At 58.1% G+C, this 57,671-nt stretch carries 49 protein-coding genes and 4 pseudogenes (1 of these 53 running past the window's edge); 27 read left to right on the top strand and 26 right to left on the bottom strand.

Annotated elements, in window-relative coordinates; all coding sequences use genetic code 11:
- The 3 genes and pseudogenes from NKJ84_RS20720 to NKJ84_RS20710 form a co-directional block, all read left to right on the top strand.
- Positions 1 to 176: pseudogene (locus NKJ84_RS20720) on the top strand (IS630 family transposase) (its annotated part extends 648 nt beyond the left edge of the window); the annotation flags it as partial.
- A gap of 121 nt (positions 177 to 297) precedes the next feature.
- Positions 298 to 1,095 (top strand): sterol desaturase family protein, encoded by a 798-nt coding sequence (locus NKJ84_RS20715; protein ID WP_352507991.1) that lies wholly within the window; start codon positions 298 to 300, stop codon positions 1,093 to 1,095.
- A gap of 19 nt (positions 1,096 to 1,114) precedes the next feature.
- Entirely contained in the window at positions 1,115 to 1,744 is a 630-nt protein-coding gene (locus NKJ84_RS20710) for a methyltransferase family protein (RefSeq protein ID WP_352507990.1), read from the top strand.
- A 109-nt stretch (positions 1,745 to 1,853) separates the two neighbouring features.
- Here the strand turns inward: NKJ84_RS20710 and NKJ84_RS20705 are convergent, their stop codons facing one another.
- Positions 1,854 to 2,138: a hypothetical protein gene (locus NKJ84_RS20705; RefSeq protein WP_352507989.1), complete on the bottom strand. Its 285-nt coding sequence runs from the start codon at positions 2,136 to 2,138 to the stop codon at positions 1,854 to 1,856.
- Here NKJ84_RS20705 and NKJ84_RS20700 point away from each other — a divergent pair.
- The 4 genes and pseudogenes from NKJ84_RS20700 (at position 2,137) to NKJ84_RS20685 (ending at position 6,918) form a co-directional block, all read left to right on the top strand.
- Complete coding sequence (locus tag NKJ84_RS20700; RefSeq protein ID WP_352507988.1) at positions 2,137 to 2,826, top strand: phosphatase PAP2 family protein; 690 nt, start codon at positions 2,137 to 2,139, stop codon at positions 2,824 to 2,826. The genes NKJ84_RS20705 and NKJ84_RS20700 overlap by 2 nt on opposite strands.
- Before the next feature lie 118 nt (positions 2,827 to 2,944).
- Positions 2,945 to 3,043 (top strand): annotated as a pseudogene (locus NKJ84_RS33280) (transposase); the annotation flags it as partial.
- A 1,835-nt stretch (positions 3,044 to 4,878) separates the two neighbouring features.
- Complete coding sequence (locus tag NKJ84_RS20690) at positions 4,879 to 5,682, top strand: ABC transporter permease (protein ID WP_352507987.1); 804 nt, start codon at positions 4,879 to 4,881, stop codon at positions 5,680 to 5,682.
- Between the two features lie 135 nt (positions 5,683 to 5,817).
- On the top strand, positions 5,818 to 6,918 hold the full coding sequence (locus NKJ84_RS20685; RefSeq protein ID WP_352507986.1) for an ABC transporter ATP-binding protein: 1,101 nt from the start codon (positions 5,818 to 5,820) through the stop codon (positions 6,916 to 6,918).
- Between the two features lie 9 nt (positions 6,919 to 6,927).
- On the opposite strand, the gene NKJ84_RS20680 is transcribed toward NKJ84_RS20685, so the two are convergent.
- The 11 genes from NKJ84_RS20680 to NKJ84_RS20630 all read right to left on the bottom strand — a co-directional run bounded on the left by NKJ84_RS20680 (position 6,928) and on the right by NKJ84_RS20630 (position 19,512).
- Positions 6,928 to 7,866: a glycosyltransferase gene (locus NKJ84_RS20680; RefSeq protein WP_352507985.1), complete on the bottom strand. Its 939-nt coding sequence runs from the start codon at positions 7,864 to 7,866 to the stop codon at positions 6,928 to 6,930.
- Positions 7,863 to 8,741: a glycosyltransferase family 2 protein gene (locus NKJ84_RS20675; RefSeq protein WP_352507984.1), complete on the bottom strand. Its 879-nt coding sequence runs from the start codon at positions 8,739 to 8,741 to the stop codon at positions 7,863 to 7,865. Before NKJ84_RS20675 ends, NKJ84_RS20680 begins: the two co-directional genes overlap by 4 nt.
- Positions 8,734 to 9,735, bottom strand: coding sequence for a polysaccharide deacetylase family protein (locus NKJ84_RS20670; RefSeq protein WP_352507983.1), 1,002 nt, complete (start codon positions 9,733 to 9,735; stop codon positions 8,734 to 8,736). The genes NKJ84_RS20675 and NKJ84_RS20670 overlap by 8 nt, the downstream gene beginning before the upstream one ends.
- Positions 9,732 to 11,294 (bottom strand): glycosyltransferase, encoded by a 1,563-nt coding sequence (locus tag NKJ84_RS20665; protein ID WP_352507982.1) that lies wholly within the window; start codon positions 11,292 to 11,294, stop codon positions 9,732 to 9,734. The genes NKJ84_RS20670 and NKJ84_RS20665 overlap by 4 nt, the downstream gene beginning before the upstream one ends.
- Positions 11,291 to 12,388, bottom strand: coding sequence for an NAD-dependent epimerase/dehydratase family protein (locus NKJ84_RS20660; RefSeq protein WP_352507981.1), 1,098 nt, complete (start codon positions 12,386 to 12,388; stop codon positions 11,291 to 11,293). Before NKJ84_RS20660 ends, NKJ84_RS20665 begins: the two co-directional genes overlap by 4 nt.
- On the bottom strand, positions 12,385 to 13,506 hold the full coding sequence (locus NKJ84_RS20655; protein ID WP_352507980.1) for a Gfo/Idh/MocA family protein: 1,122 nt from the start codon (positions 13,504 to 13,506) through the stop codon (positions 12,385 to 12,387). The genes NKJ84_RS20660 and NKJ84_RS20655 overlap by 4 nt, the downstream gene beginning before the upstream one ends.
- On the bottom strand, positions 13,469 to 14,461 hold the full coding sequence (locus NKJ84_RS20650) for a glycosyltransferase family 2 protein (RefSeq protein ID WP_352507979.1): 993 nt from the start codon (positions 14,459 to 14,461) through the stop codon (positions 13,469 to 13,471). Before NKJ84_RS20650 ends, NKJ84_RS20655 begins: the two co-directional genes overlap by 38 nt.
- Positions 14,458 to 15,369 carry a glycosyltransferase family 2 protein gene (locus NKJ84_RS20645; RefSeq protein ID WP_352507978.1) on the bottom strand — a complete coding sequence of 304 codons (912 nt, stop codon included), beginning with the start codon at positions 15,367 to 15,369 and terminating at the stop codon, positions 14,458 to 14,460. The genes NKJ84_RS20650 and NKJ84_RS20645 overlap by 4 nt, the downstream gene beginning before the upstream one ends.
- A gap of 80 nt (positions 15,370 to 15,449) precedes the next feature.
- Entirely contained in the window at positions 15,450 to 16,421 is a 972-nt protein-coding gene (locus NKJ84_RS20640; RefSeq protein WP_352507977.1) for an NAD-dependent epimerase/dehydratase family protein, read from the bottom strand.
- Positions 16,418 to 17,659: a glycosyltransferase family 2 protein gene (locus NKJ84_RS20635; RefSeq protein WP_502896171.1), complete on the bottom strand. Its 1,242-nt coding sequence runs from the start codon at positions 17,657 to 17,659 to the stop codon at positions 16,418 to 16,420. The genes NKJ84_RS20640 and NKJ84_RS20635 overlap by 4 nt, the downstream gene beginning before the upstream one ends.
- Positions 17,660 to 18,105: 446 nt before the next feature.
- On the bottom strand, positions 18,106 to 19,512 hold the full coding sequence (locus tag NKJ84_RS20630) for a polysaccharide biosynthesis/export family protein (protein ID WP_352507975.1): 1,407 nt from the start codon (positions 19,510 to 19,512) through the stop codon (positions 18,106 to 18,108).
- A gap of 70 nt (positions 19,513 to 19,582) precedes the next feature.
- Between NKJ84_RS20630 and NKJ84_RS20625 the strand changes: the two genes are divergently transcribed.
- The 8 genes and pseudogenes from NKJ84_RS20625 to NKJ84_RS20590 form a co-directional block, all read left to right on the top strand.
- A complete protein-coding gene (locus NKJ84_RS20625; protein ID WP_502896165.1) occupies positions 19,583 to 19,933 on the top strand; it encodes an inositol monophosphatase family protein in 351 nt (116 codons plus the stop codon).
- Between the two features lie 84 nt (positions 19,934 to 20,017).
- Positions 20,018 to 20,965, top strand: a complete 948-nt coding sequence (cysD, locus tag NKJ84_RS20620; protein ID WP_352507974.1) for a sulfate adenylyltransferase subunit CysD — start codon at positions 20,018 to 20,020, stop codon at positions 20,963 to 20,965.
- Complete coding sequence (cysN, locus tag NKJ84_RS20615; protein WP_352507973.1) at positions 20,965 to 22,866, top strand: sulfate adenylyltransferase subunit CysN; 1,902 nt, start codon at positions 20,965 to 20,967, stop codon at positions 22,864 to 22,866. The genes cysD and cysN overlap by 1 nt, the downstream gene beginning before the upstream one ends.
- Before the next feature lie 103 nt (positions 22,867 to 22,969).
- Positions 22,970 to 23,824, top strand: a complete 855-nt coding sequence (gene cysT / locus NKJ84_RS20610) for a sulfate ABC transporter permease subunit CysT (protein ID WP_352507972.1) — start codon at positions 22,970 to 22,972, stop codon at positions 23,822 to 23,824.
- Complete coding sequence (locus NKJ84_RS20605) at positions 23,817 to 24,062, top strand: hypothetical protein (protein ID WP_352507971.1); 246 nt, start codon at positions 23,817 to 23,819, stop codon at positions 24,060 to 24,062. The genes cysT and NKJ84_RS20605 overlap by 8 nt, the downstream gene beginning before the upstream one ends.
- 103 nt (positions 24,063 to 24,165) lie before the next feature.
- Positions 24,166 to 24,447 carry an exopolysaccharide production repressor protein gene (locus tag NKJ84_RS20600; RefSeq protein WP_352507970.1) on the top strand — a complete coding sequence of 94 codons (282 nt, stop codon included), beginning with the start codon at positions 24,166 to 24,168 and terminating at the stop codon, positions 24,445 to 24,447.
- A gap of 478 nt (positions 24,448 to 24,925) precedes the next feature.
- Entirely contained in the window at positions 24,926 to 26,803 is a 1,878-nt protein-coding gene (locus tag NKJ84_RS20595; protein ID WP_352507969.1) for a Wzz/FepE/Etk N-terminal domain-containing protein, read from the top strand.
- An 86-nt stretch (positions 26,804 to 26,889) separates the two neighbouring features.
- Positions 26,890 to 27,064, top strand: a pseudogene (locus tag NKJ84_RS20590) (IS21 family transposase); the annotation flags it as partial.
- A 56-nt stretch (positions 27,065 to 27,120) separates the two neighbouring features.
- Here NKJ84_RS20590 and NKJ84_RS20585 read toward each other — a convergent pair.
- From NKJ84_RS20585 to NKJ84_RS20565, 5 genes are all read right to left on the bottom strand, one after another.
- Positions 27,121 to 28,224 carry a glycosyltransferase gene (locus NKJ84_RS20585; protein ID WP_352507967.1) on the bottom strand — a complete coding sequence of 368 codons (1,104 nt, stop codon included), beginning with the start codon at positions 28,222 to 28,224 and terminating at the stop codon, positions 27,121 to 27,123.
- Positions 28,225 to 28,258: 34 nt separating this feature from the next.
- A complete protein-coding gene (locus NKJ84_RS20580; protein ID WP_352507966.1) occupies positions 28,259 to 29,242 on the bottom strand; it encodes a glycosyltransferase family 2 protein in 984 nt (327 codons plus the stop codon).
- Positions 29,239 to 30,519 carry an O-antigen ligase family protein gene (locus tag NKJ84_RS20575; protein WP_352507965.1) on the bottom strand — a complete coding sequence of 427 codons (1,281 nt, stop codon included), beginning with the start codon at positions 30,517 to 30,519 and terminating at the stop codon, positions 29,239 to 29,241. The genes NKJ84_RS20580 and NKJ84_RS20575 overlap by 4 nt, the downstream gene beginning before the upstream one ends.
- Before the next feature lie 651 nt (positions 30,520 to 31,170).
- Positions 31,171 to 31,851 (bottom strand): class I SAM-dependent methyltransferase, encoded by a 681-nt coding sequence (locus NKJ84_RS20570; RefSeq protein ID WP_352507964.1) that lies wholly within the window; start codon positions 31,849 to 31,851, stop codon positions 31,171 to 31,173.
- A gap of 105 nt (positions 31,852 to 31,956) precedes the next feature.
- Positions 31,957 to 34,017: a hypothetical protein gene (locus NKJ84_RS20565; RefSeq protein WP_352507963.1), complete on the bottom strand. Its 2,061-nt coding sequence runs from the start codon at positions 34,015 to 34,017 to the stop codon at positions 31,957 to 31,959.
- Positions 34,018 to 34,186: 169 nt separating this feature from the next.
- Here NKJ84_RS20565 and NKJ84_RS20560 point away from each other — a divergent pair, with 169 nt between their 5' ends.
- Positions 34,187 to 34,675 carry a hypothetical protein gene (locus NKJ84_RS20560; RefSeq protein WP_352507962.1) on the top strand — a complete coding sequence of 163 codons (489 nt, stop codon included), beginning with the start codon at positions 34,187 to 34,189 and terminating at the stop codon, positions 34,673 to 34,675.
- A 538-nt stretch (positions 34,676 to 35,213) separates the two neighbouring features.
- Here NKJ84_RS20560 and NKJ84_RS20555 read toward each other — a convergent pair.
- A complete protein-coding gene (locus NKJ84_RS20555) occupies positions 35,214 to 35,444 on the bottom strand; it encodes a hypothetical protein (RefSeq protein WP_352507960.1) in 231 nt (76 codons plus the stop codon).
- Positions 35,445 to 35,528: 84 nt separating this feature from the next.
- Between NKJ84_RS20555 and NKJ84_RS20550 the strand changes: the two genes are divergently transcribed.
- Both NKJ84_RS20550 and NKJ84_RS20545 read left to right on the top strand, forming a co-directional pair.
- Entirely contained in the window at positions 35,529 to 36,155 is a 627-nt protein-coding gene (locus tag NKJ84_RS20550) for a hypothetical protein (protein ID WP_352507959.1), read from the top strand.
- 5 nt (positions 36,156 to 36,160) lie between these two features.
- Complete coding sequence (locus tag NKJ84_RS20545) at positions 36,161 to 36,838, top strand: class I SAM-dependent methyltransferase (protein WP_352507958.1); 678 nt, start codon at positions 36,161 to 36,163, stop codon at positions 36,836 to 36,838.
- Between the two features lie 273 nt (positions 36,839 to 37,111).
- Here NKJ84_RS20545 and NKJ84_RS20540 read toward each other — a convergent pair whose 3' ends face one another.
- The 6 genes from NKJ84_RS20540 to NKJ84_RS20515 form a co-directional block, all read right to left on the bottom strand.
- The gene (locus NKJ84_RS20540; protein ID WP_352507957.1) at positions 37,112 to 38,500 is read right to left on the bottom strand and encodes a class I SAM-dependent methyltransferase; all 1,389 of its coding nucleotides are present in this window, start codon (positions 38,498 to 38,500) and stop codon (positions 37,112 to 37,114) included.
- 31 nt (positions 38,501 to 38,531) lie between these two features.
- On the bottom strand, positions 38,532 to 40,061 hold the full coding sequence (locus NKJ84_RS20535) for a lipopolysaccharide biosynthesis protein (protein ID WP_352507956.1): 1,530 nt from the start codon (positions 40,059 to 40,061) through the stop codon (positions 38,532 to 38,534).
- Entirely contained in the window at positions 39,997 to 41,196 is a 1,200-nt protein-coding gene (locus tag NKJ84_RS20530) for a glycosyltransferase (protein WP_352507955.1), read from the bottom strand. The genes NKJ84_RS20535 and NKJ84_RS20530 overlap by 65 nt, the downstream gene beginning before the upstream one ends.
- Positions 41,197 to 41,314: 118 nt before the next feature.
- A complete protein-coding gene (locus NKJ84_RS20525) occupies positions 41,315 to 42,496 on the bottom strand; it encodes a hypothetical protein (RefSeq protein WP_352507954.1) in 1,182 nt (393 codons plus the stop codon).
- A gap of 52 nt (positions 42,497 to 42,548) precedes the next feature.
- Positions 42,549 to 43,766 carry a glycosyltransferase gene (locus tag NKJ84_RS20520; protein WP_352507953.1) on the bottom strand — a complete coding sequence of 406 codons (1,218 nt, stop codon included), beginning with the start codon at positions 43,764 to 43,766 and terminating at the stop codon, positions 42,549 to 42,551.
- Between the two features lie 209 nt (positions 43,767 to 43,975).
- Positions 43,976 to 45,148, bottom strand: coding sequence for a glycosyltransferase (locus NKJ84_RS20515; protein ID WP_352508009.1), 1,173 nt, complete (start codon positions 45,146 to 45,148; stop codon positions 43,976 to 43,978).
- Here NKJ84_RS20515 and NKJ84_RS20510 point away from each other — a divergent pair.
- The 6 genes from NKJ84_RS20510 to NKJ84_RS20485 all read left to right on the top strand — a co-directional run bounded on the left by NKJ84_RS20510 (position 45,068) and on the right by NKJ84_RS20485 (position 52,740).
- On the top strand, positions 45,068 to 45,328 hold the full coding sequence (locus NKJ84_RS20510) for a hypothetical protein (protein WP_352508012.1): 261 nt from the start codon (positions 45,068 to 45,070) through the stop codon (positions 45,326 to 45,328). The genes NKJ84_RS20515 and NKJ84_RS20510 overlap by 81 nt on opposite strands.
- A gap of 456 nt (positions 45,329 to 45,784) precedes the next feature.
- Positions 45,785 to 48,358, top strand: coding sequence for an SGNH/GDSL hydrolase family protein (locus NKJ84_RS20505; RefSeq protein WP_352507952.1), 2,574 nt, complete (start codon positions 45,785 to 45,787; stop codon positions 48,356 to 48,358).
- The gene (locus NKJ84_RS20500; RefSeq protein WP_029356091.1) at positions 48,355 to 48,615 is read left to right on the top strand and encodes an acyl carrier protein; all 261 of its coding nucleotides are present in this window, start codon (positions 48,355 to 48,357) and stop codon (positions 48,613 to 48,615) included. The genes NKJ84_RS20505 and NKJ84_RS20500 overlap by 4 nt, the downstream gene beginning before the upstream one ends.
- An 8-nt stretch (positions 48,616 to 48,623) precedes the next feature.
- Entirely contained in the window at positions 48,624 to 50,186 is a 1,563-nt protein-coding gene (locus NKJ84_RS20495; RefSeq protein WP_352507951.1) for an amino acid adenylation domain-containing protein, read from the top strand.
- Positions 50,186 to 51,334, top strand: coding sequence for an acyl-CoA dehydrogenase family protein (locus tag NKJ84_RS20490; RefSeq protein WP_352507950.1), 1,149 nt, complete (start codon positions 50,186 to 50,188; stop codon positions 51,332 to 51,334). Before NKJ84_RS20495 ends, NKJ84_RS20490 begins: the two co-directional genes overlap by 1 nt.
- 692 nt (positions 51,335 to 52,026) lie before the next feature.
- Positions 52,027 to 52,740, top strand: a complete 714-nt coding sequence (locus NKJ84_RS20485) for a glycosyltransferase family 4 protein (RefSeq protein ID WP_352507949.1) — start codon at positions 52,027 to 52,029, stop codon at positions 52,738 to 52,740.
- Between the two features lie 279 nt (positions 52,741 to 53,019).
- On the opposite strand, the gene NKJ84_RS20480 is transcribed toward NKJ84_RS20485, so the two are convergent.
- Positions 53,020 to 53,307: a hypothetical protein gene (locus NKJ84_RS20480; RefSeq protein ID WP_352507948.1), complete on the bottom strand. Its 288-nt coding sequence runs from the start codon at positions 53,305 to 53,307 to the stop codon at positions 53,020 to 53,022.
- 108 nt (positions 53,308 to 53,415) lie between these two features.
- On the opposite strand from NKJ84_RS20480, the gene NKJ84_RS20475 reads away from it, so the two are divergent.
- The 3 genes and pseudogenes from NKJ84_RS20475 to NKJ84_RS20465 all read left to right on the top strand — a co-directional run bounded on the left by NKJ84_RS20475 (position 53,416) and on the right by NKJ84_RS20465 (position 56,070).
- Positions 53,416 to 54,075 (top strand): transposase, encoded by a 660-nt coding sequence (locus NKJ84_RS20475; RefSeq protein ID WP_352507947.1) that lies wholly within the window; start codon positions 53,416 to 53,418, stop codon positions 54,073 to 54,075.
- A 310-nt stretch (positions 54,076 to 54,385) separates the two neighbouring features.
- Positions 54,386 to 55,721 (top strand): annotated as a pseudogene (locus tag NKJ84_RS20470) (IS1380 family transposase).
- Positions 55,722 to 55,902: 181 nt separating this feature from the next.
- Positions 55,903 to 56,070 (top strand): hypothetical protein, encoded by a 168-nt coding sequence (locus tag NKJ84_RS20465; RefSeq protein WP_352507946.1) that lies wholly within the window; start codon positions 55,903 to 55,905, stop codon positions 56,068 to 56,070.
- Positions 56,071 to 56,095: 25 nt separating this feature from the next.
- Here the strand turns inward: NKJ84_RS20465 and NKJ84_RS20460 are convergent, their stop codons facing one another.
- Positions 56,096 to 57,190: an acyltransferase family protein gene (locus tag NKJ84_RS20460; protein WP_352507945.1), complete on the bottom strand. Its 1,095-nt coding sequence runs from the start codon at positions 57,188 to 57,190 to the stop codon at positions 56,096 to 56,098.
- Between the last annotated feature and the right edge of the window lie 481 nt (positions 57,191 to 57,671).

Here is a 57,671-nt window from a genome sequence, read left to right as displayed (position 1 = left end):
CGAAACGTCGCCTCAAGCGCGGCGTCTTCCAATCCGTTGTCGACCTCCAAGCGGCAATCAACCGCTTCCTCGTAGAGCACAACCAGCAACCCAAACCCTTCTCTTGGATCGCCGACCCCGACAAGATCATTGCCGCCGTCAAACGCGGGCACCAAGCGTTAGATTCCATCCACTAGGCGGGCTCTCAGCCTGACATGTTTGGCGCGCAAATTACCTTTTCAACTAATCTCCGAGAACCATTAGCTTGCGCTCAAATTGGCGAAGTGCTTGGATTGCGTCTTGCCGGCGGGACGCCGTATGGACATTCTGAATATCAAAGCGCTCTTAATTGCGGTTCTGATCTTCGTTCCGATCGAATACCTGTTCGCTCTGCGCCCCCATCAGAAGATATTTAGGAAAGCCTTCTTCAATGATCTCGTGTATGCGCTGTTTAATGGCATCCCGATAAGCCTTGGCCTGATTGCGGTTATCACGGTAGCAACGAGTACGGTGGGGCGGCTGGTGCCGGCCTATGTCGGCAGCGCAGTATCATCGCAACCTGTTTGGCTCCAGGTGTCAGAGATCATTGTCATTGCGGACGTTGGCTTTTACCTGGCCCACCGCACCTTCCATGCCGTTCCCTTTTTGTGGCGCTTCCATTCGATTCATCACAGCATTGAAGAACTGGACTGGTTGGCAGCGCACAGGGTTCACCCTGTTGATCAGGCTCTGACAAAGAGCGCGTCGCTCGTGCCTGTATATCTGTTGGGTTTCAGCAGCTCGGCGATCGCCCTGTTTGCACTAATTTTTCACGTCCACGGGCTTTTGCTGCACGCCAACGTCAGGCTGAATATCGGCCCGCTTCGGTGGTTGATCGCGTCACCCCAGTTCCATCATTGGCATCACGCTCACGAGCGCGCGGCATACGACAAGAACTTCGCAGGTCAACTTTCATTGATCGATGCGCTCTTCGGAACGATGTACCTGCCCGGTAACGCTGTCCCGGAGCGCTATGGCGTGGATGATCCGATTCCATCAACTTACGTCGAGCAACTCGCCTATCCAGTGATTCCGAAGGGCAGAATCAATGAAGCTCCCTCCGCCAGAGATACGTGATTTCGTCGGGCGTGCAACGATGACACTCTACTTCACGTTCTGCGCGACTTTGAAGGCCGCAACGTTCTTGGTAGCTCTTGCCGGCGCAGAATGGACTGTGGCGTGGATTATCGATCTCACCGCAGATGTCGCCGCTCTCGGCTTTCTCGTGCTCGTCGTTGTGATGACAGTGGCGCGTCTTCCGCCCCTGGGAACAGCGCACGGAATTGAACCCCGAATCTCTGCGCTCATCGGATGCTTTGCCACCGCAACTTTGATCGCGGTCCCTCGCATCCAGGCAGCTCCGCAGATCGAGTTTGTTGCGGACCTGACCACCATAGTTGGTTTCGCTCTTTGCATCTTGTGCCTGTTCTGGCTTGGCAGATCCTTCAGCATCACCGCGCAGGCCAGGCGGCTCGTCACGGCAGGGCCTTACCAGATCGTGCGTCACCCGCTCTACGTCTGCGAAGCGATCGTCCTGCTCGGCATTCTTCTCGGCAACGCGACATGGGCGACCGTCGCAATCTGCGCGATTGCCCTGGCTTTCCAATATCGGCGGCTCGTGAACGAGGAGAGGGTCTTGCGAGCGGTGTTCCCCGAATACGAAGCCTATGGGCAGACCACGCCAATGCTCATTCCGTCTTTATCCTCATTGTGCCGATGGCAGTGACTGTGCCCCATGCTGACCTGCAGTGTACAGATGTAAGGGCATGCCTGGTGATCTTACACGGCGGCGTTAGGAATGCTTCATTGGCTGACGGAGGTGTTGAAACTCGAAATCACTTAGTAACTATTGCCTTGGTCACAGCTCTTTTCGGGCTGATTGACATTTTTTGGTTGCCATTTTCTACAGTCGATTTTTCACCGAGGAACTGGGTTGACATAGGCAAGGTGGCCCTTGTCCTCAGCGCATCTTGGATGGCATCGGCAATTGCCCTCCATAGATTGAGATCTGATACAAGCCCAATCGCCAGCATAATCAAACATCTTTGTGGCTGCTTGAGAATCCTGGTCGTTTCCGCAGTAGCATTCATACCGCTCGCCATTTCAACCACCGTCTTCATGTACCTGGCGTCGGCCACCTCAAGGCCGCTGGCAGACCCGGTTCTAGCTTCTATCGATTCCTGCCTCGGTTTCGACTGGCGGTGGTTTCTGGCCACGACCAACCAGCCGACTACAGCATCCGTCCTGGTTTTTGCTTATCATGCGCTGGCGTTTCAAATGCCGCTCGTTTTGTTAGTCCACGCGGTGAGAAACCAACGAGAACGAGCACTGGAGTTTGTGGCTCTTCTAGCGGTTGCCTCGGTCTTCACGGGCGCACTGATGGCGTTGGCACCAGCTGAAGGCGCTTATGCCTATTTCAAGCCGGCGCGCGGGCTATTTTCGAACTTCACCACTGATGCCGGAATGTGGCACCATCATGTGCTTATGGCGCTGCGATCAGGCGAGCCGTTTGATCTAATTATGACTAAAGGCACAGGGCTCGTCACGTTCCCGTCGTTCCACACGGCACTTGGATTGGCAGTGGTCTATGCCGCGCGGACCATCCGGCCACTTTTTGTCGTGTTGGCCCTGGTGAATGCCGCCATGATTGTGGCCACGCTGCCGGAAGGCGGTCATCATTTGATAGATGTGATCGCCGGCACAATCATCGGTATTCTCTCCATCATTGCCGTCAAGATGCCTAGCTATGCTCGCGGAAAGGCCGACCGCATTGCGAGATCAGCCGTGGGATCGGACGCGGACCACTGAATTGGCCACGGGCCTTTGACTTCGGCTGCCTGGCAATGACGTGGCGGCGGCGAGACACAGTGAGGAGGAGCGCCGCCCTGCGGCGGCATCTGCGCGGCTGCATGCACAGGAAGAAGAGAAGAAGATCAACATCTCCACCGTGCTCGCCGGCCAGAGGCTCGGAATCACCGAAGTCGCCGACGGCATTTGGCTCGTCTCCTTCATGCACTACGATCTCCGGATATATCGAAATGCTTGCGTGCAACAACTCGGCGCGTTGTGGGAACAGGCTCTGCGCGATGCGCTCACTCGGAGCGTCCGCAGACCCAGCGACGTAGGATTCTATGGTGGAGCTCCCTTAGCCATGCCTGGGGTCCCAAGCATACTGCTGTTTGTAGAATTTGTCTGCGGCGCCGCGGTCGGAATGGCCTGGGTCGCTGGGTGCCAAGTTTTTGTCTTGGCAGGACAGCCGACTGCTTGTTGGCGGCATCGGCGGCTTGCTCTTTGTGTGGCCCTCCGCGCGCATTCCGGGGGTTGGGCGCCTCATCCGCCACCACGCCCACGGCCTGACGCCGACCATGTTAATCGGAGCCGGAATAGCAGGGCTGCTGGGAGGTCTTGTCCTGATTGTGCTGGCCGGTTTCGTCGAGTCACTCATAAGAGGCTGACAGCAGCTCCGAATGAAGAAGATGCTTGGCGCGCACAGATACTTTCCGGCTAGCCATCGGCCGCGCTGAAGATTGCTCGGTAACTAAAATATATAGACTTTGTCCTACCTAGCGCGGGCGCAGCGTCGTACGTGATGGAGCGATCCTGCCCTTTGACGCTTTGACGGTGGCTGGCTCGCGAAATAGATCCCGCGTCGCATCAAGACAATCCCGCCGGCGCGTGCCACCGCCGACTAACGAAAACTCTCCGACGCGCGTCGACGTCTACCCAGAGTGTGGCTGGTGGTAGCGGTTGCTCACGCAACTGCTTGATCTTGATTGATTGGTGCTAGCGGAGAGCGCTACATCGCGAGACCCACTATCGAAGAGGTCATCTGCTATCGGAGGCGCACGTAGCCTAGACTCCTAGGCTAGAGCGGTTCGCGTTTTGGCTGAATCCAGATTCCCAAGATTGAGCAAATCAAATTCGATGTCCCGGCCGTGGAGGTCTTGACTGATGGCGAAGCCTATTCGGTAGATCTGCGGCAGCGGGCGATGGCACGCCTTGAAGCGGCGAGACGAGCTATGAGGTGGCGGCGGCACAGCGCCGGTTGTGAGATGACAAAGCGATCTTGTGTGCGTTCGACCATGGCGGGCTGCACCAAACCTCGGCCTGACTTGACGAGATTACACCTCCTGGTGCTTATCGTTTGTGCCGACGCCTTCTGCTTCGATGTCGCGGAAATCGCATCGACAGCGCCCCTTCCGCAGTATTCTCCGAGCCACCCAATCCCGGTTGATCCGGCGCAACTCTCCTGGCTACTGTCCTCGATGTTCATTGGGGCCCCACGGGATGGGTCGCCGATCGTTACGGGCGAAAGTTGGTGCTCTCTGGCGTGTTGCTGTTCCTCACTGTGGTCTCGCTCCTTGCCGCGTTTAGCCGAGACATCCAATCCTTTACAGTGCTGCGTGGCATTCGGGCATCGCCCTTGGGGCCTTCCACCTCTGGTCATTTCCTACCTGACGGAAATCCTGCCCCCCAGACGCCGTGGCATGCTGATCCTTCTCGTCAGCACCACCGCCGCCCTTGGCCCCCACTGCTACATCTTCATCTCCCGCTGGCTTGCGCCGCTCCAGCCATTTGGGCTCGACGCGTGGCGCTGGGCGTTTTGCCTCGGCAGTTTCGGCGCAGGGGTCTTAGGGCTCCTGTTTCTGATCCGGAATCACCGCGGTGGCTATTCTCGCAGAGCCGGCTGGCGGAGGCTGAACAATAGTCCAGGCATTCGAGCGTTCCCCGAGAATAGACTTCGGAGAAAGTCCTGATTGCACTGCGCGGAAATGTAGGCCTCAATGGGGCCGTCAAGGGAGGGCGGACGCCATCATAGTGTCGGTACGGACAGACCCGCAACCTTTAGCTGTTGAGACAGTGATCGATCCGTCCCGCAAGCGGCGGCTGATCGACCTTTCCGAACTTTGGCGATATCGGGAAGTTGTGTTCTTCCTGGCCTGGCGCGACTTCAAGGTCAAATACCGCCAGACTTATCTGGGTGTGCTCTGGGCAATGCTGCAGCCGCTCGTTGCCATGTCGGTCTTCAGCGTCTTGTTTGGCCGACTCGTGGGCATCTCATCAAACGGAGCGCCATACCCGCTGTTTGTCCTGTGTGGGCTCGTGCCGTGGAATTTTTTTTCGCGAGCGGTTGGCAGCATGACGGGCAGCCTTGTCAGCAACCAGGAACTTGTGAAGCGCGTCTATTTTCCGCGTCTGATCATTCCCATATCCGCTATGGCCACGTGCCTGACCGATATAATCGTCGGCCTCACTCTTTTGTTCGCGGCGCTGCTGGCATTCGGAATCTGGCCGGCACCGCAGGTGATCTTCCTGCCACTGTTCGTGCTCGTCATGGCTGCGTCGGCGACGGGGCTGGGAGTGGCACTATCTGCGATCAATGTCCGCTTTCGCGATGTGGGATATCTCGTGCCGTTCAGCCTTCAGATAGTTCTGTTCATGACTCCGGTTGTCTATCCGGGCAATCTCGTGCCGCACTTTTGGCGGCCGCTCTACAGCCTGAACCCTATGGTGGGGATAGTCGAAGCCATGCGCTGGAGCGTACTGGGCACGCCCGCCGATTGGGTCATGATCTCGATATCGACTCTCTCCTCGCTGGCCCTTCTCGTTGCCGGACTGGCTATTTTCTCAAAGTCCGAACGCGCGTTTCCGGACCTGATCTGAGCAATGACCGACACAGTGATTGAAGCCACCAATCTCTCCAAGGCCTACAGACTGGGGGTGGCGAACAATAGCTTCCCTACCTTGCGGGACGCGCTGGCCAGCGGCGCAAGGCGAATCCTTCACAGGAAGTCCGCTTTGGGTCGACGCAACGGTGGAGACGATCAATTCTGGGCCCTGAGGAACGTCTCCTTCCAGGTGCGCGCGGGCGAAGTCCTTGCCGTGATCGGACCCAACGGCGCGGGAAAGAGCACCATTCTCAAGATATTGGCGCAGATTGTGGAGCCGACTTCCGGTCGCGCGACGATACGCGGACGGCTGGGAGCTTTGCTGGAGGTCGGCACGGGGTTCCACGCGGAGCTGACCGGCCGCGAGAACATCTATCTCAACGGAGCGATACTCGGCATGCGCCGCGCCGAGATCAGATCCAAGCTCGATGAAATCGTCGATTTCTCCGGCATCGAGCCGTTTCTCGACACGCCTGTTAAGCGTTACTCAAGCGGCATGTACTTACGCTTGGCCTTCGCGATTGCCGCGCATGTCGATCCCGATATTCTGGTGATCGATGAGATATTGGCCGTTGGCGATGCCGCATTCCAGAAGAAATGCATTGCCAAGGCCGAAAGCGTCGCCGAAACGGGCCGCACAGTGCTGATCGCTAGCCACCAGATGTCGGTTCTGCAGCGGCTTTGCAACCGCGCAATTTTTATCGACGGCGGGACGATCCTGGCCGACGGCCCGACGGGCGACCTGGTCCGGAATTATCTGCAGACACTGGAAGCGCGAGCGAGCACCGATCTGAGTACACGAACGACGCGCACCGGGCGAGGCCGCCTGCGTGTCGTCGGCATCGAGGTTTTCAACAAAACGGGTCCCGTCGCGTCGGGGCAGCCGGCGGTTTTTCGGCTTCAGGTCGATGGGCCGCGCGAACTTGCACAATGCCTTATTACCATTATTGACGACCTCGGCGATCCTGTGACGTCATTCGACACGATGGAGCACTCCGAGCATGATCGTCAGGGCGAAGTCTACACGGTGCATGTAGAGAGCCTTATGCTGAGACCAGGGCGCTACAGGATTGATGTGGCGCTAGTGGCGGACGACAGAGTGGTCGAAGACCAGGTCGAGACCGCCGCCGTGTTCGATGTCATGCCCGGCTTGCTCGACAACCGACCGGTTACCGCCCAACCCGGCTTCGGCAGTGTCAGCTTTCCGCACCGATGGGTGACTAGGCGTTGACGCTTGCTTTCAAACTGAAGCACGCACGAGTTTACGCCGAATCCGGCGCTGTTGCTTTGCTGTCCACATCATGATCTTCAGGATAAGCCGGTCGGCCCTGCTTCCAATCGTCGGCGGCGCGACGTAGGGCGCACGCGCCAGCCGCAGCGTCCATCGGACGTGGAAGCCTCGCAGTCCACTCTCCTGCAAATGTTGCGCGACCCAGTCGAGGAATGCAGCGCGGGCAGGGTGTTTCCCCATGCCGTCGTAGACCCCTCGCTCAGCCGCCGCCGCCGACGTCGAACCGGAATACTGCCGGTAGCGTGCCAGAGTTACAGGCGTGACAAAGACGGGAAGACGCAGGAATAGCTTCGCCCACAGAGCTTGGTCTTCATAGAGATCGAAGCGCTCCTCAAAGCCGCCGACCGTGCTGATCGCGCTCCTTCGCAAGAGCACCGAACAGGTACACGGAACGTGACCGTTCTGGATCAGCAGAAGTCGCCTTAGAAGCCGCGGGGGCTGATGCAAACGGCCAGCAAGCCCGTCCGTCGGCTCGATCCAGTCGGGGCGCTCACCGTCTGGATACCACCATCTCGTCGGCCCGAAGATCATTGCGGCTTCCGGGTTGGCATCGGCTGCCGCCAGAACCGTCCGGAGCATATGCGGTTCGTACAGATCGTCTGCATCCAGGAAGGCAAGCAAATCGCCGCTGCCGGCCTCTATTCCGGCGTTTCTCGCTGCCGCCGCGCCACGCTTGGATCCGGGAGGCCTGTTCAGCACCTTGATCCGAGGATCGGTTGCTGCAGCATCATTGGCGATCCTGACACTGTCATCCGTCGAGCCATCGTCGACCAGCAAAAGCTCCCAGTCCGCAACTGTCTGGGCTTGGACGCTGGCGATCGCTTCGCCCAGAGTTGCCTCCGCATTGAGGAAGGGGGTTATGATCGTCACTCGCGGCAGGGAAGTCATCGCCGAAGCCATCCTTTGATACTTCGCTTGATCACCTTGCGGCGCTCGCGCGCAAGCGCTTTCCAGATTGCTGAACGAATGCGGAAAGAGGCGCCCTTATCCGCCATTGTGCGATTTAGCCATGTGAGAAACGTGATACGCGCGGCCTCGTCAGTGCCTGCCTCAGAGCAGGCAACAGAGCAACTTTCAGAATGCTGGCGGTATTTTGCCCAGGTCCGGCCGGACACGTAGGCGGGCGCGAATGCGAGCGCCTTGGCAAAGAACGTCTGGTCCTCGAACATCAGGCGAAAGCTGTTCTCGAACCCCCCAAGCGTTGCGAATAAGCTTGAACGCATCAGGGCATTGCATGTTGTCGGCGTCTGGACCTCGTTCTGAAGTAGCAGCTCAAACAGCACGGGAGGCTCGTATCGGGTGTCTGGTTCGACGCCGAGCGGGTAGTAGAAGTCCGCGCGGTCAGCAGCCTCTTGCCAGCTATGCCAGATCAGAGTCCGGCCATAGATCATGCCGAGCGCCGGATCGCTTTCCATAATAGAGACCTGTTCGGAAAGCTTTTCGGGCAGCCATGCATCGTCTGCGTCGAGAAATGCGACGTAGGCGCCGCGCGCTTCCGTCAGTCCACGGTTGCGCGAGGCGCTGATACCGTGATTGCCATTGTCATGGTGAGACAATAGTCGCACCTTGCCCGGCAGCCGCTGCTCATAACCGCGTATGATGGCGGACGACTGGTCAGTCGAGCCATCGTCGACAACGAGGAGTTCCCAGTCGGTGAAGCTTTGACCTACAATGCTGTCAACAGCTTCCCGGAGATAACTCTCACCATTGAACACGACTATAATTGCCGTGACACGCGGCTGTCCGCCTGAATTGTCAGCCATGGCACAGCACCATGCGCCGAAAGTCAGCTTCACCCCAATCGGCGACCGTAACGCGCGGCAATCGGTAAGGGTCGACGCGAGGCCCAGCTTCACGCGGCAGGGTAGTTACTGCATAGTCTATGCCGGCAGACCTTACGGCGTTGGCGGTGCTGCCATCGAAATCTCCAAACGGGTATGCGAATCCCACCACCCGCCGTCCTGTAATCTCCTCGCATTGTTGGCGGCTGCCTGAAATCTCGCGTTCAAGCTCGTCCCGTTTCAGTAGCGGCAAGGATGGGTGCGTACAGGTGTGGGCGCCGATCGAAACGCCATCGGTGTCGGCGAGCTGCCGCAGCTCCGAATGCGTCATGGCGCGATCGCGCCCTCGGGGACTGGCGTCGGTTCCTGCCCATCTTGCCAGCCGCTCAAGGGCCTTCTCGCGTTCGTGTGCACTCAACGGCTTCAGCAGTGCGTGCAAGTTGAAATGGAGCGTCGTGCGGTTGATCGCGTTATTGGAGTCCGCCGGCATTGCGTCCTCCCAAACGCGCCAGTCATAGTTTCGGCCAGCGATCTCGATCTCCAGAGTGTTCGGGAGAGCAGGCATCTCCAAAATGATGCGGGACAGAATGTCCCACCAGAACACTGAGGGATCGGTGATCGCATGGGTGGTGACGAAGACAGTCGCAGGACAGTTCATACGCCGCATGATCGGCACGGCGTTTTGGAGGACATCCGCGTAGCCGTCGTCAAAGGTGATTGCCACCGCATTTCTCGGTGACCGTCTCTCCCCAAGCCGTTGCGCCAGCCATTGCAGGGGAACAATGTCCCGCGCTTTCGTAAGAAGTTCGATCTGGCGTGCGAAATTTTGCGGCGAAACCGCGAGTTCCCAAGGATCGACGAGCGGTTCTGCGATGCGGTGATACATCAGCACGATAGGTCGACCGAAACCGGCAAGCAGGCGCCCCCGTCGCAGGAATTTGCTGACAGTTTGACGCGCTGTCACGGCGCCGCTCATCGCCTGAAAGCCCGCGCCGCGACTATTACCGGACAATAGGGGTCGTGCACATCAAGTAATGCCGAATTCAGCTCATGTTCCGCCAGGCCGTAGAGGAAGGCCGTAGCAGAATACGCGTTTCCGTAGTGACTGACTTCGACGTTCTTCGCCCCGAACCTGTCCGACAGAAGTCGCCTTAGGGCAGCCGGAGTTATCGACCAGAACCAGCTCTCGCCCCATTCTCCCCTGTCAATCGGGCTGACCCAAGGCACTGTAATCAGGAGAACGCCTCCCGGCTTCAGGATCCGCCACAGGGTTGCGACTGCAGCAGGTAGATCGAAAAGAAGGTGCAGGGTCTGGGTGAGTACGATACAATCGAAGGTCTCGGACGGCAGATCGTCGTTATTCGCCAGATCACCCACGAAGGTTGTCAACGGGTGGCCGTTATAACGGTTCAGAACATCGCTTGCGGTAACCCGACTGCCTCCGAAACGCATCGTATAGGCGTTGTCACCGATCTCCAGGACCCTTCCGGATATGTTCAACGAACAGGACGCGAGGAAAGTCTCGACATAGCGGCGGTCCAATGGCTTGCCGCGATCAAAACCGAACTCCGTGCTGAAGGGTACGGTACGCTCGAGGTCACCGAACCGGGCGCTCGAGCGGTGCCGACTTGACCGGCGCCTGAGACGATGCCGGAGCATCACAGCGGTCTGTAACGGCGCTGCAAGCGAAACGGCGATAGTGCTGCTGAGTTGACCGGCGAGTGAAGAGCGGAACCGAAGCGCTGTACCAAGCTGTCCCAGTTGCTTGTCCGTATAATAGCACTTCCATTTTTCGACACCCTGACGGTAGGCGGCCGCCCAATCCGGATTGGTCTGCGCGACGTCCCGCTGCCGGCGAAGGACCTTCAGCGCCGCGCGCAACATCATCGGATTGCTGTTCGACATATTCGTTGCGTGCCGACGGTAATCTGCGAGGTATTCCGGAATGCAGGCCACCTTGTTCGCCCGAGATAGGCGAAGGTAGACGTCGTAGTCCTCGCAAGCCCGCAGTGACCGGTCAAATCCGCCGGCGGCTTCCAATGTCCTGCGGCGATAGAGCACCGTCGCATGCATTCCAATCAGGTTGTCGGTCAGGAAGCATGCATACGGGTCCTCGCCCACCGACCTCAGTGGTACAGTATTCCTGACTGCACCGGCCTCGTCGATGTAGCGGAAAGCACCGTAGACCAACGCGCAATCGGGATTGTCGTGAAACAAGGCAAGATTGGTGGCCAGCGCTACCGGGCGCAGCCTGTCGTCGGCATCCAGGAAGGCAATGAATTCGCCGCGCGCTGCCGTCATCCCGGTGTTACGGGCAGCGGCCAAACCCTGGTTTTTTTGGCGGATGTAGTGGACGTCGTCATATCGACGAACAACACTTTCGGGATTGTCCGACGACCCATCGTCCACAATGATGATCTCATCCGGCTTCACGGTCTGGTTGCGGACGCTGTCGATCGCTTCGGCAAGGAACCGCGCATGATTGTAGGTCGTGATGACAACTGAAACGCTGGATGCAGCGGGGCGGGTGGTCATCTGTCACCCGCTCCGTTTCGGCAGGTCGGGTAGCCGGCAAAGGTCAACCAGCCGACAGATCGCCGACATGCTTCCTCGAAGCTGACAGCCGGCTGGTATCCGAGCTCACGCTCGGCCTTGCGCCATGGAAGTTTCGTCTGGCACTGGTGCAAAAGTGCACGCTCCTCCGATACCATGACCGTTGGGGCCGTAGTCGCACCGGTCGCATTGCGTCCTGCCTTCCGCCACTCGGCATAGCCCGCCTTCAGTCCGCTGCGAACAGGCCTTGGCAGGCTTCGGACAAGCCGCCGATATCCTTGGCTTTCCTTCAGTCCTTGTTTCCATCTCGGAGCAAATGACAATGGCGCTGAAGCCGAAATCGCGGCCAGGTCGAACCCCAGTGCCTCGGCGATCGGTCGGCAAAGATCTGCCCAACTGATCTCTTCCCGGTCTCCGATCAGATAGGTTCGCCCAGAGGCCTCGGGCACTTCGATGGCGAGCTTGATCGCGTGAATGACATTGTCGACATAGGCGCTGTTGCAGATGCCACGACCGCCATCCACCAGGTAGGCGGAACCGTCAATGAGCTCGTCGGCAAAACCACCGGTCCAACTGGAGCGTGGGCCAAAGACAATTCCGGGCCGCAGCACCACTACCTGCACCGCGCCGTCGCGTGACAGTTGCCCGAGACGGCGTTCGGCATGAATCTTCGCATTGTTGTACTCGATCGTCTGATCGTCATGCAGCGCGCTCGTTTCGTCCGTCCCGGGCGGGGGCGATTGGCCATGAACGGAAGCGCTGCTGAGATAGATCAGACGAAGCACGCCGGCAGCGGTGGCTGCACGATAGACGGGCTCGATAGCATCGACGATCGTGCGGGCGTCACCGGCAACTGCATGTACGACGTACTGACAGCCCGTAAAGGCAGCGGTAAGAGCTTGAATATCACGCGCATCCGCCACCATTGCGTCAATCGCAAAGCGAGACAGACTGGCGAAAGCATCCGGCCTGCGAACGATCGGCCTCACATTCGCCCAGCCGGAAAGTTGCAGCAACTCCACGGTGCGGCAACCTATGAAACCGTTGGCGCCAAGCACTGCAACAGTGCCGGTCATTGTCTGGTCCCGGCGGAAGCAGCGACATGGAGCAATTCTTCCGGACCGAGCCACGGCATGTCCATCAGTTTCCGTCTAGCATAGCATCCTTCGACCAGATCGACCACATTGCGCCCAACACTGGCCGGCACGGAAAGGGGGGCCCCATTTCGGACCGCATCCACCAAGCCCGAAATCTGATCGCAAAATGCATCGACAAAATCGCGCGACCGGCCGTCGGCATTGGTGAAGGAAACGCAGCCTGTCGTGCGACTTCCATTCAAGGCGACCTCGACAGTCTCGGTCTCATTGACTGTCCAGGAAATCGAGCCACGTTCGCCCTCAAGGCGGTACAGATTCGGGCGAGCCCAATCCCGGCTCAACCTGACCGTCGCGTCGAAGCCGTCAAAACGCAGCCGGACAAGGCAGTTCGCCTCGACGCCGCCCATTGCGTCATCGGCGTAGTGGATTTCGTCGGGCTCTCCAAACCACCAGGTCAGGAGGTCAAGGCAATGCGTGCCGATATCCTGAAGCACACCACCACCGGACTCCGCGAAGCTGAAATAGCTCATCGAAGCCACCGGCCACTGGAAGGAGCCGCCCTCGAAACAACTGACGCTTCGTAACCGTCCGATCATTCCGCCCTCCAGCATGGCCTTTATCGACCGCGTCGCAGGGAACTGCCTTCTGACGAGCCCTGTTGCCACATGAAGATTGTTGGCTCCCGCTGCCGCAAGGATACGAGCCGCCTCGGAGCTGCTCGTGGCCATCGGCTTTTCGCACAGAACATGCATCCCGGCTTCCAACGCTTGTGTCGACTGATCAGCGTGATATCCAGGTGGCGAAGCAATGATCGCAATATCGGCGTCCATAGCCAAAAGGCCGTCGAAACTGGCCGCAACCTTGGCTGAGGGCAGTCGCGCCTGAACGAGTGCGGCCTGCTTCGCATCTGGATCGAATATCCCCGCGACTGCAACTTGGCCTCTGCTTTGAAGGCGTGAAAGCGCTTCCGCATAGTAGAGCTTTGTGACGGCTCCACATCCGGCCAAAACGAGCCGGACCGGTTCATCTTCCCGGAGTCCTGCAGGCCGCTGCTCGGTTTCAACTAGGATGGACAATCCTGCCTCCCTGTCTTGCAACGAGCCGCAGCATACGACCAATTGTCTTGAGTGAGGGATCGAAGCGGAACGCTTCGCTCATCTGCGCCAAGCATCCAGCCCAATCGCCGGCGCCGAACAGTCGCCGCGCAGTCTCGAGAGCGCTTAGCGCATAGGTCCGCCGGGCCGACGCGGCGACATCGCCCGCAAGCTCGGTTGGAAGATAGCTCTTGAAAATATCGATCGCCATTCGCGTGTAGGCCATGTCCTCGGCACTTCGGATATGGCGCCCTGTGTTCGATTGGGGGTGCATCCGATAAAGTGCAAGGGCCTGCGGTTCGTACCAGACAGGAAATTGAGAAGCGATGCGGACCCACATCTCCCAGTCTTCACTGCATTTGAGCCGCCGGTCGAAGGCGCCGAGTTCTTCGTAGACCGCGCGGCGCACCACGATTGATGGCGTCATGATGTGCTGTTCCAACGCCAGTCGAACCGCCGCATTCTCGAGCCGTCCGGGGCTTGACTGCATTACAGGCGGGATCGACAGCTCCTGTCCGTGGGCATCCATGAAGATCGCCCGGCAGAATGCCGCGCCTGTACTCGGGTCCGCATCGAAGCCTCGTCCGAGCAATTCGTAGAAGCCGGGGCGGACGGCGTCGTCGCCGTGCAGGAGATGTACGAGTTCGCCCTGGGCACGATCCAGGCAGGTATGGAAGTTGCCGATATGCCCTAGATTTTGCGGCTGGTGGAAAAAGCCAACGCGATTCCCACCGATTTCATTCAAGACTCTTTGCGGATCATCGGAGGAACAGTCGTCAACCACCTCGATTTGCATTTGAGCCGGGCCGGGGTCCTGCGCCAGCACACTTTCCAGCGTTGCGGCAAGAAAGCAGGCGCAGTTATAGGCGGGGATCATCACTGACCATTTCGGGCGAGCAGCCTCCCGTGGGAACGGCGAGATCGGATCGCGATACTCGAAGTCACGGATCGCCGTCATCTCTGGAGCACCGAGGACTTCAGCAGGTGCAGCCCCAACCTGACAATGTCGCGTTTGGCCACGTCACGTCCGATACCACCGCTGCGAAGGCTCCGCAGGAAGCACGATCTGGCCGATGGCAAATCGCCTTCTACCAGATACCGCATTGACCATTCATAGAAGTAGCGGGAGCAGCCGCCGCGGGCAGAATTTACCCCCTGCGTGTCCATGACCTGCGCCATGCGCCGGTAGAATCCTTCGATCGCATCCAGCTTGGGTCGGTTTGGCAGTGCCGATATGAGTCCGCCCGGATGCAGACGGTAGACACCTGCTACCTCGTCGACAAAAGCGAGATCTGCTGTCCTTGCGCAAAGCACATACAGCGGCCAGTCAGTAATCGGAAAGAAATCAGCATACCACCACGGCACATTTCGAACGCACGCGGTTCGCATCATGCCGGCGCAAGTCGCGAAAGGATTGCCTTCCCAGATATCCCTTTGCGTCACGATGGGTTTCTGGTCCGCCCGCGTCCACCGCGTCGATGTGAACTCATCGCCATCCGCCACGACTGCATTGTAGAATATTGCGGAGAGTTCCGGGTGCGCGTCGAGATGGGCCGCCTGATCTTTCAGCTTGGTCGTGGATGTCCACAGGTCGTCGCCATCGAGGATCGAGACGTAGCGCCCACGCGCCATCCGGAGTCCTCTCGCGACGACTTCGTTCGATCTCACATTACTGCCGGAATAGATCGCCGACAGCCTTTCAGGATGGTTGGAAACATATCGCTCGACAATCTTCCGGGTTCCGTCGGTCGAAAAGTCTTCACTGATCAATATCTCGACACCGAAATCGGCCTCTTGCATGAGAGCGCTGTCGATTGCAGCCGCCACGTAGCGTGCGTGATTGTAAGTGACAATAAGGACGGTCACGCGAACCGTTGACTCATTCACCTTCCGCTCCGCAGTGCATGCCGCCCGCCTATCTCAGATCACGCCGATCATTGCTGGCTCTAGATCGCGTGAGTTGCCCTCATTTCCGCAATTCCACCATTGGCCTCAAACCAGCGCAATGTGCGCACGAGACCCTCTTCATAGGGCACTTTGCACGACCACCCCGGCAGGATTCTTCGGCATAGGGTCAGGTCAGGACGCCGGTTGGTCGGATCCTGCGGCGCCGGCTCACCATGAACAATGGTCGTTCCGGGAACGAGGCCCGCAACATACTGCGCGATCTCAAGCACCGAAATTTCCCGGTCGTTTCCTACGTTGACTGCTCCCACATGATTGAAGTTCTCCAGCCAGAACAGCCGTTCGAGCCCATCGACAATATCGTCGACATAACCCCAGCTGCGGGTTTGGAGACCATCACCATGGACAACGATCGGCTTGCCGGCCAACGCATTGGCGATAAAGTTGGAAACAGCACGCCCATCATCGGCTCGGGTGCGCGGGCCGTAGACGTTAAAGAGCCTGGCAACCCGCACATCGACGCCGCGGACACGGTTGCTTTCGAAGAGGAGCGCCTCGGTGCAGCGCTTGCCTTCGTCGTAGGAAGAGCGCGGGCCCGTACAGTCCACTGACCCCCGATACGTCTCGGGCAGCGGGTTGACCAACGGATTTCCATAAACCTCCGAGGACGACGCAAAGCAGATTCGCCCATCCTTTTTGAGCAGCTTCAAGAGCCGCATAGCGCCAATTAGATTTGCTGAGACGGTACGCTCGGGCTCCCGCATATAGACCGGCGGCGACGCGGGCGAGGCAAGATGAAAGATCTCGTCGAATTGGAAATCGGATTTGAAATGCTCCACCTCGGAGCGGACCAGCATTAGGCGTTGATCTCGGATATGACCAACGTTTTCTGCTCTGCCGGTCCATAGGCTGTCGACCACAACCAGCATGTCCAAATCGTTTCTTTTGAGAAGCCGGTCGACCAGGTGCGACCCGATGAATCCTGCTCCTCCAGCCAGCAACAGCTTCTTCATCTCATGTCTCGAAGGGGACATAGGCTGTCCGAATTCGTGTCCTCGTTGGGCATTGCAAGCGTCCCTTCTTCGGGAAGCCGCGTCAAATAGGCTCCGCTTGGCCCAAGCTTCTCGTCCATTACTGCAAGATTGCTGAGCACCACGCGGTAGTCGGCTTTCTCGGCGGAATCCGCAAACTCATGAATAGAGTAGTTCCAAAAATTTCTTCCGATCTCCGAGCCGTTTTCCCCTGAGCTGCGGTCCTCGCTTTCCGGTTGGGGAAGTGCTCGCTTCACCTCGCGCAGGAAAATGGCCGCAAATGCGGCAACGAGTTTCGCGAACTGCACAGGTGATCGCCAGAGCATTTTGGTGCAGTTCCTGGCGACAGCAGCAAATCGGCGCGTCATCAGCCCAAGCTTGGCAATCTCGACATCGGTGCGGAAGATCGCATCCAGCAGGACCGGCTTCACCGCCTCTGTGCAGCGGGCAAGTACGCTCTCGAGCACTATCCGACGCGAGATGAGCATTCGCACGAAATCTGCCGACATATTCCCTGGCGTTCGGCGGTATCCGACAAGATGCTCCTCAACGACGCCGAAACGGTATTTGGAGGCAATGCTCTGTTGGATGAAGAAGTCCTCGCAACCCTCTGCACCGCTCTCGCGCAGTCGCGAGGAGTAGCCACCCATTTCGAAGAGAACATCGCGCCGAAACATCACCGAACTGCCGTTGCTGATGAAATTTTTTCCGAGATGCTGCATGAACACCCATCCATTTGGATGCGTCTGCTTCGGCGTGATGATCACCATATCATCGGCGTCAATCGTCCGGTAAAGTGTGTAGACAAGCCCTAGATCATTGCCAGCCGCAGCGAAAACACGCAGCTGCTTTTCGAGCTTGGTCGGGTGCCAGAGATCATCGGCGTCTACAGGCGCTATAAAGATGCCTTTGCTTGCCCGCACCCCCGCATTCCGCGCCGACGCGACGCCACCATTCTTCTGTTGGAGCAATTTGATGCGCCCGTCGCCATCAGCCAGTCGTCGAACGATCGATGCTGTTGCGTCGGTCGAACCATCGTCAACGACTATTATTTCCATGTTTTTATGCGTTTGGGCGAGCACGGACGCCAAGGTACGCTCGATGAATGGCTCTGCGTTGTAGGCAGGGATAATAACCGCCACGAGCGTGTGGGCAGAGTGCTGTGAATTGCCTGGCAAATCCGCCATCCCTAGTCGCGCCCGAAGGAAGAGAATTGCGATCGCCCCCAGATTGGCCAGAAATGATTTTTGGACGAGATATCAATCAGCCAATCAGGCAGCCTGAAGTTCGCAAAGACCTGACGAGAGATTGACGGACGGAGTGTCATCCAAACCCTTCTCCGTTGGTGTGTGCAGGCGTCCGCAAAAAAAACCACTGAATCTCTTTGCTTTTCAGCATTCTTCGTTTGCTGCTATCCGCCGCAACCTCGGCACAGAGTTGCTGGGATCGGTCGTTCACGCATATATTAGCCGAAACTACTATTCGCGCCAAGGAGCTGAAACCGATATAGCGACGGCGGTGGGCTCTATCTCCGCGTAAAAAGGCGGAACCAAGTCCCGGGCCGTCGTCCACTTCAAGTGCTCCGGCGCCGGCAGCAGCTTGCGGGCTTCGTCCTCCTTTTGGCAGGGGAGGTGTGACGATGAACGCCGTAGCAATATTTAATCAGTTAGTTCGCGACCGCCGCTCCTGGTGGGGCCTGTAGCGTAATTGTGATGGTGTCACCCGGAGCGAGCAGAGTATCTTCGGTCGCCTCGATCGTCGCTGCCTTTCCGTCATTGGAACGGGTTACACCCATCATAGCCCGGCGGCCCCCTTCGGCCAAAAGGTCGCTGCGCAGCTGCCTCACGTAGGCGATTTGTTTGGCCAATGAATCCATCTCAGCGCGCATTTCCATCATCGCCGCGCTTTCAGTCTGCAAGTCAGCCAACAGGGTAATTCGACCCTGGTCGGTAAGCTTCTCAAGGCTGCGCTGCAATTCCCCTTGGTCGCGTTCAAGTCGAGAGATCTCAGCGTTGGTTTGCAAAGCGCGGGTCGCTGACAAGAGCACTGCGCGTTGAGCATCGTTGACCATCGTGATCTGAATCAGACCTTTTTCGAAGAGTTTCTTGCGGCGATCAAGTTCCGCCACATCCGCTGCCGCTCCCGCTTGATCCGCCTGCTGCTGCTCCTTCAGGTAGCCCATCCGTTCCGCCGCCTTGGTCGTGGCCAACTTGATTGAAGCGCGCTCCTTCTCCTGATCCACATAGACAGCTTCAAGATGCTTCTGTTCCTGCTGCAAAGCTTCGTCGCGACGGGGTTCGAGGCTCGGGTCACGTTCTGCCTCCGGAACCTCAATCGCCCTGGCGCCGCTCAGCTGCGCCTCTATGCGAGCAGCCTTGATTTGGCTTTCCTGATACTTGATGCGCAGAACGTAGAGGCGGCCGCCAAGGTCCGCTGCTGTCAATTCAGGGTTTCCAACCTCGCCGCGACCGAGCTTATAGCCGCCGCCAGCAGCCACAGCTTGTCGCACAGTCATTCCTGGTCGGAAGGCCTGAGTCCCAGGAGAGGCAATATCCCCGTCGATATAGACCGGTCGGTATTCCTCAATATCAATTATAATCTGATCTGGATAGAAACCGGTCCAATTTTCAGTGCCGTCGGCGGATCGTTGCGGAAGGGACTTCGGTTTTAGGACCTCGATTACCTCCTTGCGAACATCCTCTATTGTCTTCTGGCGAACCTTTAGGGGGCCCAAGACCGGCAAGACAATTATACCGCTCTGGTCGATCACAGCTCGCTTTTGCATCTCGGGATAGCCTATGACCGCGAAGCCGATCACGTCGCCAGGCTGCAGACGGTACTCGTCGACGTTGTACTCCTGTGCTAGGGCAGGGCCATTCGACAGATTCGCGTAGACGAACAAGAGAAACAAGCATGCGAGCGCGGCGCAGCTGCCTGCTCGCCAGCGCACCGATCTATTCAACATTCGCGCTCTCGTGTGTTCGAACGGCTGACAGTCATACACATAACCAACCAATTCAGCCCCTGGTCGCAACGCATTTAGTGGATCGAGCAGTTGCGGATCGAGCAGCATATCAGCTGCTCCAACCTGTCATGAAAATATCGAGTTCACTGTGTCCGCGGTCACAGCGAGTGTCGCCGATATGACTCATTTATCCCAGGTAAAGCTCGGTACAAAAGTCGCACAGGCGGAAGAGTTGGACGGGATCGACATAATGGACCATATGGTTTGCGCCGTTCCCTCAGGGCCATCGCTGAAGCTCTGGCGTGTAGCGGCAGGTGAGACGGACACCTATCCCCGGCCAGGCAGAACCATGGAGTGGGACACGGCGGCTGGCGACGCAGTCCTTCGAGTTGCTGGTGGCATCGTCCTTAATCTCGAGGGACCTACAAAAAGGGGGCGCCAACGATCAGATGTCGATTTTGCAAATCTTGTCGCTTGCGGCGACGCAGAATTCTACGTCGGAAAAATTGGGGTCAGAGGCTCGGTGTAGTCCCCGATTGCTCCACGAGCACACCGCGGATGAAAAGCACGCCTCGCTCTGTCGATGGAGGATCGTGAAGAGGGAAAGCGTGAGATGCTGCACGATATGGTGGCCACGAATGGAACCCCCTTCGTCTCCAGCGGAAGATTGACCCACCTTAAGCGACTTGAGGCAGAGTCAATCCACATTTTCCGCGAGGTTGCGGCGGAATTTCAAAACCCGGTAATGCTCTATTCGATCGGCAAAGACTCGTCGGTAATGTTGCATTTGGCGCTCAAGGCGTACTTTCCGTCGCGCCCGCCCTTTCCGCTACTTCACGTCGATACGACTTGGAAATTCAAGCAGATGATTCAGTTCCGTGATGATGCTGCCGAGTGCGCGGGCATGGATCTGATCGTCCATACCAACATGCAGGGCTTGAAGGAAGGGATCAACCCGTTCACTTACGGCTCTTCCACTTACACAAACGTTATGAAAACCGACGCACTCAAGCAGGCGTTGACCAAGTATAAATTCGACGCAGCGTTTGGCGGGGCTCGACGCGATGAGGAGAAAAGCCGAGCCAAGGAGCGCATCTTTTCCTTTCGAACGGAAAATCACAACTGGGATCCGAAGACCCAGCGCCCGGAACTCTGGAATGTTTTCAACGGGCGGATTCGTCATGGGGAGTCCATCCGTGTGTTCCCTCTTTCCAATTGGACCGAGCTCGACATTTGGCAGTACATCCTGAAGGAAAACATTCCCGTCGTTCCGCTCTATTTCGCGGCCAAGCGTCCGGTCGTGTGGCGCCAGGACGTGCTGATAATGGTTGATGATGACCGGCTGCCGCTTGAGCCCAACGAAATACCGGAAATGAGAATGGTGCGCTTTCGCACTTTGGGTTGCTACCCGCTGACCGCCGCAATTGAATCGGATGCGTCGACGGTTGCGGAGATCGTCTACGAGATGCTGTTTTCTCGAACGTCCGAGCGCTCTGGGCGTCTAATCGATCACGACGAGTCAGGGGCGATGGAAAAAAAGAGGCGGGAGGGATACTTCTGATGAACGCGATACCGATAGACCCCGCAGCGATCAGCCAGTACCTGGAGCGCCATGAAAGCAAGGACCTGCTTCGCTTCCTGACGTGCGGAAGTGTCGATGACGGAAAATCAACACTGATCGGACGCCTGCTTTACGATGCCAAACTGCTTTTTGAGGATCAACTCGCGGGTCTGAGACGCGATTCTCGTAAGCACGGAACAACTGGAGATGACATCGATTTCGCGCTTCTGGTGGACGGTCTGGAAGCGGAGCGTGAACAAGGCATCACCATCGATGTCGCCTATCGATTCTTTTCGACCCATCGCCGCAAGTTCATTGTCGCTGACACGCCTGGCCATGAGCAATACACGCGCAACATGGCGACAGGCGCGTCGAATGCCGAGCTTGCCGTCATTCTCATCGACGCGCGGAAGGGGGTCCTCAAGCAGACGCACCGCCATACTTTCATCGCGTCGCTGCTTGGGATCAAGCACCTCGTTGCCGCAATCAACAAGATCGACCTGGTGGATTACTCCCAGAAGGCCTTTGATCGGATTGGCGCTGACTATCAGACCTTCGCCGCGGACCTTGGCTTCAAAACGTTACTCTCCATTCCGATGTCGGCACGCTTTGGCGACAACGTGGCGGAGCGGAGCGCCAGGTTGGCGTGGTATGAAGGGCCGACGCTCATCGAGCACCTCGAAACCGTCGATGTGGTCCGCGATGAAACAGCCGGCCCATTCCGGTTGCCGGTGCAATGGGTCAATAGACCGAATTTGAACTTCCGTGGCTATTCGGGAACAATCGCACGTGGCGTGGTCAACGTTGGGGATCCAGTCGTTGTCGCACAGTCCGGCTGCACGTCCAGGGTCAAGTCGATCATCACCTATGACGGCCAGCACGAATGGGCGGCGGCTGGCGAAGCGATTACCTTGGTTCTGGAACACGAAATTGATGTTTCGCGTGGTGACATCGTCTGTGCAGCTGCCAGTCGCCCCGAGGTTTCTGATCAGTTTTCGGCCCACGTGATCTGGATGAGCGACGACGAGCTCATCCCAGGGCGGACCTATTATCTCAAGATTGGCTCGCGCACTGTGGGTGCAAGCGTGATGGAGATAAAGCACAAGGTCGACGTGAATACGTTCCAAAAATTGGCGGCCAAGACGCTCCACCTAAACGAGATCGGCGCAGTTAACCTGTCGACGCGGGAGCCGATCGCGTTCGAGCCGTATTCGTCCAACCGCGTTATGGGCGGCTTCATCATGATTGATCGGCTGTCAAACCAGACGGTCGGTGCTGGAATGATTGTTTTCGCCCTGCGTCGCGCATCCAATATTCACTGGCAGGCAGTGGAGATAAACAAATCCATACGATCGCGCCTGAAAGGTCAGAAACCGGTCATCTTGTGGTTTACCGGTCTTTCGGGGGCGGGCAAGTCAACGATTGCTAACCTGGTAGAAAAGCGCCTCGTCTCAATGGGGCGGCACACATATCTTCTCGACGGTGACAACGTTCGCCACGACCTCAACCGTGACCTTGGTTTCACGGATGCGGACCGTGTCGAGAACCTGCGGCGCGCCAGTGAGGTGGGGAAATTGATGGTCGACGCCGGCTTGATTGTCTTGGCGTCGTTCATATCGCCGTTCCGGGCCGAGCGCAAAATGGCCCGAGAGCTGTTTGCTGCGGGAGAGTATGTCGAGATTTTCGTGGATACACCTCTCCACGTCGCCGAGAAACGGGATCCAAAGGGACTGTACAAGAGAGCGCGTCTAGGTCGGCTTAAAAATTTCACTGGCATCGACAGCCCCTATGAAGAGCCAGAGTTGCCGGAAATTGTGCTGGCGGCAGGGGTGAGCGCGTCGGAGGAGCTGGCCGAACAGGTTATCAACTATCTCGCGCATCACGGCTACATCGACCGATGAACCGCGCTTTTCAGCCAAGTGCCACACGTCCGGCGCTATCACTTCGCGGAGGAAGGCATCTTCGACCAGATCTGCAAGCTGACCCAATGGGCAACAGGGTATCATGACGATCGCTCGCGCCGTCGCCGCGCGGTGGCGGTTCAGACAGCCGAGCGTCATTCCGGGTTTCGGATTGACGCTCGGCTTCTCGCTTGCCTACCTCACCCTCATCATCCTCATTCCCCTGTCCGGGCTGATCTGGCGCTCGGCGGCGCTCGGCTGGACCGACTTCTGGGCGATCGTCACCGATCGCCGTACTATCAACGCGCTTGAAATCAGCTTCGGTACCGCCTTCATTGCCGCCGCCGTCAACGTCGTCTTCGGCACGATCGTCGCCTGGGTGCTGGTGCGCTACTGCTTTCCGGGCCGCCGCATCGTCGATGCCATGGTCGACCTGCCCTTCGCACTGCCGACGGCGGTGGCCGGCATCGCGCTGACCACGCTTTATGCACCGAACGGCTGGATCGGCAAATTGCTGGCGCCGCTCGGGATCAAGGTCGCTTATACACCGCTCGGCATCGTCATTGCGCTGGTCTTCATCGGCTTGCCCTTCGTAGTGCGCACTGTCCAACCGATCGTGGAGGAGATCGACAAGGAGGTGGAGGAAGCCGCCGCCACGCTTGGCGCCAGCCGTTTTCAGATCATCACCCGCATCCTGTTTCCGGGCCTCGCGCCGGCCATCATCACCGGCTTTGCACTGGCCTTCGCACGCGGTGTCGGCGAGTACGGCTCGGTCATTTTCATCGCCGGCAATCTGCCCTACAAATCCGAGATCGCGCCACTGCTGATCATCATCCGGCTGGAGGAATACAACTATCCGGCGGCAACCGCGATTGCAGCGATCATGATGGTGCTGTCATTCTTGATGCTCTTGATCGTCAACCTGGCGCAGTCATGGAGCCGCAAGCGTTATGGCTGACGTGGCCATCGCATGGCCGATCGGGAGCGACACCGCCGACCAGCGAGCGACCGGTCGCGCGCTACCTGCTCATGGTCGACCAGGCATCGAGCAAGGGCTTCGGCCATTTGGTCGAAACGCTGGCCATCTGCGCGAGCACAAGAAGGAAGGCCTGAGTGGCATTGGTCGCATGGGGCGCGGCCGCCATATCCGCCGAAAGCGTCTTGGCAAAGGTTGGGTTTTTATTCGCATCTCCTAATATTTGATCGCTCTAACCCGTTCCGATATGTTATGATGGTCAACGCGTTGAGGGCTGAACAGCCAAGGAGCGCGTCGCGCGAGCGGCTGCGAGTGGGACGGCGATGTCCTTTTTGCTTTTTTTGCGCGGCTTTATCATAGTACTGTCGGCATTCGCCATCAGTATATATTTGCTTACCGCCTCGCTCTGGAGTACGTTTGTCCAAACGTTAATTTGTGGGGTCTTGATACAGATTGGGTACTTTGTTGCTGTCATGCTGCTAGTGTGGCGCTCGGTCTCCAAAGAATCCGTGATTCCGAAGCCAAATACCCCACGCGATGAGTCCGAAAGGGAGCAACTGCCGAGCCACTTAGTGAATAAGGTGGACCACTCTCCGCCTTTATAGGGCTCTGGCTGTTTAGATTAGGACGATCAGCAGGATGACACCCCACATCACGATACAAAATGTGACTGCAACCTGTCTTATTCGGGCACCTGAGAGGTGTTCCGCGAGGCGCCAAATGCGCCCAGAACTCTTACGGTGATCGATATCGCGCGGCGGTGATCGACGAGTCATTCCAATCGACGTCCCTGTTTCCGCAGGACAGGCTCAACCTAGGCCCGGAATCTCTTGCTCAGATGTTTTGCCATTTGGCAATACGACCCGATTTCTTCCTTTAATTGGATCGCAGACGTGTAGCGGAATTGCAGACAGCATGGGCCGCGTGAGTTTCATTTATTGCAATCCGAGGTTAAGATTTTGCGTCTTTGGCGAGGAGCGGCCCCCCGGCGTCGATACTGAATTTCGAGACAGTCAGACAATGTGGTATAGTATTTGTCACTACCTATACGCTGCCAGTTTCATCCCACGGGTTTGAAGGCTTATGCTCCGCGAAGTTGAAAATCAGCACCCGGATTCTGCCTTCATTTTTGGCGATCCTCAGCCGGCAACGATTGATCTCGAAACACTCGTGGCGGCAGCGCGACGGCAGTTGAGGTTCGTCCTTACTTGCGCTCTCGTAGGCCTTGTGCTGGGGTTGGCGTATCTTCGGGTCGAGGTGCCCTTGTACGAGTCGACGTCCAGAATCCTGATCGACAAGGACCAGCCCTCCGTCGTGACGAAGTTAACAGAGAGCGGAAGCTCCACACAGCTTGACCCGATGATGCTGAGCCAGGTCGAATTGTTGCGTTCCGACCGCATCGGGCTAAAGGTCGTTGACAGCCTCGGTCTTGCTACCAATCGCCCTTTCTTGTCAGCGCCGTATTCGTTGCTCAACAGTCTCACAGGATCGGTCGCTCGGGTGGTGCGGTCATTCATCGGCAGTTCCGACGAAAGCGGAGCGCCGGCGAAATCGAGTGCGGCGCGAGGACCCGATCCTCGGTGGCAGGCATTTGACATTCTGGCTGAGAATATAACGGTAGAGCGTGTAGGCAATTCTTACATTCTGCAAGTCCAATTTTGGTCGCCTAGCGCTGAAATGGCGCAAAAAATAGCCAATAAGTATGCGGAAATCTATATCTCTGACCAAGTCGGAGCCAAAGATGAGTCGATTATCCGAGCTCGCAGTGCACTGGCGGAAGAGCTCGAGACAGTGCGGAAGCGATCGGTCGACGCCGAGCTCGCAGTCCACAGGTTCCGAACAGACAATACGCTGACCAAGGAAACGCTGGTTACCTTGAGCCAGCTCGAACTTGAGGCGTCCTCTCTCAAGTCGCAATATGAACAGGTCCTGCAGCAGTACCAAGCGAGCCTGCAGAACTTTTCGATGGCGTTGACGGAGGCGCGGGTTATCTCGGAGGCACCATACCCCAGCAGCCCGAGTTCTCCGAACAGCCGTCTTTCGTTGGCGGTCTGCGTCGTGCTCGGCGGCATGATTGGCGCCGGTGTGGGCGGAGTTCGAGAGTACCGGGAGCGCTTTTTCCGCACGAGGGGTCAAGTGCGCGATGAGCTCGGACTTGACACGCTCGGAATGATCCCGTTGCTGGACGGAAAGCCAATTCGCCGAAACAAGCGTGATCGTGCGACCGAAGAGCCGTCATTCATCGAGGTGGGGAACAGCGCTTTCAACTGGGTAGAGCAACATCCGCGCTCGGAATTCGCTGAAGCGATGCGAACGGTGAAAGTCGCTGTTGATGTCGAGTTACCAGGGAAGAGCACCAAGGCGATCGGCATCGTTTCCTGCCTCCCGGGAGAAGGGAAGTCTCTGGTCGCGGCTAATTTTGCGATGGTTCTCGCTATGCAGCATTGTAGGACGCTGTTGATCGATGCCGACATCCACAATCCGGGCTTGTCCCCTATGTTAGCCAACGGCTGGGAACGAGGCCTGGCCAACTTGTTGGCTGGACAGTTCAACGCGAGAGATTTGCTGGCCCATCAGTCATTGCCATTGCGGTTCCTGCCCGGCGTGAACCAGAGCCAACAAAAGCTCGCAAAGAGCGTGCAGCCTATCGAGAAAATGGGCGACTTTCTGCTCAAGGCGGGCTCTACGTTCAATTACGTCGTCGTTGATTTGCCCCCGTTGGCTCCAGTCGCGGACGTGAGGTCCTTTGTCCAGCACCTCGACGGCCTTATTCTGGTTGTTGAATGGGGCGTGACCGCTCGTACATTCGTGCGCGAAAGCCTCAACAACAATCCGATCCTTGCGGATAAATGTATTGGCGTTCTGCTTAACAAGGTCGATCTCAAAAGAATCAAGCTGTATCAAAAGTTCGGCAGTGCCGAATTTTACAGTGAACGTTATAATCAGTATTACCAGACTTAGTTGTGGAGCAAGCATTTTTTGTCTTATGCAGATAGCCCAAGGAGGGCTTTGACGGACAAACTCCTCGAATGCCGAGAATGACGACGGCTTATCCGCGCCAGATTCAGGAAATGGTGTTCGACGAGCATGACCGGGCGTTCGCCTGAATATGGCGGTGGAGATGGTGTTCGTCGGCAAGGACCGGCAATACAATCCCGAGCGCTGGCATCGGGCTGGGAGAGGCGCCAGGTCGAGAACCATGTCAGACAGGTGCGATGCCGAGCCGTCAAAATTCACGATCGGCCCGGCTATCCTGGTCGCCAGTCCTTTGCCGGTCCTTACATTCCGCCACCCAACACCGCCGTAGCGCGGACACGCAAAGCACCCTGCGAATAGGCCTCCAGCATATCCTGTCGTGCCTGCATTCCAATCCTCTTGCAGAGCGTTTCATCGCCCGCCAACACCAATGCTTGCATTACCGCCATCTCCGCTGAGGAAACAGTAAGCTTCAGCATATTCTCTCCATGCTTGCCGTAATCCCGGATACCGCCGACGTCGGTCGCGATAACCGGAAGGCCGGCAAGCATCGCCTCGGCGACGACGATGCAGAACCCTTCCGTATCGGACAGGTTGATGAACATGTCACGATCACAGGCTAGCTCGGACCAGCGCGCGACATAGCCATGGAAATGCACGCGATCTCCAATGCCGAGCTCATCCGCCTTGCGCGAAAGCGCCTGCCGTTCCGGCCCGTCGCCGTAAAGATCGAGGCTTGCCGAAACGCCCCGGTCTTGGAGCATTCGGATGGCCTCAATCAGGCGGTCAAAATTCTTTCGCGCCATAAGGCGTCCGGCTGCAGCAAGGCGCAAGGGTGTGTGAAGCGCGTAGTCGCGCTTGTGGGAGGAAGCCTCATCGGCACGAAACAGAGGCACCACATGCGACCGGCGCCTGCGGGGCAGGAAGTATGCTTGTGTCTCCCGGAGCGTATTTTCGCAATCAGCCCAGATTTCGTCGACACGCCAGGACAGCGCCTTGAGCACAGGGCCATAAACGCCTTCGGCACGCCGGGAGCGGTAACGGGCGATGTGCTCGAATGAAACGCAGCGAAGCCGAGGAGCGAACATCGCAGCGAATCGTCCCAGGAGATTGGCCTGCTTGAGCGACAACACAACCATATCCGGCCGCCACTCCCGGATGAGGCGTAACATTACAAAGAACGTGCTCACGAAGGTGCGCAAGGAAGGCTCTTCGCTCTGCGACGTCAGGATAAGATTGTGCTCTCCGACCTTTGCGGCGATTTCATCGGCAAGAGCCCCGCGACCACGGCAACAGGCTAGAATCTTCAGCTCATGCCCGCTGAAAAATCCTGCTTGCAGCAAAGTCAGCAGCCCGTGCTCGGCACCACCGGGATCGAAGCCGTTGATGAAGTAAAGAATTCGCATGTGATACGGAAGCGTTCCCGATTGCCTTGTGCCTCTAGCGCTGAGCGCCCCGATATTCGTCAATGCCGCTCCCTTTGCGCAGGGCGCGGTAGAACAACAGCTTGGCTGCGCGGCGCACCTGGGGCTCCACGCCCCTCGGCAGGACGCAAAGAAGGATGTAAACGTAGACGCGCCAGGACAATGGATCGTGCCACATCGCGCGAATGAGCAAGCGCGCTCCGCGTTTCTTTTCGCCTTGAGCCACGCAATCATTGCCCGCCTTTGCGTACAAACGCGCGTTGCGCCGACGCGCGAGGTGCGTAAGTTCCGGCCGTCGCATGACCCATTCTCGCGTGAGGCGTTCGGCTACCGGCAGAAGCGCGTCGAGTCTGCGGGTTATATTCGAGCCATGGCGCCGTTTATAGACGAGTGCTTCGGCCACATGTTGAAATGTCCAACGCTCGGCTGCGCGCATACAAAACTCTGTATCCTCTCCAGCCCTGAATGCCTCATTGAATAACCCGATATCTTCGACCATCTCCCGCCGCATAACCATACTGGAAGGAACAATCGGCCCGTCAAGCAGAAAATATGTCGGCAACGTATCGCATTGGTCCGCGCGATAGCGGCGCACGGCGACGTGTAGAGCATCGGACAGATCCGGCGCGGAAAAATCGACAAGATCACCATAGACAAGACCTGCCTTGCAGCCATTGCCCAAGACGGCTAATTGACGCTCAAGCTTGTCCTCGGCCCAGAAGTCATCGCCGTCGAGAATTGCAATAAGATCACCGGTAGCATGTCCGATGGCAAGGTTCCTCGCCGATGAAGGCCCGATACCCGCCGTCGTCAGGACATGTACGCGCGGCTCCCTGCGACCCAGCGATGCAATCACTTCCGACGAGCCGTCCATCGAGCCATCATTGACAATGATGATCTCTTTGATGTGGCTCGACGCGGTCTGATTGATCACGCTTTCCACTGCCTGCACGATGAAGCGTTCTTCATTGTGGCATGTCAGGACAACCGAAACACTCATCTCGTGTTTCCTGACAAGGGGCTCCCGAGAAATCGAGGATGTGTCATGCTCCTGGGGTGGCTCCTCCGCATCCTGTGCAATGATAGGCAAAGCCCGTGCCGCGTCAATTCAGGCAGGAGCGAGACAAGACTCAGCGTGACGAAAGCTCGTGTGCCGGAGGCTTCTGTTCCAACGTAAAAGGCGCAAGGAACAAGGAGCACGAGGGGCAGAAGCCGTGCCTGGGCCGCTCCGATCAATCCGTGAGAAAGGGCCCAGCTTAGAGTACGGCTTAAGCGAAACCATGCAGCAATCCATATGAGAACATAGAGGCTGAGCCCAATGATGCCGTTCTCGGTGAGGATGCGTTGAAACTCGCCATGTATCCCCAGCCGCAACTCGCCAGGAAGTCCGGTGAAATCCGTATCGATAATATTCTTGAATTGGTTCGTACCCACGCCCATCAGTGGATGTTCGGAGATGAGTTGTCTGGACAGAGTGAAAGCAAACGCGCGCTGGACATTGCTCGGGGTGTCTCCAGGGGCATATTTCCCCGTCGCGGCCAGATATTCGTATTGCCCCATGCTCAGCGGATCGAGAATGGTCTGCATTTGCCTCTCGACATAGGCGTTATCCATCGTGGTCGATAACATGAAAAGACCCACGAAGCCGGCGGCGATCGCTGGTACCATCGCAGCGAGCCGTCCGCGCATCAGAAGCGCAGCGGTCAGAAAGAGAAAGATCAAAAACGCCTTGCGTTCCCCGGATAGCAGGAGCAGGGGAAGTATCCCTGCCCATGCAAACCAAAGGGCGCGCCGCTTGGCCCGTTTGGCGAAGAGGAGGAGTCCCGCGAGCGCAATTGGAAGGAAGGTGAATACGAGCCTTGGGTCGGCCAAGTGCTTCCAGCCGACCGAGTAGCCATGAGCCACATGCCAGGAGATCGTATAGGCGAGAATCAGCACCATGCCGAAAAGCAAGATGTTGACGGCCTTCTGCGCCCCGAGCCATCTAGCCTCCTGTGCGATGGCGAACGCAAAGGCGCCCACGGTGGACATCTGCAACAGCTCGCGCAGGCCGTTCTTCGCGTCCACGCTGAAGGCCGAGACCATGTGCCAGCCGAAGAAGGGCAGGAGCAGCAGAAAACCGGCTGAAAAAGCCAAATTTCGCCAACGCCCCGTCGCCACGCCAAGGATGAGCGCCAGCAAGGCGATCAGCTCGAATGGACGCAGCAACACAAAACCCGTCTCGAGCCTGATTGGCAGGAAGAGGCTCAGTATCGCGAATGTGAGGAGATAACGCATCACAGCCCCCTCGCGGCGCGATATTCTTTTAGCATGTTCTCTTTCCCGGAAACAGCACTTGTTGGATGTATCAATGCCAGCCCGCGGAGAAACACTTCACCCTGCTCCAGCCGACGACCCCATCGTTCCGCCCGCTGTGGCAATCGCATATCGAAGAGGTTTCCGCCTGTTGGGAAAGCTCACCCTCCTCGGCTGCGGGGAGGCTTACTGGTGGCAGAACTCATCAGCAGTCCGACGAGAATGGTGACGCATCCCGACGGCGTGCGGTCGATGCGGCCTAGCCGACGGTCTCGCTCTCCGGTGTCCAGGCTTCTGGCTGGTTGAGCACAGAGATGGCAGCGAATCTTATGCCCGGTATCCCGCGAACTGAGCTCATAGCTTGTGCCGGTTTCGTCCACGATCGGAACGCCGTCGCGATACCAGAGACACTCTATTGCGACGCAATCACGTTCGATACGACAGTCAGCTCTTGGACTGGTGAAGCCTCGCCCGAGAAGACCGGCAATGCGCTGAATTCCGGCGGGACATCAAGGGGGATGGGTCCGCGCAGGACTCAGTGCACTCCATTCAGTGCGCAGAAACTCTTTGAGAAAAGCAAGGGACATATCCGTGGCGGTGGTTCAATCTCACGTCAGATACGATCGCTCGTACTTATCGCCGGAAGCACATAAAAGCCTGAGAGTTTAGGACCGGGCCCAAGCCCGGAAATGGAGAATATCCGATCGAGATCGGGGCGAAGCGGCGGGCGAGCCTCTGCCGAAGCACCCTGTAGTCAAACCCCTTGTGATCGAGATAGGCGCCGGACTTGCTCCGTGGGACCTGTTGCCACAGAATTGCCGCACGGAATAGCTCCCAGGCGCTGTATCGCCATCGCGACTTGTTTATGAAAACGGCGTTGGGGTACTTGAGCAAGAGAATAGGCCCAACCATAATGGGCACGGAGATGATCAGAACTCCACCAGCCCGAAGAGAGCGCTCACAGAACGAGATGAACTCCTCTAATACGTGGTCGTCGACATGCTCGAGGGTTTCAAAGGCAAGCACCGCGTCTAGTACCTCATCAGGTATCTCTCCCAGGCTCCCTACCGGCGTGAACGATGGGGCTTTTGGCGTCACATAGGGATCATAGCCGTAAAGCGGTCCTTTCCAGCCCCGGCTGGCCAGCGTGTTAAGAAAGTCGCCTTTGTTTGATCCGAACTCGAGGATAGCGCTGCTTGGAGTGAGATGTTGCTTCACAAGTCGGATACCCCTCTCATGCCGGCTTCGCTGCGCAAGCCGTGCAACCGGGTTGGGGCTATTCACCGTCAAGCGGTCATAGCTGAAGGGGTTCATATGTTTCTCCCGGGGCGAAAGCAACTAAGAGGTGACGTTGCCGCCTGTCCTTTTTTGCTCGGGCAGATGATACCATATCCAAGCCGCGAAAGCTCATTTGCACGATTACCCCTCTATGAGGTCCGCTTCGGCTGTCCAGGCTTCCGGCTGATCAAGCAAAGAGAGCGCACGCACCTGGCACCGGATCCTGTGCCCAGCATCACTTGCATTGATCTTGTATTTTGCACCAGTTTCGCCGATGATGGGAATTCCGTCACGATACCAAAGGTACTCGAGAAGCGACGCCGGCACATTCGGTTGTACGCTCAGCGTGCTTCCGATGGAGGCAGAGCCGGAAAGCTCAGGCAATTGCCCGAAGCCCGCAGGCACCTTGGCAAGGTCCGACTCCTTCTGGCGGACCCGAATATAGTCTATGACCATGTCGTAAGTTTCGGATGGATCCGGCAAAATTCCGCCCTTGCCGGATCGAAAGCCCAAATTGACCATGATGTATTTTTGCGCGGCAAGCTCCGGCGTGGTCGCACAACGTGCCACTTCATAGCCATCAATCACGAAGAATGTGTAATCATCTTCGATCTGCGCGTACCACGTATGAAACTCGCCGTCATATATGTCTATGGCGTTGGGGAAGCCGTTTGCTTGGTCGATCGGGTAGCCGGCGATCTTCCGGCGAACGTCGGCGGCGGCGATTTGGGGATCGAGATAGGCAAGCGCCGGCTTATGCACATGCTGGCTGATATTGATCCACGTCCCGTCCTTCCCCCCATATTCCCAAAAGTCAGTTTCCAGACGATTCCGCGTCCGCCAAAACAGGTGCTCCTTGCCATAGGCCCAGAAGGCAGGAAAGAAGCCCGGACGCGGCGCGGAAAGCTTCGGGAACTTGGCGCGGATCTCGAAGATGCCTTTTCCCCACCACCGACCTTGGCCGTTGTTGTTGACCGACGAAAACGCGCCGGTCCTCCAAACCTTGTTGTGGACGAGACGGAGCGACAGTGTGTGGCTGTCCGCATCGTGAATGTATGAAGACGGCGTCTTGGAAATCCGCTGTGCCTTGGCATCCCCGCCGATATTGGTGAGGTGCGTCGGCGCGAACCAGCCGCTGCTCTGTGCGCCTGTCAGATCGTCGACAATGGTGTTGGTTTCGAAATCGTCGAAGAACACCGTCGTATAGCCGCCGATGTCGGGCGCCGCCTGACCGCGATGGGCTTGGTTCGTCCTTTTACCAACCGCCGCCCAGCTTGCCCAGGCCTGCGTATCGAAGGCATAGCGCGCGGGATTGTCGTTCGCATCCACGGCTGAGGGAGGGCTCTGGCGATAAGGATGATCGTCGGGCAGGGCGGATTGCCGGCCGACGCGCCACATGCCCCATCCCATCAGCTTATCGATCTGCGAGTCATTCAGTTCGCTTTGTCCGATGATGACGCAGTCGATCGCGACATCGGCCCTCATCGGATTGTTCACATCGCCCATGAAGCTCTGCGATTTCATCCGGTTGGGTCCCAATGCATAAATCGTCTGGCCGGCCGTCTTGACCCCATTCAATACGGCCTGCATCACGAATCCGCGGCGGTACCCGACCATGACATTCCAGTCGCCAAAATCCGTCGAGCATTGCCCTTCCTCGCTCTTAATCTTACCGTCATCGATCTGCGAAACGAATGCGCCTGCCGAAGGCCTGAAACAGACCCGCGGTTGGCGATGCACCGAGCCACCCTCCGCTCCATTGACGCAAAGAACGGAAACGTTATTCGCATCGGCGTTGACTGCCGAATTGCACCGGGCGATCACGAGCCACCACCGGTGGAGATAGGGGGCATCCTTATCGACGGGCCAGGTCAACGCCTGTTTCGTGTCCTTCTTGAAGAGGACGCCGCCGCTATTCGGAAGCTTTGTCGGGCGCAGAGAGGGCTCGGCTTGCACCGCAGCCACCGGCTTCACGCCGCCGGATTGCCAAGAGGAGACTTCGCCTTCGGCCAGATCTTCCTGAAACCAAGATTTCACAATCATTTCCGGGAACAGACCAGGATGCCAGGAGTGAGCTTTCGGCTGCGAGCCTTGCGCCGAACCGGCGGCGCGAGCATCCCGTCCTGGGCGACCGGATGCCGCCAGCACAAGGGCGGCGCATGCGGCCCGCGCCAGATCCCGGCGAGAAATGCGGTTGGTCATTGTCGTGTGCCAATAATTGCTGGTTTCGGGATGAGACTCCGCATGGACACCCGTTACTTACTATCGCGCTTCTCCTCACAAGCTCCGCAGCATATCATAGGTTCCAGTTTAGCCTTTCAACGACAGCCAGGGAAGTGGGTCGCGCCTGATGCGATAACGGAGAAAGCAGATGCAGACCGCTGACAGGATCGGTGCTTCGCCTCCCACCAGGCCGGGCAAAGCTCTTCCGCCCAATGCGCTTCTATTGAATTGCTTTGGCCGAGGTGGGTCAAACATTGTCTGGAATATCATCGGCAGCTCGCCGGATGTGTTGATGCCATACCGCGAATGGCATGAGGGAGTGTTCGGACGCTTCTACAAGCTGCGCAAGGCTGCGTGCCATATTGGCGGGGCCGTCAACTGGGCATCTGTTCCCGTCTTTTGGCGTCATATGCGCGCAGCGACTGCCGAGACCGTCCGCCCCGGGGAGCGCAACGAAAAGTCCCAAGCACGGTACGTCGTTTTAAAGGTGATGGATTACTACATCGCATTCGACGACGCGATTGCGCGCGGCTTTGCGGAAGCGCGGAACCTTGTGCTTACGCGGCATCTGCTGCCGATGTGCGAAGGGCTGATCCGCAGCGGTCTCAGCGAGGCGCGCGCGATCAGATGGTACTAGCCTGATGTTTAAAGCTTCGGGGAAACCGTGATGCGCTATTGCTTCGATTCGAGGACTTGGTCCGATCACCGGAGGCCTTTGTCACAAGCCTTTACGAAGCGCTCGGCACAGCGGCAGCGGAGGACGGAAAGATCCGGTTCAAGGTTAAATCATTTGGGACGGGGCGCGTGGCGAACGCAGATGCCGCAACTGGCGAAAAGCTGCGTATAAAATTGGATGAAACAGCCGATCACATAGCACCAGACGTCAACACCCGAGCGGTTGCCCGCCTCGATCGTTCAGCGCGACAGCGGCTTTGGACAGGCACAGGCAGACCGCGGAATTGTTCGGCTATGGAGCCGACAACTTCTGACCCGTTCGTTCAAACGTAAGCGGTCTTCTGGAGACACCTTCGGGGGCGGGCCTGAGGGACAATGTTCGAAGTCTTTGAGGGCTTCGACACATGACGATTTCAGAGCCTCCCGCTGCACGGTGTGCTTGCGAAACGCCACACGCCCTGATCGCAGTAGTAGGCCTCGGGATAGCTCTGGCGCTCCGTCTAAATCTTGCGAGCGCCGCCGAACGCCTCGATCAAACCGGCGGAATTGATCTGGAGAGCGCGATACGGATGATCATTCGCCGCTTCCCAGACCGCCGTTACGGAGTCGAGATCGCGGCGCGGGCGGCGAGGATGGGATATATGCACCATCGGCTTGCCGCGCAGCGGAAGAATGCTATTGTCGATGATCGACTTGGAGCCGGCACGGGCAGTGACGATAGCGATGTTCATCGGGCGCTCTTACAGCTCTATTAGTTGCCGGCCGCAGACAGAGAGTTTGACCTGCCCGAGCAAAATGCGACGGATACTCGGCACATGGGCGGCACCCTAGCAACGCTGCGCGGCCTCCTCTTCAAGGTGGGAGCCCTGCGTCCGTTCCAGCGTGATGTGGCGATTGCGTGGCTTCGCCACGACAGCCGGCAGGTCCACCTGCAGGAGGGCTACGGCGGGCAACCGATCGAGCGCTTCCCTCCCTACGAGTTCTTTCGCCGCTACACCTTTGGGGATGTCGACGGTGCGAAGGCGGCGTTTCGCGCATGGTACGTCGAGCAGTTTCGCAAGTACCAAGGCGTTTCCAAGGCGAAGGGCGGCCTTCACAACGGCTCGCTGTATCGCCAGGTCGTGGTCGAGCACCAACGCGCCGGCATGGTGCTCGCGGCGAAGCAGCCGGTCTTTCAGCAAGACCTTGTCGAGCGCGCCATCGATCAGCGAGTCGACGAACGCTTCGCGTTTTTCGCGAGCGTAAAGGATCGCGGGTATCAGCCCGAGGCGTCGGATCCAGTTTTCGGTGTGTTGCACGACGACGACGACACGGTCCACCTCATGGGCGGACACCATCGCGCGGCCGCCGTGCTTGCGCTCGGCCACGAGACGCTCTCGCGCGTTACGGTCCTCACTCCGCGCACGCGCGCCCTGTTCTCGCGCCTGAGGATTGTGAGGTGACGCCAATGACCGACGAAGAATTTCGCGCTTGGGTTCAAGCCGAAGAGTGGTACCAGACCATCGAGCTCTCCAACGGGCTCACCACTCGCGGAAGCGTGGACTCGCGCGCACGCATCGCATTGCTCGAGAAGCACTTAGACGTGCGGGGCAAGCGCGTCATCGACATCGGTTGCAACTCAGGCGCGTACTGCTTCTGGGCGAAGAAGCGCGGTGCGCGCGAGGTGGTGGGAGTCGATATTCTCGAGAAGCGTATCGTGCAGGCGCGGACTCTCGCGCAACACGAGAAGGCCGACATCTCGTTCCAGACGCGCGGCATCGCCGAGCTCGGCGACCTCGGACCGTTCGACGTCGTCATGTGCTTCGCTGTCCTAACGGAGATTCCGGATCTCCTCGGTGCGCTGAGCGCGCTGAAGAAGGCAATCGGCGGGGTCGGCTTGCTCGAGCTGAGCCTCGCCAAGCCGCTCGCGTACCTCTCGCATTCGAAGAACTTTGTTCGTGGCTACAACGGCATCTCGAGGCGCAAGGCCGTGCTCGAATTGCGCGAGAACAAGCACGGCTGGATGCTCGATCCGAGCCTGGAGGTCGTCGAAATTGTGCTCGGCTCCGATTTTTCGGTGACCGATCTCGGGCCCAGCGTTCGGTACCAGATGCTGAAGATCGACCGAATCCGCTCGCCGCTATAGCCGTACCTCATTCGACTCCCCGGCCGTAACCATCGGTCGAGCAATCCGCATCTATAAGGGTCCCGAACGTTGTGAACCAACGTTAAAACGGGCCGTAAGGAAAGCCCATTGGCTGGTCGTCCTCACGCCATTCACCAGGGCCGGCATCCCGCCGAGCCACCAGCCCGCTCTGGATTAGATTACAATCTTCGTTCTTTCGGTGAGGAGAACCATCAAGCGGGATCCATCGCGAGCAAGCAAACACGATGGATCCGGCCCCAGAGTGTTCAATCCTTAATCAAGCAGTGCTCGGTTCCAGGGATCGTAGTTGATTATGTTGGCGCTCGGGGCGACAGCATTGACGTATCCACTCCACCTATCATACCACCTGTCGAGCCAACGAGGCGCACCGTAATCTCGAGACAATCGCCTCGCTTGCATCAAGCGAGAAGCCGCCTTCCCGGCTTCATGGCGTCCGCGGAAGCCGGGCAGAATGCTGAGCGCGGCCCCGACGAGAGCCGGACCTCGTTCCAAAACCCTGCGACCCATGGCATGAGTGAGGCTTCTCCGGGAGTTTTTGGCCGGCTTTTCACGCTCGAGGATCTCTGCCTGCACAAGCTGCTTTATCAACCGATCCTTACTTGGCCGCAGCGTGATCACGGTAAGCGACTCCGCACAGGTGATCAGATCGAGAGCTTGGTCCCCCCGGTAGGCGCCAAGTCCGGTAGTCTTCGGGCGTAGAATGTCGTAGTGCAGCACCAACCCATCGAGAACCGGTTCTTCCAGAGCCAGTTCGTCCCGGCGCACAAGACGATTTGCTGTAACCTGCGGCCACCGCTCAACGCCTTTCGGGAGGAGGGCGGTGACATTGTCAGGGAGCCCGCCCGCTGACAAATGATCCAGGAAGGTACTCTTTCCGGACGAGGTTGGTCCAGCCACAATGAGCAGGTGCCGGATACGACGGCGCGTCGCCTTTATTATTGTGCGATCCTTGAAGGCCGAGCGGTACGTTTGCACTTCGCAGAATACGCCAAAGTGGTTTGTCAGGATCTGTGTGACAGCCTCGGGCGAAAAAAAGTACTTTTGCTTCGCAGTTATCTCGTTTGTGACCGCATGTCCTTCTGACACATAAATCACTGGCCGGCCCTTAAGAGCCCATCCCACTGCAGGCGTGATGTTAAGCTTGCGCGCATCGTGCCCGCCAAAGCCAGCAACTTCGACGATTAACGAGTGGCGCGTAATCTGCACCAACTTACGGAGACTGCCGATCGGATCGGCCAGATGATGCAGTACATTGAGGCACAGAACGATATCGAAGGGATCCGCATCCGAAATTCGCTCAATGTCAGCCTGCAGATATTCGGGTGCATAGCCCTTGATATCCGCGATTATTTTTGCCTGTCGGATCCGCTCTGGATCGATATCCAGGCCGCGCACATGTCCAGCTCCCCGCTCGCAGGCGATCAAGCTGAAGTAGCCAAGATAGCACCCGACATCAAGAACGCTTTTACCGGCCAAGTCCTGTCCAAACGCAATATCACACAAGTCCAGCCGCGAAGCCCCTGGTGTACGCCGTCCAAAGGGCAGGTCAATCGCTTGGTAACCAAGTTCTTCGGTGCACAAGAACTGATCAATTGCCCCCTCGGTCCATTCCATTCGTTGGGAGCTTGGTGTCGCGTTCATAGTCGATCCTCCTTCGAGCGCAGCGCAGCGTCTATTTCAGCTTCCTGGGTGTTATGCTTTGCAGGACTTCCCGCCCATATTTCCCGAAGAGGAGTGAGGCTCTCAGATAGAGAGTGACAACGGACAATGTACCTACAACGAGAAGCCCGGTCGCGAGCACAAGATACTCGGGCGATCCGGCAAGCAGCATTTTGACCGCGGAGCCAGTGGCGAAGACCACAGCGGCGAATGCGACAGGCGGTACATGGACGAGTACGAAATCCAGAGCTGATAATCCTGTCATCCGACAACTGACCGCCGCATAAAGGATAAAACTCGTCACAATGGCGCCGGACACTGCAAACGCCACCGCGTTCACGCCGTAGGGCGCCGAGAAGAATGCGAATGAAGCGACAAGGGCCATGTAAGTGATTTGCATGGAGGCCATTCGGTAACTGCGGCCTGTCGCAAGCATCACGGCTGCGCATACTTTGTAACCGACACGGAAATAAATTACTGCAGAGAATGCGACAACAGGAGCGACGGCGTCGATCCATTTCTGACCGAGGACTGTCAGGACCAGCTCGTTCGCAAAACAGCATAAAAACGCGCTAGTCGGTAGGGCAAGCGCCGCCGTCAACGCATAACCCTTGAGCTGAGCGGTGCGGAGCCTCGCCTTATCATGATGAACCTTCGATAGGAGCGGGAAAACCACACTCTTGTTCAGATTGCCGAACAGATTTGCCGGCATCGCGATCAGATAAAACGCGCGCGAGTAAATGCCAAGCTCTCCGGTACCGATCAAGCGCGCGACAATAACATTGTCGATATATTTGGCGGTGAAGCTCGATATACCGGCCAGCGAATAGCCCAGGCTCTGGCTGCGGATATCGCGGTAGGACTGCATGTCGAAACGAGGACTCACGAGATAGTCCCTGGCAATGAAGAGGTAGATGCTGGCCAAGATGAGCGCCTCGGCCATGTACGCGACCACCAAGGCCCAATAGCTCAGTCCGAAATAGGCAAGCGGAATGGCTAGGCCGACGTGGGAAGCAATCCAAGCGACCAGCCTCGCTATGGAGGATATTTTGAATCTCAGGTGTCGCGACAAAATGGCCTCGGCGGTCAGATTGAACGCGTTCGCGACCATCATCACCGCAAGGATGCGCGAAACGAGGACCAATTCCGACACATGAAGGAAATCGGCGATCTGACCTGCAAGCAGCCACTGAAGCACAGCAAGGCAGGTGGCGATCAGCAGAGACAGGAATGAGATGGTTCCCATATGGCGCCTATCGAGATCCTTCCGCTGGACCACGACTTGCGACATGCCGAGATTGGCGATTGTGTTGCCGAAGGCCCCCACGATAAGCGCGGCGCCAACGACACCATATTCCTGAGGAGAAAGCAGGCGAGCAAGGACAGCCGTGACAAAGATGTTCAATATGGTCTGGGCCAGCAATGTGGCACCAGACCACGAGAGGCCCCTGGCCGCGCTCCGTGTCAGCTCCCTATGTTCAGTTGTTTGATCCAAATCGACTTGCTCCAGACTGTCCAGTTGGCCTGCGGCGTTTCCGTGCATGCAAACGCGATCCAATATCGTGGGCTATTTTTCTCGCCCACGCCTCGCGGGTGAATTCGCGCTGCATTCGCCGTCTCGCATTCTCGCCAAGCCGCGTCCGCAACTCGGTATTGTCGCGCAATTGGGTCAGCGCCCGAGTCCAGTCCGTAACATCATCCGGGGAGCAAAGAAGTGCGGTTTCGCCACCGGTGAATATTTCTCGCAAAACCGGAAGATCGCTGCTGAGGATGGCTTTTCCATGCGCCATGTATTCGAATGCCTTCAGTGGCGACATCCAGTCGGCCAGGTTCGTAGCATTATTGCCGACGCCTCGTACAACCCGCTGATAGGGCGCGAGCGCCACGTCGAAAGCCGCAAGGAAGGACGGGATCCGGGCATGCGGCACATATCCGTGAAAGATGATATTTCTCGCTGATTCTGCCCGAGCCCGCCACTGGTCGATGTCATCCTGTGCCCCACCGACGATATGAAAGGTAGCCCAAGGGCAGGCTTGCGCAAGAGGAAGTATGACTTCCATTCCTTTTCCTGGATAGAGTTGCCCCGCATATCCAACATTGAAATCCCCGCAGAGCGGAATCGCGCCTTGCTCCGGCTCAGTAACGAGATCGCCGCCGAGCGGCGTGGACAGGATACGACCTGACAGCTCGGGCCACCGGCTTTCAAGGTGTTTCCTCAACGCTTCGCTGATGACGACGAGCGAAAGAAGGTTTTTCGACTTCGCCAGCATGTTGAAGCGCTTGATGACAGCTTGGCGCTCGGCTTCAACCGGGCTGTGCAACTCCAGCACCGTTGGCATGCCCGCTGCAGCCGTAACCCTGGCAATGGAGATCGACCGTGTGATCACGGCATCGCGCGCCGTCAGCCATGCGAGCAACGACACGGCACCGCCAAAGACAAGCTGTTGGGCTGGAATATGGTCGAATGGTATGCACCACAAACCAACACGCCGCTCTGGATTGTAGGCCTTCCTGATTTCGCTCCACTTGTTCGTGCCGGGTCGATCAAGGGGAATTGCAAGAACGGTTCTGCAGCCGATTGCTTGAAACGCGCTGCATGCCTTCACGACCTGCACGGTATTTGCCGCCTGGCCCGGAATAGGCACGGGATGCGCATAGACAAGCTTCAAATTACTCATTGCTTAGGCCCCAAATCACCGTTGCCGTCCTGCTGTCATCGCTTCATTAACCTAAGTCTTTATGCCGACGGACAGGCACCCCCCCAGCTAAGCATCGCGACATAAAGGCAGCACTGGTTCACTGAAACCGGCTTGCCGCCTCCAGCAGCAATCGGCGTATTCCGCTGGCGCGCGCAAAATCGAGAGGCCATGAGAGAAATGGCAGCCGCCTGCGCGCCAACGACGCCGCCCGTATGAGAAGGCGTTCCAGACGGAAGCCGACCTGGCGTTGAACGGCGTCGTAGTGGAAGTCGATCTCTCGCTTCTTTTCGAGCGAAAGTCCCGGATAAGGATGCCAGAACGCCCTAGCCGCTTCGAGGTTGAAGCTCGGAAAGAGCGGCAGATTGAATTCCGTTCGTAGGCGCTCCATGGAGGGTTCCAGCTTCGAAAGGAGCGCGGCTCTGTCATCGGGCGAGAGATATTCGTGATTGTTGTTGGGGCTTGTTATTCTCTTGTCTACCAATGCAAATATCCCACGCTCCAATTTGCGCTCGGAATAACGAATATGTTGCTTTCTAAGCCGCATATATTCCAGGACATCTCGGCTTAGCCTCTCATTGGCACGAAGATTCGGCCGAGTGAAAGACGAGATATCCTCAATATTGAGAACATGTCTCACAAAATCGTCGATCAGATTGGGCAAGGCCGCTTCGTAAGCGCGTACCGAGCAGGCGCTGCTCCCAAAGACATCGCGCCAAATGGATAGGTAAAGATGATAGTCCAGCATGTCATCAATCATGTGGAGAAAGTCGCCAATATCGCTGGTAAGCAGAGCCACCTTCTTTACATTTTGATTGTACAGAGATTCAAGATAATGATCTGGCCTTCGTACGTAGCATAGTATGTGGCATTCTACTTCGGTCGGAATGGCGGCGCGCAGGCGCTCGATGAGACTGCGCTCTTTTGCAAGGGCCTCCGCGCTCGTTTTCTCAGCTTTAAAGCGCGTCAGGTACCGCACCATAGCATAAAAATTCTCGGAGCTTGCGATGATTGTGGTAGCTCCGTTTCGCTCTGCCTTTCTCAAATTCTCAAGAATGAACTGTCGGAATTTCTCTTGTCCATCTATCAAAAGTGCATTGGCAATGCTGTTGATATCAAACTCATGGGCTGGCGAGGCGTAGCATATGCCAGAGTCGTTCAGCCTTTTCCTGTTTGCGGAAAGGAAATGCTGTAGCGCCGTGGTTCCCGTTTTATGCGTGCCGATATGAAGGATGAGCCTCATATTATCTTTTACCCGCAGGTTCGAGAAAAAACGAAGCAAGCAATGCGGACATAAGCCGTGAGAGTCCGCCACAATATCTCGCAAGCAAGCTTCAGCGGGCGCATCGCAAAGCTTTCTGCATAAGCGTGGCGATGAGACTCATTTGCCGTGTTGCGACGCTTTCCATGCTGAATCGCGCAGCGACAGTTTGTACTGCGCGGCGCGCCATCTCATCACGTTCGGCTTCCGATAGGTTGAGCGCGCGAAGAAACAGTCCGCAATACTCCGCATGCGAGCGAGCCAAAAAGCCGCTGCGCTCGTGCTCTACAATGTCGGATGCACCGCTGACATCGGTGATAATCGGGACCACCCCGCAGCTCATGGCCTCGAGCAGGGCGTTTGACATGCCTTCCGACGCCGAGGTGGAAAGATAGAAATCAGCCCGCCACAGAAAGGGAAAGACATCTTCGACCGCGCCGGCGAATGTGACCCTGCCGGAAAGGCCCAACCGGGCAGCCTGTTCCTCGAGAGTGACACGGCACTGACCATCGCCCAGGATGGTGAGTTGCGCCTTTGCGTCGGCGGGAAGTGCCGCGAACGCATCGATCATGTGCTCGAGGCATTTTTCCGGATCGAGACGGCCAAGGCAGATAAAGCGTCGGCTGCCATCGGCGCTCGGCTCGCGGCGCGACTTGCGGGGCAGATCGATCCCATTCGGAATCATATGAATGCGATCCGCGCCGATGCCATGTCTCTTCAGATCACCAGCGATTTGGCGGCTATTGGCGATGAAGGCCGTGACGTGACGTTTAATCAAGGCGGACGCCCAGCGACCAATGATTTTCTTTTCGCGTACAACGTCGAGATCGAAACACCGTCCGCCCCGGCCCAATTTTGCGAGAACCGGTTTGCGCAGGAGGGCTCCTGCCAATGCCGCCGGAACAGCGTGAAGTCGGGCATGGATGATATGTACGACATCGAATTCGTCGCGACGGCGCAGCATCCAGATTACAACCTGGACACACCACGACAAGAACGACAGCATATGCCGCCCGCCTAAATTCGGCGCCGCGCGCAAACGAAGGCGCTGGATGGGCACCCCGTCGATGACGGACCGTTTCGGCGTCGAGTGCGACAATCTGGGTGCCATAATGGTTGCGGAAACGCCCCTTTCAACCAGCACCCGAGCAAATCGGCGCGTCTGTTGTTCGGCACCGCCATATGACTCAGGAAAATAGGTTGGGAGCACGAGCAGAATACGTATGCTCGGAAGAGCTTCGGCTTGGGGGGGCTTCATCGGATGAGCAGAGACAATTTCTGTTACAATCATATCAATCCGCCGGATAGCGTTCCTGGAGCCACTGGCGGCCACCCCCCGTCCCATGTGCAAGAGAAGATGACTTTGTTGGCATCTCACCACCTTTCAGCGCATCGATCCTCTTATCGTCCAGATCGACGCACCCGAAATCGGTAAAGCATGCATCGCTAACCAATCCGACAACCTGCCCGATCACTGTCAAACGCATAGGTCACACCCGTTCATCGCGGAAGCGTCACATTTCGGACAGGAGGCCTTGTTGACACTCCCCTGCTTGCCCGATGCTGGTCAAGAGCCTCGCGGTAAATGGCATCGATGCGCTTGCCCATCAGCTTGACGTCCCAGTTCGAAAGATCCGTCGCCGCGGCCCCTTGGGCGAGGCAAGCCAGTCTTTCACGATCCTCCAGGACGGCGGCAATGGCGTCGGCCATGGCTGCCAAATCGTCCGCGGGTGTAATCACACCGTTGATACCAGGGCGGAGCACTTCGCGAAGACCTGGCAGATCGCAAGCGACGCATGGCTTGCCGCCGGCGAGATATTGCATGACCACGCGGGGCAATCCCTCCCGCATGGAACAGAGCAGGCAGAGATCCGCGAGCGCGATCAGCCGCTCGGGGTCGTCCCGATAACCCGTAAAGACCACTTGGCGCTCGAGCCCAAGCCACTTGGCGCGCGATTCGACGATCGAGTGAAGCGGCCCGTCGCCCGCGAGCACAAGCACCGCGTCGGGTAAGCGGACGGCGACTTTCTTGAAAACGTCCAGAAATTCCGCGTGTCGCTTGCGTGGCTCGAATGCCGCGATCATCAAGAGCACAGGCGGGCGCGGCGCGCCCGGCGTCAAGCGCAACAAATCGCGCCAATCGTCGGGCGGACCGGCGTTGTGAAAACGATCGAGATCGAATCCGGAACGGACGACATAATGGTTGTCTGGATGTCCGACTCCTGCGCTCAAGCACAAGTCACGGATGCCCTCGCTCACGCTGATGAACGCACTGGTGACTGGCGCTGCCAGCTTTTCCAAGGCGAGATACACAAACCGCTCGGCGACGCCGACATTGATAAAAGGCACGATATGCACGCCATGAACGATCGCTGGAACTCCCGCCGCCCATGCGGCGAGACGCCCGAGAATGCCTGCCTTGCTGGTGTGCGTATGCACGATGTCGGCATTCAAGGTGCGGAATCTCCGGGTGAGCGCCAACAATGCCTTCACGTCGGAGACAGGCGAAATGGATCGGGTCAAGCCCGGGACGCCAATGAGTTCCACCCGCGGGTCCACTTTAGCTACAATTTCCGGGTGGACGGCCTCGCCATGCAGCAGGACAACATCATGTCCTCCTTGCGCGGCCCAATTGCAGGAATGGACGGTATTCTCATCAGCACCGCCGTTGATGAGACGGGTGATGACATGAGCGATACGCAGTCGATGCCCCTGGTCAATCTTGCCTTCCGCAGCCTGTGCTCTCATATCGCCGCACCGATCGCGCCGAATCCATCCGGTGGCTGCGTTCCCAAGCCGAGCCGCACTTTCGGTCTCATGCGTCCCGATATCGGTGCTACTGCATTGGGGTGACATGCCACACCTCGGTGGGTGCCGTATGGAGACGAACCCCGAATCCTGGGATTACCCCTTGTCCTTTTGGGTCGTGGCACGTGCCGTCCATAGGAGGGTTATCCCAACGGCTTCCAGTCGGTCAGATCAGATTTAGCTTGTTGGATTTAAACGTCTCAGATCAGATTTAGCTTGTTGGATTTAAACGTCTCAGAGACGTGTCGCTGTTACCCCGGGCACAGCGGAGCGATTATTCTGTGATATGTTACGTGCTAATACTTTTGCGTTTGCGCGGAATCGGACTGGGTCCAAAGGACTAGTCATGGCAACGCTTTAAGGGACCTGGGCGCCTTAGCCTATCAAGGGGACAGAAGCCATGGCAGAGGGCGGTTCACCAGCAGATTGCGGATCTTACTCGTGCCCCAAAGCGACTTCTTGTCGATGTCCTCCGCTGCCAGCCGGTTGAGGCGCGCGAGCGTGCATTCGATCAAGACATTGTCCCTTCCCTGGTCGGCGGATCCTACGGGGACTGAGTCGAGAAGCATCCTGGCTTGGTTCGCCATAGCCGGCGAGCTGGCCCTCTTCATCGCGCTGGTCTATCTCCTTAGGCTCGAGACTACTGCGCTTGTCCGCGTCCTACTCGTTGCCCTCGCCGGCTGGTGCGTGCACTACTTCCTGCCACAGCGTTACCGGCTGCCGTTTTTCGTGCTGCTCTCGTTCGCGGCTATCGCCGCGGTTTTCGCGAACCTTGGGCCCAACTGGCACCACTGGAGATTTGAGGGCCTCATCGATGCCGCCTGGATCGTCGCCATTGGGCTCGTACTGATCGGAATTGTCCACCTACCGATCGCTTTTGGATGGAGAGTGCTGGCGTTGGTTGGCGCCGGCTGCGGGCTCGCCGCCGCACGAATGGACTGGATTGTGACCCCGTGGACGCGCGCCGTCTGGCCCGTGCTCGCTTCCATGTTCATGTTCCGTCTCATTGTCTATGCGTACGAAATGCGGCGTGACCAGAGGATGGCGACGGTTTCGGAACGTCTCGCGTATTTTTTCATGTTGCCGAACGTGTGCTTCCCGCTCTTTCCGGTCGTAGATTTTAGAACTTTCCGTAGCAGCTACTACAATGCTGACCGGCATTATATCTATCAAACAGGTGTTCAGTGGATGTTTCGCGGCGCTATCCATTTAATATGCTACCGTATCGTGTACCAGCGGTTTGTGATCGATGCTGCGGACGTACACAACCAGATTGAGCTTTTGCAATTTATCATATGGCCATTTTTACTTTATCTGAAGGTTTCAGGAACTTTTCACATAATCACCGGGATTTTGCATTTATTTGGATTCAACCTTCCAGAAACCCACAATCTGTACTTTCTTTCCTCAAGTTTCACAGATTTCTGGCGTCGAATAAATATATACTGGAAGGACTTCATAATGAAAATTGTATACTATCCGTTGTATTTTCGTTTTCGACGCTGGGGAGAGAGCGTAGCGCTGGTCAGCGCGACCCTCCTCGCGTTCCTCGCGACTTGGCTGCTGCACAACTATCAGTGGTTCTGGTTACGTGGCACCTGGGTATTCACCTGGAACGACTTCCTCTTCTGGATGATCCTGGCCGTGCTTGTGACGATCAACGCCCACTATGAAATGCGGCACGGTCGCACGCGGCGCCTGCGTGGCGGGGCACTAAGCTGGAACGGTGCGCTGCAAACTGCGGGCCGGACCATCGGCGTTTTCATCGTCATCTCGCTCCTTTGGTCGTTTTGGAGCGCGAGCTCGGTCCCGCAATGGTTCTCGGTCTTCGACACCGTGGGCGTGGAAGGCCCTGGCAACACGACGCCTGCCCTCGTGCTGGTCACGGTGGCAGCTATCATTGGCATTCCTGCCCTTGCGCTCGCGCGTGGCGCCGCCGACCGCCAGTACAGTTTCCGGCGGTCGGTTGCGTCGGTCGGTGTCAGCGGATTGATCGCGGTTTGCATCGCGCTCCCCGGGGTTCGCGATCGCCTCGGCGAGACGGTCAGTACCGCAATGGCCGACATTAGAATGCCGAACCTAAATACCCGCGATAGTGCGAACCTGGAGCGCGGCTACTACGAGAACCTCGTCAATGTCGGCGCATTTAACCCAGAACTGTGGATTGTTTATGGCCAACAAGGGAACGTATGGGACAGTTTAAGCGAGACGGAGCTGATTGAGTTCACGGGAGCGCTTCCCACGACCTATCTGCGTCCACTCTCCCAAGCGGACTTTAAGGGAACGCAGGTCCATATCAACCGCTGGGGTATGCGAGATCAAGACTACGAAAAGATTCCTTCTCCCGGCACCCTACGAATCGCAATCGTCGGCGCTTCGCACGTCTTCGGCGCGGGCGTCGCGGATGGGGAGATTTTCGAGGGCTTGTTGGAGCGGCGGCTGAATGAGCAGGCGGCCGACAGCGGGTATCGACACTACGAGGTGCTGAACTTTGCCGTCGGGGGTTATTCTTCTCTGGACATGCTCGCCATAATCGAGGATCGGGTGCTCGCATTCAAACCAAAGTTCATCTTTTACTTCGAGCACAGCGCGCTTGTTCCACGAATGCTAGAGAATCTCGTGCAAGCAATCCAGAATGGCTCCGCATATCGCTACGACTTCGTGCGCGACATTGTACGCGAGAGCGGGATAGATCACAGGGCTGACTCCGAGGTGCTTAAAAGAAAGCTCACGCCCTACGGGGAGAGACTTCTGCATGCGATCTATTCTCGAATGATGGAAACAGCGAAGCGAGAAGGTGTCGAGGTCTTTTGGATCTATCTGCCCAGACCCAACGAGAAGATCAGTCCCGAGCTGGAGAGGCGCCTCGCTGCCGGGGCTGGATTCAACGTTCTCGATCTTTCCGGTGTGTATGACGGGTATGACTGGCGGACCCTTGTTGTGGCACCTTGGGATGATCACCCAAACGCCGCCGGCCATCGGCTCATCGCCGACAAGCTTTACGAGGTGCTGCGGCAACACCAGGATCTCATTCCCCTGAACCTTGCGGTTGCTCCACAAGAGGAGGAACAATGAACGCGATCCAGATCAGGACGATGGCCAAGGATTTCATATTGAAGGAATTTCTGCCCGGTGAAAGGCCGGAGAATCTGACGGATTCAACGGAGCTGATAACTGACGGCATTCTCGACTCGTTGGCGACGCTTAAGCTCGTTGCCTACCTGGAAAAATCCTGCGGTATCGAAATCGCCCCTGACGAACTCGTGCCGGAGAACCTGAACTCGATCGCCCAAATTGCCAATTTCGTCCAGTCGAAGCAGGCGTCCACATAGAGCTCGCCATGACGGTCGCTGCCTTACACGAGTATCTGGAACAGAGCGCGAGGCGGTATCCCCAGACATGCGCCGCTGTCGAGGCGAGCTCTGGGCGGCAGATCACCTACGGCGAGCTCGACGCGCTGTCGGACCAAGTCCGCGACCATCTGCGTCGGATCGGCGTCCGGCCGGCGGACCGCGTCGGCATTTGCCTTCCAAAATCGATCGCCTCGCTCGCTGTTCTGTTCGGCATCTTAAAGGTGGGCGCGGCCTATGTGCCTGTCGACTCTCTGGCACCGCCTGCGCGTAACGCGTTCATATTTAACGACTGCGGCGTGCGCGCGATTTTCGTGGAGGCGTCCCGAGCCGAAACTTTGCGCTGTGAGTTGGCGCGCTTGGCTGCGGAACCTTGTCTCTTACCGCTCGACTGGTCCGACGGTCCCTCGCCGCTCGCGACGTACCTGGCTCGCGTAGAGGCCGGCGGCTTGGCGGTGGAGGACGAATCGGCGCGGCCGGGGCCGGACAACCTCGCTTACGTGCTTTACACTTCGGGCTCGACCGGCCAGCCGAAGGGCGTGATGCTGACGCATCGTAATGGCTCGAGCTACGTGGACTGGTGTTCCGATATCCTCGCCCCTGACGAGAACGACCGCTTCTCCTCTCATGCGCCTTTCCACTTCGACCTATCTATTCTCGACATCTTCGTACCGCTGAAGCACGGCGCGACCGTATTCCTCATCGGTGAGGAGCTCGGCAAGAATCCGACCCGGATGGCGTCGGTTATCGCCGAGCGGCGGTTGACCGTCTGGTATTCCACGCCCTCCGTACTCACGCTTCTGGTCGAGCACGGCAGCCTTGATGCTCGCGACGACCACGCTCTTCGGTGCATTCTATTTGCCGGCGAGGTTTTTCCGGTCAAGCATCTGCGCAGGCTAAAGGCTGTGGTCCCACGCGCGCGCTACCTGAATCTCTATGGCCCAACCGAAACCAACGTCTGTACCTACTACGAAATCCCGCAGACGATCGCCGAAGACCGCTCGGCACCGTTTCCGATCGGGCGCGCCTGCTCGCATGTTAAGGCACGCGTGATCGATGCGAATGGTCGCAACGTGCCGCGAGGCCAGGAAGGCGAGCTCGCAATCAGCGGTGCTCCCGTGATGCTGGGCTATTGGAACATGCCTGAGCGAACAAGCGCCGCTTTTCATGTCGATTCAAGCGGTCGCTGGTACCGTACCGGCGATGTAGTGATCGAAGGCGATGGCGGAGTCTACACCTTCCGCGGTCGACGCGACCGGATGGTGAAGAGACGGGGATATCGGATCGAACTCGGCGAGATCGAGACTGCGCTCTATCGCCATCCAGCGATCTCCGAGGTGGCGGCGATCGCTCGCTCGGAGGAGTCGGGCGTCTCCATAAAGGTGTTCTATGCCTCGCGCGACGGCCATGCGCTGTCGCTCATCGAGTTGAAGCGGTTCTGCGCCCACAACTTGCCGGCCTACATGGCCCCGGACTGGTTCTCGCATCAGCAGTTACTTCCCAAGACATCGACAGATAAAATCGACTACCAGCATCTGATGAGGATGGAGTAGTGGATTTCGCGCTGAACGAGGAGCAGCGTATCCTGCGTGGCCAGATCCTTCGCTTCGCGCAAGATAAGCTCAATAAGGATGTCAGGCAGCGCGACCGAGACCAGGTATTCCAGCGCGAGTTGTGGGGGGCTTGCGCGCAGATGGGCCTGACCGGCCTGCCAGTCCCCCAGGCCTACGGGGGACCCGGTCTCGATTCCCTGTCCACGGCCATTGCAATCGATGCGCTTGGCTATGGCTGCGAGGATTCCGGCTTGGTCTTCTCGATCTGCGCCCACCTTCTGGCCTGCGTGGTGCCGATTTGGAAGTTCGGCACTGAAGAGCAGAAGAATCGATATCTTCCGGGGCTCTGTGATGGCACTTTGATAGCAGCCAATGCGATGAGCGAACCGGAGTCGGGCTCCGATGCATTTGCGATGCAAACCCGGGCGGAGCCTCATGGCGACGGCTTTCTAATCAACGGCACGAAGACCTTCGTGAGCAACGGGCCGGTGGCAGATGTTGCCGTCGTCTTTGCTGTCACTGACCGCGCCAAGGGGTATTTCGGCGGCATCACGAGCTTCCTCGTGGACCGCGCGCTGTCCGGCTATCTGGTCGCGCAAAAGTTCGAAAAAATGGGACTGCGGACGTCTCCGATCGGGGAGCTTGTCTTCGAGGACGTATTTGTTTCGAAGGACGCTGTTCTCGGTGGAGTGGGCGGCGGCTCCAGGCTGTTCGCTCATAGCATGGACTGGGAGCGGGCGTGCCTATTCGCCAGTCATGTGGGCACCATGGAGCGGCTTCTGGAAAAGGCAGTCGCCTATACGCGCACCCGACGTCAGTCCGGCCAGGCCATCTCCAAGCACCAGGCGGTCGCCCATAAGATTGCCGACATGAAGATGCAGGTGGAGGCGGCCCGATTGCTCGTCTACAAGGCGGCGTGGGGCCTTGAGCGCTCCCAGTCCGTATCACTCGACGCCGCCGTTTCGAAGCTCTTTGTGAGCGAATCGCTAGTTCGCACCACGCTCGATGTCGTCCAGGTCTTCGGCGGCTATGGTTTCTTGAGCGAATTCGACGTCGAACGTGCCGTGCGTGATGCCATCGGCAGCAAACTCTATTCCGGAACTTCTGAGATACAGCGCAACATTATTGCTGGCTGGCTGGGGCTTTGATGACGCTGTGGTCAGAACCTGTCCGTGAAGGGCGGCGTGTGCTGTCGCTGGGCCTGCCCCCAGTTCGCGAAAAAGGGCGCTCGATTTTGGTGAGGCAACCGGAGAGTGGTACTATCACAACTCACGGTGCCACCACGGCGGAGGGCGCTTTTGTCGTTCGACTTGGGTGCGTCTGCCCGGGCCGCGGTCTCCGAATTTGCGGCTCAGAGGCGAAGAACCAGACCAGCCGCGACGCGTGAAAGATAGGCTTTGTGGATGCGGCTTCTCTAATACATTCTGCGCACGTCCCGGCGCCGGCCGCCAATGCGGTACAAGTCGCAAAGATGTGCCATGCATTTCGGGTTGCCGGAGCGGAGGTCCTACTATTGCTTCCACGCGCCTCCATGAATACACGGGATCATTATAAGAAGATCGCGCGCGAATACGGATTCGGTACCGAGTTCCCATTCCGCGTTCTCCCCGTACCCTTTTGGCCTGTGCCCGGCCGGGAGCTTTTTTTGCTGTGTTGGCGCTTCTTGCAGCGGTCTGGCTGCGGCCGCATGTCGTCTTTACACGCTCGGCTACTGTAGCGCTTGTTTCTGCCGGACTTTTCGGGTTTCACGACCGTTTTTGAGCTTCACGACCCGATTGGCAGTTTGAGCAGACGTCAGCGTCAGCGCCTTGCCAAACTGATAGGCCTAGAGGCATTCCGTATGCTGGTCGTCACGTCGCAACGTCTGCGGGACGACAGCATCTGCCTCTTTCCCCAATATGCGGCAAAATTTTTCATCGCGCCCAATGGCGCGGATCTTGTTCTGCCGAATGTCGAGCCATGCAGCCTCAGCGGCACGTTCAAGGTTGGTTATGTCGGACATCTGTATAAGGGAAAAGTCATGGAGATAATAAGCGCTATTGCGCCTCGATGCGGCTGGGCGACATTTCACATCGTCGGGGGAACACCAGGCGATATAGAGTATTGGACATCGAAGCTGGCCAAATGCCCGAACACAGTGTTTCACGGCTACGTTCCTCACGCCGCGACATGTGCCTACTTGGCCGAAATGGACGTTGTACTCGCGCCCTATCTTAGAGATGTAGAGGGCCAGGGCGGCGGTCGAAATATCGCTGAGGGAATGTCGCCGCTCAAGCTCTTCGAATATATGGCGCATGGCAAACCCATAGTGTCCTCCGACCTGTCAGTTATCCGAGAAGTTTTGAGGGATAGCGTCAACAGCGTTCTGGTGTCGCCAGACAACCCGTCCGACTGGGTCAAAGCTCTTCAGCGCCTGCGCGAAAACAAGGCGCTTCGGGATCAGATCGGTCAGCAGGCGAAGGCAGACTTTCTGGCCAGGTATAGCCGCATCGCACGCGCAACCAACATCCTAAAGGAAATCGAGAACCGGATGTCGTCGAGCCGAAGCTTATAGGCTGCACAGTTTTTCTTATTGAAGGCGGCCGCGCCGTCAGCAGGTTATCCTAATCCACTTCCCGCGCCAGAAGAAATCATGCGCTCATAAAGATCCGGCGACTGAACCGGCGCGACCCCGAATTTTGGGGCTCTATATACTCACTGGCGCGGGAGCGCTCGAGCATCAAAATCAAAACTATCGGTTCAATCCCGGACGATGGATTGCCTATCCATGCCGCTTCTGAGCCTTAGCTCGACTTTGCCCAAAATTGGGGTCAGGCGTTGCGGCTTTTCGCGTTCAGGCCCAGTTCCAGAAGAGAGGCTCGCGCGCGACGAATTCGAGGGCTTTGTCGAGGGGCAGGATGATGCCGCCGAACGGCCCGACATCATCCCAGCGCTCCCGATAGGACCAGTACAGGACGCGCATGCGACCGCCTTGGTCGACGGGCTTGAGACGTGCGATAGGGGCGCCCGTTTCCTCGAGCAAGAGCGTGTAACCGCCTTTGCGGCGCTCGACGACCACGCCGCCGCCCCGGCTTTCGTTGAAGCGTTCGATGCGAGCGATGATGTCGTCCTGGCCTGGCATGGCGCGACCATATAGTGCGGTGCCTCGCCCGTCGCAGGGGTGGGGGTGAATCGAAATGCCGCACCCGACGGTGTTGCGCGCTGTCGGCTGACGGATTCGACAAGGCGGATGACATCTTCACACATCACCGCCGCCGGCGACCGCGCTCCGGATATTCTGCGAACATGGCTGCAGCCCTTCCGCCGCTTCTTCACGGCTCCTGTCTGGGAGCATGTTCTAATCTTGCTGATGGGCGCGTTGCTGGCGCCTGGCAAACGGACCGTGACGGCGGCGCTACGCATCACCGGCCGCCGGGAGGCCTCGAACTTCACCTGCTACCATCAGGTTCTGAACCGCGCGCGCTGGAGCGGGCGCGCCATTGCTCGTCGGCTTCTGTGGCTGATTGTCGACCGTCTCGTGCCTGCCGGGCCGGTGGTGATCGGCGTCGACGACACCATTGAGCGACGCTGGGGTGCGAAGATCACCGCCCGTGGCATCTACCGGGATCCCGTCCGCTCCAGCCATGCGCACTTTGTGAAGACCAGCGGCCTACGATGGTTGAGCTTCATGGTGCTGTGCCCCGTCGCCTGGGCTGGCCGCACCAAGGCGCTGCCCTCGACTTCGTGGTCGAGATCATTCGTCGATCCGACGACCAGAAGGGCTTCCATCCGGCAAACTATCCGCAAATGGCGGACTGATCTGACCGGAAACGCTAAGCCCGGCGGGTGCCTGCATATTGGCCTTCTCACCCACTGGGCGAGTACCTCATTCACGTGTTGCAGAACGTGACGCATTCTGAGCGATAGTAGCATTGCGCTTGGGCTACTGCCCTCGCAAGCCATGATCCTTGTCGCAATGGGCGGCAATCTCATCCGCCGAAACGCTCATCCGTGAATTTCAAAACGGACTCTTAACTCTGTGTCCATGGAACCGGTAGCAGGCCGTAGAGCGGCCTCTCACATTAACTGCGCATTCTAGCCTTCTTATGCACGACGGAGCGTTTGAGAGGTTGGCGGATGTAGCCTAAGCGATTGATTTGGCGTAGGGATTCGGTTGTCTAAGCCAGCCCTGCCACCACGTCTCGCGAGCCACACCCGCCATGACCGACGATACGTTGCTGCCGCTCTCATTTCCAGCCGTTGGGCGCAAGAAGATCACAGCTGCGTTTGACGGCGGACGCATCACCTCGGATGGTGGCGTCATGCTTTTGGCCGCGGCCGAGCGACGCCTGCAACTGGCCGACAGGTTGGCCGCTGCGATCCACGATCCGCGCGACCCACAGCGGGTGACACACGCCATGGCCGACATTCTGCGCGCCCGCATCTTTGCGATCGCATGCGGCTACGAGGATGCCAACGATCTCGACCGACTGCGCACCGACCCGGCCTTCAAGCTCGCCTGCGGGCGGCTGCCCGACAGCGGGATTGATTTGTGCTCGCAGCCGACCTGCTCGCGCCTGGAGAACCTGCCAGACCTGCGCACCCTCATCCGGCTCGGCTGGGTGCTGGTCGATCTGTGGCTGTCGAGCTATGCCGCGCCGCCCAAAAGCGTGACGCTCGACATCGACGACACGGTTGATGTCGTTCACGGCCATCAGCAGCTCTCGCTCTTCAACGCCCATTACGACGAGCGCTGCTTCCTGCCGATCCACATCTATGACGCCGCGACCGGACGTCCGGTCGCCATGATCCTGCGTCCTGGCAAGACCCCGACGGGCAAGGAGATCCGCGGGCATCTGCGCCGGCTTGTCCGGCGCATCCGCGCCCGCTGGCCGGCCACCCGCATCCTGGTCCGCGGCGACGGCCACTATGGCCGGGCGGAGGTCATGGCCTGGTGCGAGAACAATGCGCTCGACTACCTCTTCGGATTGCCCGGCAACACGGTTCTCCAGCGTCTCGTTGATGAAGCCGCCGACGATATCCGCACCCGCCGCGCGCTCGAGCAAAAGCCGGTGCTGCGCGGCTATGCCGAGACCCGATACAAGGCGAAATCCTGGAAGACGCAACGCCGCGTCTGCGCCCGCATCGAGGCAACCACCCGCGGCCTCGACATCCGCTTCGTCGTCACCAATCTCGACAAAGGCTCTGCCGCGCATGTCTACGACGTGCTCTACTGCGCCCGCGGCCAGGCCGAAAACCTGATCAAGATGCACAAGAGCCAGCTTGCCTCCGACCGCACCAGCTGTCGCTCACCGATTGCCAACCAGGTGCGCCTCGTCCTGCACACCGCCGCATACTGGCTCATGCTCACCCTGCGCGAGGCGGTGCCCACAACCGATCATCTCAGCAACGCCGAGTTCGCCACGCAGGCTCCTCAAGCTCGGCGCCCGCGTCATCGAAACCGTCTCGCGAATCCGCCTGGCCTTCGCCGCCGCCTGTCCCGAGGCCAACCTGTTCCGACAAATCGCTCTCACGCTGCAGCCCGCAGGACCGTGAGCGCCGGGGCATCAAAGCCCCGCCGAACCCGACACCTTGACCCTCCAGCGCGTTCCAAAGTCCAGTCTCAGCTGCGGTGAAAAAGACGCCTCACACCTGCATGACCGAACGGCTCAGCGGCGCTCGAACCACAAGGCTCATGAATAGGACGGGCTAGACGCCGTTGGGAGGGCAGTTCACGGTGAATGGATGGGGGCACACCTCGCTCCAGACAACCAAAGGCTACGCCCACACGCCGAAGCACCTTCAGGACAATCTGAGCGTCTCTGAGGACGCGGAACAGGTCGATGCCGCGCTGCACCTTGGCATGACGCGCGAGACCGACCGCACCGGCACGGCTGTCTTGTAGCATCGCCGGGAAGACTTGACAGGTCCTACCGAGCGCTCGCACCTTTGGGCATTGGAATACCTCTCCTGCCTGACTGGCTGCGGGACAGCTGCTTGAGAGAGCGGGTGAGCGGTGCCTCTACCCACAAATGCAGGCCAACGCTGAAGAGGCAGACAGCGGCAAATGCGGCGAACAAATAAAAAGTGGCTGAGAAAATGGAACCAGCCGGAAGCACTTTTGCCGAAAGAAAGTACACGCCGTGCAGAATCAGCGGATGGATTAGGTAGGTCGCGTAGCTCGCAGACCCCAGCAGGAGAGCGCCTCGATGCGACGCCCGATGGTTTGAACGCTCAAGCATCAACGCTCCGGCGACGATGACCGTCGCTGGTAGGCCAAGCCGCATGAGCCTGATTTCCCCGGTGCGCGTAACCTCGACGCCCAAGTACCAGTCCTGGGCAATCAGCACAGCAATGGCTACCCCAATCGCGAGGACACTCAGTGTTGCTCCGTGGGGCAGGTCGAGTGCCCGTGACTTCAGATATAAGAGCCCCAGCAAACAGCCGAGCGCGAACTCAAGTAGGATGGCATTCGTATAGTACTCGATCACAAAAGATTGTGGCTTGAATACTACGCCCATGAACCAAAACGACAGAAAGGCCACCGACAAAATGGTAGTTGCCCGACTAATTCGCCCCGAAAGCAGGAAAAGGCCGAAGAAGAAATAGAAAAAGGCCTCGTAGATCAGTGTCCATGCCGGAACGAGTATGGGCTCCGAAACGCCGTCGAGCCGTATATTCGGCAGTAAGAACAGGGATGTCAGCAGGTCGGAGCCGTCCCAATTGTGCAGTCCTGACGGACTGAAGCCGACAGAGCTGACGGCTATTATCGCGAAAGTGGTGATCCAGTATAGCGGCAATATCCGGATGAGTCGGTCACGCCAGAACGCGGCGGGGCCACAGTGGCTTCTGTCGCTCGCATAAACCATGATGAAGCCAGATATGACGAAGAATATATCGACACCCGCAGCCCCCAGATGTGAATGAACGGGAAGCGGGTGCAGGCGCTCGATGAACGATTGGGCATGGTACAAAACCACCGCATAGGCGGCGACAGCCCGAAGCACCTGGAGATTGTTCAGCATCAGAGCCTGGCTCTCGCGCTCGCGACAATCATTTAGTCTGACCGGAGGTGATTTCGGAGGCAATTACCTCTTTCGACGCCTCGCATGCGACGTCATACCTCCTATTGGGGAGACGGCGCTGCGCCTAGGCTCGCCCTTTCTGTCAATCGGCCCGGAATTATTCCACGCCGAAATACACAAGGCCTCGCATTGGACTGGCCACGGTATTCGAATGGGACATTCGCCGCCGAGCAAGGCAATGCCAAGGCGGCTCACCGCGGCATTTGGCAGGGCCGGTTCGATCAACCTTGGGATTGCCGTGCGGCGAACGCCGACAAGGTCGAGACAGTCAGCGAGCGATCCACCGGGTTCGGGCTTCTCAGGCTAAGCCTGAGAAGCTGGACACCTCGAAAAACCTGGCAATCGAGACCGCATTTTGATTCACTTCGCCTGGTGATTTGCACGGAGGCGTTGGATGCGAGGCCAGGCTGGATTCTGGGAC

This window comes from Mesorhizobium sp. M0048 (genome assembly GCF_040323405.1).
GTDB lineage: Bacteria > Pseudomonadota > Alphaproteobacteria > Rhizobiales > Rhizobiaceae > Mesorhizobium.
This window is presented reverse-complemented; position numbering and strand designations above follow the sequence as displayed.

Excerpts from the sequence above, each read along its gene's own strand:
- NKJ84_RS20715 (WP_352507991.1), top strand. The coding sequence starts at position 298 with ATGGACATTCTGAATATCAAAGCGCTCTTAATTGCGGTTCTGATCTTC.
- NKJ84_RS20710 (WP_352507990.1), top strand. The coding sequence starts at position 1,115 with ATGACACTCTACTTCACGTTCTGCGCGACTTTGAAGGCCGCAACGTTC.
- NKJ84_RS20700 (WP_352507988.1), top strand. The coding sequence starts at position 2,137 with ATGTACCTGGCGTCGGCCACCTCAAGGCCGCTGGCAGACCCGGTTCTA.
- NKJ84_RS20705 (WP_352507989.1), bottom strand. The coding sequence starts at position 2,138 with ATGAAGACGGTGGTTGAAATGGCGAGCGGTATGAATGCTACTGCGGAA.
- NKJ84_RS20680 (WP_352507985.1), bottom strand. The coding sequence starts at position 7,866 with ATGACTTCCCTGCCGCGAGTGACGATCATAACCCCCTTCCTCAATGCG.
- NKJ84_RS20675 (WP_352507984.1), bottom strand. The coding sequence starts at position 8,741 with ATGGCTGACAATTCAGGCGGACAGCCGCGTGTCACGGCAATTATAGTC.
- NKJ84_RS20670 (WP_352507983.1), bottom strand. The coding sequence starts at position 9,735 with ATGAGCGGCGCCGTGACAGCGCGTCAAACTGTCAGCAAATTCCTGCGA.
- NKJ84_RS20665 (WP_352507982.1), bottom strand. The coding sequence starts at position 11,294 with ATGACCACCCGCCCCGCTGCATCCAGCGTTTCAGTTGTCATCACGACC.
- NKJ84_RS20660 (WP_352507981.1), bottom strand. The coding sequence starts at position 12,388 with ATGACCGGCACTGTTGCAGTGCTTGGCGCCAACGGTTTCATAGGTTGC.
- NKJ84_RS20650 (WP_352507979.1), bottom strand. The coding sequence starts at position 14,461 with ATGACGGCGATCCGTGACTTCGAGTATCGCGATCCGATCTCGCCGTTC.
- NKJ84_RS20640 (WP_352507977.1), bottom strand. The coding sequence starts at position 16,421 with ATGAAGAAGCTGTTGCTGGCTGGAGGAGCAGGATTCATCGGGTCGCAC.
- NKJ84_RS20630 (WP_352507975.1), bottom strand. The coding sequence starts at position 19,512 with ATGCTGCTCGATCCGCAACTGCTCGATCCACTAAATGCGTTGCGACCA.
- NKJ84_RS20625 (WP_502896165.1), top strand. The coding sequence starts at position 19,583 with ATGACTCATTTATCCCAGGTAAAGCTCGGTACAAAAGTCGCACAGGCG.
- cysD (WP_352507974.1), top strand. The coding sequence starts at position 20,018 with ATGCTGCACGATATGGTGGCCACGAATGGAACCCCCTTCGTCTCCAGC.
- cysN (WP_352507973.1), top strand. The coding sequence starts at position 20,965 with ATGAACGCGATACCGATAGACCCCGCAGCGATCAGCCAGTACCTGGAG.
- cysT (WP_352507972.1), top strand. The coding sequence starts at position 22,970 with ATGACGATCGCTCGCGCCGTCGCCGCGCGGTGGCGGTTCAGACAGCCG.
- NKJ84_RS20605 (WP_352507971.1), top strand. The coding sequence starts at position 23,817 with ATGGCTGACGTGGCCATCGCATGGCCGATCGGGAGCGACACCGCCGAC.
- NKJ84_RS20600 (WP_352507970.1), top strand. The coding sequence starts at position 24,166 with ATGTCCTTTTTGCTTTTTTTGCGCGGCTTTATCATAGTACTGTCGGCA.
- NKJ84_RS20595 (WP_352507969.1), top strand. The coding sequence starts at position 24,926 with ATGCTCCGCGAAGTTGAAAATCAGCACCCGGATTCTGCCTTCATTTTT.
- NKJ84_RS20585 (WP_352507967.1), bottom strand. The coding sequence starts at position 28,224 with ATGCGAATTCTTTACTTCATCAACGGCTTCGATCCCGGTGGTGCCGAG.
- NKJ84_RS20580 (WP_352507966.1), bottom strand. The coding sequence starts at position 29,242 with ATGAGTGTTTCGGTTGTCCTGACATGCCACAATGAAGAACGCTTCATC.
- NKJ84_RS20575 (WP_352507965.1), bottom strand. The coding sequence starts at position 30,519 with ATGCGTTATCTCCTCACATTCGCGATACTGAGCCTCTTCCTGCCAATC.
- NKJ84_RS20570 (WP_352507964.1), bottom strand. The coding sequence starts at position 31,851 with ATGAACCCCTTCAGCTATGACCGCTTGACGGTGAATAGCCCCAACCCG.
- NKJ84_RS20565 (WP_352507963.1), bottom strand. The coding sequence starts at position 34,017 with ATGACCAACCGCATTTCTCGCCGGGATCTGGCGCGGGCCGCATGCGCC.
- NKJ84_RS20560 (WP_352507962.1), top strand. The coding sequence starts at position 34,187 with ATGCAGACCGCTGACAGGATCGGTGCTTCGCCTCCCACCAGGCCGGGC.
- NKJ84_RS20555 (WP_352507960.1), bottom strand. The coding sequence starts at position 35,444 with ATGAACATCGCTATCGTCACTGCCCGTGCCGGCTCCAAGTCGATCATC.
- NKJ84_RS20550 (WP_352507959.1), top strand. The coding sequence starts at position 35,529 with ATGGGCGGCACCCTAGCAACGCTGCGCGGCCTCCTCTTCAAGGTGGGA.
- NKJ84_RS20545 (WP_352507958.1), top strand. The coding sequence starts at position 36,161 with ATGACCGACGAAGAATTTCGCGCTTGGGTTCAAGCCGAAGAGTGGTAC.
- NKJ84_RS20540 (WP_352507957.1), bottom strand. The coding sequence starts at position 38,500 with ATGAACGCGACACCAAGCTCCCAACGAATGGAATGGACCGAGGGGGCA.
- NKJ84_RS20535 (WP_352507956.1), bottom strand. The coding sequence starts at position 40,061 with ATGCACGGAAACGCCGCAGGCCAACTGGACAGTCTGGAGCAAGTCGAT.
- NKJ84_RS20530 (WP_352507955.1), bottom strand. The coding sequence starts at position 41,196 with ATGAGTAATTTGAAGCTTGTCTATGCGCATCCCGTGCCTATTCCGGGC.
- NKJ84_RS20520 (WP_352507953.1), bottom strand. The coding sequence starts at position 43,766 with ATGATTGTAACAGAAATTGTCTCTGCTCATCCGATGAAGCCCCCCCAA.
- NKJ84_RS20510 (WP_352508012.1), top strand. The coding sequence starts at position 45,068 with ATGCAGCAGGACAACATCATGTCCTCCTTGCGCGGCCCAATTGCAGGA.
- NKJ84_RS20500 (WP_029356091.1), top strand. The coding sequence starts at position 48,355 with ATGAACGCGATCCAGATCAGGACGATGGCCAAGGATTTCATATTGAAG.
- NKJ84_RS20495 (WP_352507951.1), top strand. The coding sequence starts at position 48,624 with ATGACGGTCGCTGCCTTACACGAGTATCTGGAACAGAGCGCGAGGCGG.
- NKJ84_RS20485 (WP_352507949.1), top strand. The coding sequence starts at position 52,027 with ATGCTGGTCGTCACGTCGCAACGTCTGCGGGACGACAGCATCTGCCTC.
- NKJ84_RS20480 (WP_352507948.1), bottom strand. The coding sequence starts at position 53,307 with ATGCCAGGCCAGGACGACATCATCGCTCGCATCGAACGCTTCAACGAA.
- NKJ84_RS20475 (WP_352507947.1), top strand. The coding sequence starts at position 53,416 with ATGACATCTTCACACATCACCGCCGCCGGCGACCGCGCTCCGGATATT.
- NKJ84_RS20460 (WP_352507945.1), bottom strand. The coding sequence starts at position 57,190 with ATGCTGAACAATCTCCAGGTGCTTCGGGCTGTCGCCGCCTATGCGGTG.